Origin of the sequence: Pseudomonas sp. NFACC05-1 (assembly GCF_900100135.1) — a bacterium.
GTDB lineage: Bacteria > Pseudomonadota > Gammaproteobacteria > Pseudomonadales > Pseudomonadaceae > Aquipseudomonas > Aquipseudomonas fluorescens_Q.
On the sequence record NZ_FMTR01000016.1, the window covers coordinates 1 to 57,671 of the forward strand.

The following is a 57,671-nucleotide window of genomic DNA, read 5'->3' on the forward strand; positions in this document are numbered from 1 at the left end:
AGAGCAAGAAGCCACTTGAGGAGTTGGACGGATGGGTGCGACGTAAGCTTCGGTGTGCCATCTGGCGCCAATGGAAGCAGCCCTCGACGAGGGCGCGCAACTTAATGCGCTTGGGGCTTGGCGAAGCTCGTGCCTGCAAGTCAACGTCGAATGGCCGCGGCCCATGGTGGAACTCGGGGGCGTCGCATATGAATCAGGCGCTGCCGAAGAAACTGTGGAACCAACTCGGACTGGTCTCGATACTGGACACGATCAACGGCTTATCTGCATAACCTGAACCGCCGTATACGGAACCGTACGTACGGTGGTGTGAGAGGACGGCGGATGCAAATCCGCCTCCTACTCGATCTTTCAAGATTCACTGTGGACCCCTGTGGGAGCGGGCTTGCTCGCGAATGCGTCGGGTCAGCTTGCACAAGTGTTGGATGTGCCGCCGTCTTCGCGAGCAAGCCCGCTCCCACAGGGGATTGCATTGATCCGTTAGTTCTTCAGCGGTATCAATACCGCTTCATCCTCTCCCATCACCATGAACACCAGCAATTTCGCCGGTTGGCTCGTGCTGGCGTTTTTCGACACCAGGTGCTCGGAACCCGCCGCTTCATACCAGAACTCACCGGCCTTGTAGGTCTTCGCCGGTTCGCCCTTGACCTGGGAGGTGATAGCACCTTCCAGCACATAGGCCATGGCCGTTCCTTCATGTTTGTGGGCAACGGACGACTGGCCGGGGGCGTAGTCGACCGTCAGCATCATGGTTTTTTTACCCGGCAGGTTCTTCAGCATCTTCTCCTGCAGTACGTTGACCTTTTCCGAAGGCGCGGTTTCGTGGGCATAGACCGGGGCCAGGGGCAGCAGACTGAGGGTGGCGATCAGGCAGAGGGTTTTCATTGCAATGACCTTCGTGGGTTTGAGTGAGTTCGCGCTGGCGCGGCGATGGATTCACCCTAAGCCCCACGGTGGTGCAAACAAACGTCCAATCTTTAAGAAGGCGGGTAGACCAATACCGTGATCCACCAAACTTGAAAGGTAACCCCCCTGTAGGAGCTGCCGAAGGCTGCGATCTTTTGATCTTTCGATTGAGATCAATTGGATTGGACAAGATCGCAGCCTGGTTGCACTCGGCAGCTCCTACAGGCTCAGCGGGAGCAAGCGCCCTCGTCACAGGAGAAGTGTTCTATATGCCCCACGCATTTTGCCAGCCGTCAACTGTCAGGACTGACAGTTGACGGGGCCGGATTCATGGAGCAAAACGAAATCGCCCTTGCATCAGCAGTAGAGCATTGAATTTTCAACCCCGGTATTTGGCACAAGGGCTCTCAACCCATACAGGAGTTATCCAATGTCTACTGACTTGTCTCGTAACGCCGGAAGCCTTGATCCTACCTTTGGCTCTGGCGGAAAAGTGTTCCCTTCCAACTCCGCCGACCCTCTCATGCCCGGGAGCGTTTCGGGGCTTACCATCGCTCCCGACCACAAGGTGCTCATCGCCGGGAGATTCGGCCAGAACTACAGCATTATCCGCCTGAACCCAGACGGATCCGCCGACAGGGACTTTGGCGAATACGGTGTGATCACGGGCAGCTTCGCAGAGGGCTACGCCTCTGGCGGAGAGTCCATTTCACTGTTGGACAATGGTCAGATACTACTGACTGGCCTCTTTAAGGAAGATGATCAATATAGCCCCAGCCTGTCTGCGGCAGCACGTTTTTACAGCGATGGGCGTCTGGACACCAGGTTCGGTTTTAAAGGCCATGTCGTCATCCGGCTACCACTGGATCAATCCAATCCAGCCATTGCGGATAATGCAACCCGTGACGGTAGCGGACGCAGCAGTGTCAGTGCCACAGTCCTCCCTGATGGAAAAATCTGGATGACCAGCGTACACCGCTACAGTTTTATCGATAGTGTCGGCGTGCTGATGCGGCTTGAGTCGAACGGCAATCTGGATCTCAGCCTGAACAACGGTAAGGGCTTCGTCATCGTGCGATACCCTGAGTGTTCGACTGCAATCACCACACACCTGATCCAGCCAGATGGAAAAATCGTCGTCGCCGGGATAGCCATCGTTGGCGGACGCGAAGCTGCATTCACTGCACGTTATATGTCTGACGGAACGGCTGACCCAAGTTTTGGCAGTGCGGGATTTGTTCTCACTGAGATTGAAAGGCCGACTCAAATTCTGTCATTGGCGTTGCAAAAGAACGGGAATCTCGTCGCTGCAGGTTCGACAACCGTCGCTCCAACAGCTGGCTTTCTGCTAAGCCTCCGCCCAGATGGCAGGAATGATCCGCTGTTCAACCGAGGGGTGCCGTTGTTGACATTGATTGACGACAATCCGTACGGATCGCAATGGATCGGTGTTGCCACTGATGACAGCGGAAAAATTGTCGTAACGGGCGCTACTCTGGGGGGCGAAGAGGCCGACATCCTGCTTGCACGATACCTGAGCGATGCCAGCTTGGACGGCAGTTTTGGCGATGGCACGGGAATTGTGCGAACCAAAATCGGCAGCGGTGTCGATCATCCTCAAGCCATTGCACTACAGGAGGACGGTCGTATTGTGGTCATCGGGATGTTCTTCTCGGAGAGCGGCTTCAGACCGGTCGTTCTTCGTTTCAAGAATTGAGTGCTGGCGTCCGGCTACGTAAAGGCAGGGGTGCCACAGTGCGTTTCAGACAATCGGGAAACTGTTGAAATCCACGCTGCGGGCCAGGCGACTATCGATCAGGCCGATGAAGCCCTGCACCTCGGGGCAGTTGAAATGGGCTTGCATCGCCGCTTCCGATTGCCAGCGAGCGCTGACGGTCCAGCGGTCACCGTCGTCCGGGCAACGGTCAACCATGTAGGCATCGCACCCAGGCTGCGCGCGCAGGGTTTCGACGATTTTCTGCAACTGGCGGCCCAGTTCTTCCGAGCGACCAGCGGCGGCTTGGACCTGTACGGTATTGATCACCTGGCGAGTCATGGTTCTGGCTCCTGAATCAAGTCGGACGGGATTTGGCTCGACATCAACGAGACCCCAGCAGGATAGGCCTGTAATGGCGAGGCTAAAACAGCCAATGAGCGGATAAATGCCCAGTCCAATGGCTCAAGTGACCTGCTGCAAAATGTCTCGCAAGCGGTCCAGGGCGATGTCAATGTCCAGGGTGTCAATGGCGCCGAAACCCAGGAACAGGCCGGGACGCACCGCAGCCTCATTGAAAAAGCCGTCAAGGCTGTACAGCCCGACTTCGGCTTTTCTCGCCAGCTCGATCACCAGCGCCAGGTCGATGGGCACCTTGCACAACACCGCCATATGAAAGCCCGCGGTTGTGGGAACCGCCTCGAACCAGGGCGACAAATCCCCGCCCATGCGTGCCAGGATTCGCTCGCGGCGCCCGGCATACAGCGTGTGGCAACGGCGGATGTGCTTGAGCAGGCAGCCCTCGGCGATGAACTTCGCCAACGCCCACTGGGGCAGGGTGGAGGTGTGCTGGTCGGTGAGGCGCTTGGCCAGGATCACTGCTTCAAGAATCGCTGGCGGCAGGATCGCATAGCCGAGCCGCAGTTCCGGCAACAAGGTCTTGGAGAAGGTGCCCACGTACGCGACGATCCCGCGCTCATCCAGGCTCTGCAACGAATCGGCGGGCCGGCCTTCGTAGCGGAATTCGCTGTCGTAGTCGTCTTCGATGATGATCGCCCCCAGCTCATAGGCCCGCGCCAGCAGGGCGTTGCGGCGGGCCTGGCTCATGGGCATGCCCAAGGGAAACTGGTGGGAGGGCGTCACATAAATCAGCCGCGTGCCGTCGGGGATCAGGTCGACCCGCATGCCTTGCTCGTCCACCGGCACCCCGGCCACCGTGGCGCCCTGGGAGCCGAACAGCAAGCGCGCCGGTGGATAGCCCGGATCTTCCATGGCCACCAGGCTGCCGGGACGGGTCAGCACCCGCGAGATCAGGTCCAGGGCCTGCTGTGCGCCGTTGCAGACCACGACGTCTTCATCCTGGCAATTGACCCCACGGGAAAACGCGATGTGCCGGGCAATGGCATTGCGCAGCGCCGGCAGGCCTTCGGGCTGGCTGTAGAAGCCCTTGGCACTGGCAATCTGACGCAGCGCGTGGGCGGTGCAACGCCGCCAGTCGTCCAGCGGAAACTGACCCTTGCCCGTGGCGCCGCCGATGAAGTCGTAGCGCAACGCACCTTCGAGGGTGGGATGGCGCATCAGGTCGGGCATGGTGCGCCAGGCTTCGACGACGTCGGCACCGGCCAGCTCGCGGTGGCTCTGCTTGCGCACGATCCTGGCCGGCCGTGCGTTGACGTAGGTGCCTTTGCCGATGATGCCGGTGAGCAGGTTTTCGTAGGTCAGTTGGGCGTAGGTGTCGGAGACGGTCTTGCGCGAGACGCCCAGTTGCTCGGCCAGCAGGCGGCTGGGCGGTAGCTGCGTGCCGGCCGCCAGGCGACCGCTTTCGATGGCGCTGCGCAATTGTTGATACAACTGGCCCGACAGGTCCTTGCGGCCGTTGATGACAACATGAAGTTCCATACCCGCAAGCTCCTGGGCGGTTGTTCGGTGGCCGGCGTCAAAGGCGCAAGATTACCCGCATTGTGCGACTGCATAGAAGTTGCGTGGGGAAAATCCTGTGCATTGGACTTGTCCCCGGTTTTTTCGCCGAATTGGACCTGTCATTGACCGGTCCCTGAGCTTACCGTGAAGGTCTCGAATGCCACGGAGCCCGCCATGAGCCCGCGTCTGGATTACTACACCGCATCCCCCGGGGCGATGCGAGCCATGATCGGCCTGGAAGCCCTGACCAGCCGCCTGAGTATCGAACCGGCGCTGTTGCACTTGATCAAGATCCGCGCTTCACAACTCAATGGCTGTGCCTTCTGCACCGACATGCATTCGGTGGAGGCCCGACGCCAGGGCGAGACCGAGCGCCGGCTCTACGCGGTGGCGGTGTGGCGCGACAGCGGTTTTTTCACGGCCCGTGAACGCGCCGCCCTGGCCTGGACCGAGGCGGTGACGCTGTTGGCTGAAAGCCAGGTGCCGGACGAAATCTATGCCCAGGCCCGGGCCTGTTTCAGCGAGGAGGAATTGGTGGACCTGACCCTGGCGATCAGCACCATCAACAGCTGGAACCGGCTGGCGGTGAGTTTTCGCCAGAGTCCCAGTGCTTGATTGCCAATCCTGAAGGAGACTGTGGCGAGCTGCTTTTGTGGCGAGGGGATTTATCCCCGTTGGGCTGCGTAGCAGCCCCAAAAACAAGAACTCAATCTATCTGACATACCGAGCTGTCAGGCTTTAGGGCCGCTCGCGCCCCAACGGGGATAAATCCCCTCGCCACAAAAGCGGCGTCGTTACTTGAGCAGCGGCGAGGTCCCCGAGGTAGCCGGCGGCCGTTGGGGCTTGACCGAAGTGCCGAATGTATTGCCCATGCGCACCCCCGTGGCCGCCGGGGTAGCCAGGCCAATGCTGTTCGGAGCGCGCTCGTTGACCGGCACATTCATGGCGTCCTGGGCCTGTTGCGCCGCCTTCGCGGCCTGGGGGTCGTTGCCCATCTGCCGACTCAGGCAGTTGTAGTCTGGGGTCTTGTAACCGCCAACGGTTACCTCGATACAGGCCGGGGCTTCTTCACCCTGGGCCCCGGGCAGGGCCATGAACAGCCCGAGGCCTGCCATCATGTTCATCCACGGTTTCATCTGCGACCTCCTGGCCCGCCGCAGCGGACGGTGCGTTGTCAGGGCACCAGTCTAGTGCGGCCTGGAGGATTTGTATCGGTTGTCATACGACATTCATAAACACCCCTCAGGATGACGATTTTCAACGGATACGTCAGTCGTGCAGCAGGGCAGAGCCGGGGGCGGACGCGGACGTGGATTGACCAGGGCGCCCTTGGGGTGGCTGATGGTGTTGCTGTGTCTGCTGGCCGGACCGATCCAGGCGGTCGGCCTGGTGGACCTGGACATCGCGCCCCAGGAACTGACCACGGCGCTGGAGCAGTTCAGCCGGGCGACGGGCATGGCGGTGCTGGTGGACCATCAGTTGTCGAGCCAGCGTCATACGCTGGGTGTCCAGGGGCAGTTCACACCTTCCGAAGGGTTGAGGGTGTTGCTCAGCGGCACCGGACTGGCGGCGCACTATGCCCGGGCGGATGCGTTCACATTGCAGCCGGTGCGGGTCCGAGAGGTGCCGCTGCCTCCCGGCGTCACCCCAGGCTTGAGTGACAGCAACTACGCGGCAGCGATCCAGGCGGTCATCCAGCGCAATTTGTGTCGTTCACCGTTGACCCGCCCAGGCAGTTTCCGGGCGGTGCTGCAAGTGTGGATCGGCCGGGACGGCGTGGTCCAGCACAGTCGCCTGGTCAGTTCCACGGGCGACCTGATGCGGGACAAGGCCTTGGTCAACAGTTTGCAGAACCTCAGGATCGACCGCCCGGCGCCCAGCTCGTTGCGCCAGCCGGTGACCCTGCTTTTGTTACCCGACTTATCAGGAAGAAGCATGGAATGCATAGCAGGGGAAGGGGTGTCCGGGCGATGAAAGACTCCGGTCGCAGCCCGTTGGTGAGGTTGTTCCTCACCTCGTATGAGGATTTCAAGGTGCGCCTGCGCAGACGCCTGGGCTCCGAGGAACTGGCCAACGATGTGTTGCATGAAACCTACCTGCGGGTCGATCGCATGGTCGATACCCAGGAGATTGCCCAGCCCAACGCTTATTTGTATCGCATGGCCCTGAATATCGCCGCCGACCGCCGGCAGGCCGATGCGCGTTTGCTCACGGGCGATGAAATCGAGGAATTGCTGCAGGTCTCGGATGAAGCGCTGGATCCGGCCCGTGTGGTGGGTGGGCAGAAGGAGCTGCAGACCCTGCTCAAGGCCTTGTACGAACTGCCGGCGCGCCGCCGCAGGATCTTCATCGCCGCACGCCTGGAGGAAGCACCGCACCTGGAAATATCCCAGCGCTTCGGTATTTCCACGCGCATGGTGGAGAAGGAGATCAAGGCTGCGTTGGGGCACTGCGCCCAGCGCCTGGAAAGAAAAGTCATTCAGCGGTTCGGTCCCGGCGCGGGAAAACCGTCTTGAGAGTAGAGACCCGACCCTTTCGTGAGTGTGTGTGCGCTTGAACATCTTCAGCATCGCTTCCCCTGACGCCACGCCCCAGGCCCGATTGGCCGGCGAGGCCCGAGACTGGCTGATCCTGCTGACCTCGGGGCGCGCCACCGTGGCCGATGCCCGGGCCTTGCGCCTGTGGTGCGGGCAGAGCCCCGAACATGCCCAGGCCTTCGAACAGGCCAAGGCGTTGTGGCAGGGGCTGCAACCGGCCGCCGCAGCGTTGCAGGCGCCGCGGCATTTCGGCCGCCGGGCGTTGCTGGGTGGCGCCATCGCGGCATCGGCGGCCTTCCTGTTGATCCGCGCCACGGTGCCAGGCGGTGTTTCCGGGCTGGGAGCCGACTACGTCACCGACGTCGGCGAACAGCGCCGCGTGGAACTGGCCGAAGGCGTCAGCCTGGAGCTCAACACCCAGACCCGTCTCAGTCGCCGCGCGCTGGCCGATGGCGGACAAGGACTGGAATTGCTCAGCGGCGAGATTGAAGTGCAGGGGCGCAGTGCCCAGGTGGTCAGCGTCCAGGCCGGCGCCGGTTGGATCAGCGCCGCCCAGGCACGCTTCAACATCCGCTACACCGACCAGAGCGTCTGCGCGACCTGCCTGGAGGGCGTGGTGCAGGTCGAGGTGCAAGGCCGGCGGTTCCGTCTGGAGCCGGGCATGCAGATGACTTACGAGCCTCACCAGGTGGGCGCGCCCAAGCGTGCCGATGTGTCGGCCGCCGTTGCCTGGCGTGAGCAGGTGCTGGTGTTCAACGACGCGACCCTGGCCAGCGTCATCGACGAAATCAACCGCTACCGTCCCGGCATGTTGCTGCTGCTCAACCGCGAACTGGGCCAGCGCAAGGTCCAGGCGCGGTTTCGCCTCGACCAGTTGGCGGGCGTGGCGCTGTTGATCCGCGATGCCTACGGCGCCAAATGCACCGAGTTGCCGGGTGGCGTGGTGGTGCTGAGCTGAGGCCTGCGGCGCCTGGCGGGCCTCATCGCGAGCAAGCTCGCTCCCACAAGGGTGTGCCCAAATCTTGAGGTCACCCGTTAACGCTGTGGGAGCGAGCTTGCTCGCGATGAGGCCGGTACATTCGACATCATCCTTGACAGACCCACCGCTATCGCGAGCTAATCCAGCGGCCCCAACACCTGTCGATACGTTTCGGCCCCCTGGGGTGTCTGGCGGGTCAGGCTGATTTCGATGCCCATTGGGTTTTCCTGGCGGTTGCCGCTGAGCTTGCGCCAGCCTTTTTCCTTGTCCCAGAACCGCAGTCCGGCATCGCTGACGTCACTGAGCACGGCCACGCCCGAGCCGGGTGCGGGCAGGGGGTAGCGACTGCGGGCCTGGCCTTGGGCGCGGTAAAGCGTGTCACCCTTGAGCCACCAGCGCACCCGTTGCAACTCGCCTTCCTGGGTCGCCGCCACGCGGATCACATCCAGGCGAAAGCCCCGACCTTCGGTGCTGCGCACGGTGAGGGCGGTCGGGGCGGTCGAGGGCTGGTCGTCGACGCCGGGTTTGACCGGTTCACTCAGCTCGATGCTGGCGCGCAGGGCCACGTCGCGCTCCAGTTGGTTCAACATCCGCAGCAGCGCTTCGGTCTGCTCGGTACTGGCCTGCAAATGGCTGTCGGCACGAGTCACGCTGTCCAGCCCACGCCAGGCGATCAGGCTGACCACCGCCATCAGCAGGATCGCCACCATCACTTCCAGCAAGGTGAAGCCTGTCTGCCGGGCACTCATTGGAGTTGCACCCGCCCCGCGGCACTGCGTTGTACCGTGAGGCTGTTCACGCCGTCCGACAAGCGGATCTGCAAGGGCTCGCCGAGCCACTCGGCATTCAGCACCACCCGTTGCCTGGGGTCCACGCGAACCTCCATCGACGGGCTCTGCCAGCGACGCGGATGCAGTTGCGGATCATCCTTGAAACGATCCAACCCGGTGCCTTGATCGGCGCGACGACTGAAACCAAACCCCTTGGCGTCCCAGCGCCAGGTAATCGGTCGCCCGTCGGTGCGGGCTTCGGTCTGGGCCAGTTGCAGCAGTTGCACCAGCCGCTCGCCGTCCTGGCGCAGCAACTTCAACGGATCCGGCTTGATGCTCAGGCTCACGGCGGCGCTGGCAATGCCGATGATCACCAGCACCACCATCAGTTCGATCAGGGTGAAACCGCGTTGCTTGCCGAGGTTCATGCGCGCTCCTTTGCGTGAAACCATCCTGCACGGTGAAGATGATAAGGATGTGAAATAAAACGGAGAGAATTGACGCGTAGGCTGGACGCTGGAACCCAAGAAAGGAGATTCAGGCCATGGCGTTCATCGAGCGTGTGTCCCCGGCGCAAATCGTCCAGGCCGTGGGTCTGTTGGCGGCGTTGGCCGGGGTGGCGGCCTGGTCTTCGCTGCTGCTCACGTCGGCCGAGTCGCGCACGCCGGATGTCGCCCCGCAACGCATGGCCGAACGTTCCGATAACCCGGCGCTGCAATGGTTCTCCAACCAGCCGGCAGCGGTGGACATCAAGGTCAGCGGTGTGATGGCCGGCACGCACACGCCCGTGGCGATCCTCAGTCTCAACGACGGACCGCCGCGCAGTTTCCTGGTCGGTGAAAGGGTGGCCCAAGGCGTACGGTTGGTGGCGATCGAGGCGCAGGCGGTGGTCATCGAACGTGGCAATGAGCAGACCCGGCTGGTCCTGGCTCGGTTGCCGGATTCGGTGAGTTTGCCCTCGCTAACCCGCTGAAGCCGATGTGGCGAGGGGATTTATCCCCGCTGGGCTGCGCAGCAGCCCCAAATAGCAGAATGCATTAGGCCTGGCATTTAATGAGGCTGATATTAGGGCTGCTGCGCAGCCCAGCGGGGATAAATCCCCTCGCCACAGAGGATGTGTTAATCCACTCCACTCAGGGTTTTTCCCGGCTGACCAACGTCTCCAACCGAGCCAACGGCGGTGCTTCGCGACTGCGATCCGACACGCTCAGTTCAACCCGCAGCAGCCGGCCGTTTTCCGCCGGGCGCAGGTTCTGTTCGCAACGCAACAGCAATCGCCCCTGGTCGCATTCGAACACTTTCGAGCCCTGGGCAAAACGACCTTCCAGACGCAACTGCGCCAGTTGGCTGCGGGCGGCCAGCAGGGCGATGGATTTGTCGCGCAGCAGGCCGTTGCTCTGGGTCATCACCGCCGCCACGCGCACAGCGGCCGACATGGCCACGGCGATGATCGCCAGGGCCACCAGCACTTCGATCAGGGTGAAGCCGGCTTGCGGAGCGAGGCGTGGCATGGCGCGGGCTCGGGGTGAGGGCAGCCTTGAAGATTAGCCGGCGTTCGTGACCAATTGACGACGCAAGCTCCTGAGCAATTTCAATATCACTGACATATTTTCTTGCAACACTGCGCCTCGAATCGAATCCAGCGAAGGACCGTCGAGATGCAGATCGCCCGTTACAACGCCCGTCCCCAAGGCCCTCGCGGGCAGCGGGGTTTCACCCTGATCGAAATCATGGTCGTGGTGGTGATCCTCGGCATCCTGGCGGCGATGGTGGTGCCCAAGGTGCTCGACCGTCCCGACCAGGCGCGGGCAACGGCGGCGAAACAGGACATTGGCGGCCTGATGCAAGCCCTGAAGCTGTATCGCCTGGACCACGGCAGTTACCCGAGCATGAACCAGGGCCTCAAAGTGCTGGTGGAGAAGCCGGCCGATGCGAAAAACAGCACCTGGCGCTCTTACCTGGAGCGCCTGCCCAACGACCCATGGGGCCGTCCTTATAACTACCTCAACCCGGGTGCCAACGGCGAAGTCGATATCTTCTCCCTTGGCGCCGACGGTCAGCCTGACGGCGACGGCGTGAATGCCGACATTGGCTCCTGGCAGTTGTAAGGGCCGTGATGCGAACGGATTCGCCCCTCGCGGCGAAGCAGCGCGGCATGGCGCTGATCAGTGCCTTGCTGATTGCTGCCGTGGTGGCGGTCATTGCCGGTGGCATGCTGACCCGCCAGACCCTGTTCACTCGCAGCCTGGAGGCCGAGCAGTTGCGTGTCCAGGGCTCGGCGCGGTTGCAGGGTGGCCTGCAACTGAGTCGCCAGTTGCTCTGGGATGCCAGGCAGCGCGATCCACTGACGCGCTTCGGCCAACCTTGGGCCAAACCTATCGTGATACCGGGTTCAGGCCAGATCGACACACCCTTCGAAGGCCAGTTGGAAGATGAGCAAGGCAAGTTCAACCTGCGCAACCTCGTCGCCAATGAGCGGGTGGACGAGGAACAAGTGCGCGCCTTCGAACGCCTGTGCCAGCAATTGGGCGTGGCCGCGACGGTCCGCACGCGTATCGTCGACAGGGTGGTCGAGGCCTATCCGCGCCTGTTGAGTCCGCAGCGGGTGGACCAGGCGCCAAAGGCCAATACCTTCAACAGCGGCCGCGAAACCTCGCCCCAGGCCGACAACACGCCGCTGGCCCCGACACGCCCGATGCTGCGCACCTTGCAAGACTTGCGCAGCGTCAAAGGCGTCACCACACGGTTGCTGGACACACTGGCGCCGTACGTGACGATCCTGCCCACCAACACCTGGCTCAATGGCAACACCGCCAGCGCCCCGGTGCTGGCCGCCTACGTGCCGGGGCTGTCGCTGCAACGGGCCGAGGCTCTGGTCAGGGAGCGCGATGGCGGCCACTGGTTTATCAATCGCGGGGATTTCGTCAATCGCCTGCGCATGCCGGAGTTGGACACGGCCAGCGTCAAGGTCGGCATCACCAGTGATTGGTTCCGCCTGCGGGGCCAGGCACGCAGTGGTCAGCGGCGGGTCGAGCTGGAGGCGTTGCTGCAACGTACCGAGGACCGCTTGCCCCAGGTGATCTGGTCGAGGGTGGGGGTATGACGCGCTTGCGCATCGCCCTGGCGCCGCTGGACAGCCTGGACCTCGACAGCCCGGTGGCGTTTGCCTGGCTTGATCGCCAAGGCCAGGTCCGTGAGCAAGGCCGCAGCAGCCTTCGGGCGCTGGGCCAGAGTGGTAAAAACCTTTCGGTGGAGTGTTTTCTTCATCCCCGCGACAGCGTGTTGACCCGCCTGGAGTTGCCGCTGTTACCGGCGGCCAGGATCACCGCAGCGGTGACGTGCGCGGCCCAGGCCCTGATGCTCGGAGCCAGCGAACAGATGCAGGTGGCCCATGGCCCGCGTGGGGTCGATGGGCAGGTGCAGATCGCCTGGCTGGACCGTGAATCCCTCGCCAATCTCGGGCGGCTTGTGCACCAGGCCGGCATGAAACTGCGTGGCCTCTACCCGGCGGCCTACGCCTTGCCGGTGCTGTCGGGGCCGGTGGCCTGTATCGAGGACGACCATCTGCTGGTGCGCCATGACCTGCAGCACGCCGTGGTGCAACCGTTGCAACAAGAGGCGTTGGACGAGTGGCTACTGGAAACGGGGCCCGGGGTGCATTGGGTGGGCGAGGCGCCGCCGCAACCTTCGATCGATGCCTTGGCCGAAACCCAACGCTGGATGGGCCCTGCGCCAGGCTGGGGGTTGCATGCCGGCCTTGCACGCAACGCCGTCGAGCGCGGTGGCTGGGGCCGGGCGGCGGCGATCTGCGCGACAGCACTGGCGGTGTGGGTGATTGGGCTGAACCTCTACGCCGCCCGTGAAGCAGCCCAGGGTCAACGGCTCAAGGCGCAGATGAGCCAGCGGGTGAAGCAGGCGTTTCCCGAGTTGCCGGTGATTCTCAACCCGCTGCAACAGGCGCGTCAGCAAATCGCTGCGCGCCAGAACGGTGCGGCGACCGACCCGGCCCAACGCTTTGCCAGCCTGGTGCAACAGGCGGGCAGTGCCATGCCGTTCATGAGCGGCAATGTCCAGGCGCTGGTGTTCGAGAACGGTGAGTTGCGCCTGAATGTCGTGGCCGAGGCGCAGAAAACCGCCGCCGAAGAGGATTGGAAAATCCCCCTGGTCCAGGCCGGCATCGACGTCGCCGCCATCGATCAGGGTTGGACCCTGCGTGTGGCACCGGCCGGCCAGGGCAGCCCCGACGAAAACCCGGACGCCGATGATGAATAAGCATTCTCTGGCATTGGTGTGGGGGCGCTGGGCAACCTATCGCACGCGTTTGCGCACGTTCTGGCAGGGGCTGGCGGTGCGTGAGCAAGCCGCCGTGGCCCTGGCTGCGCTGGTGGTGGGCGGCTGTCTGGTCTGGCTCGCACTGATCCAGCCGCCGCTCAAGACTATCGCCTATTGGCAAGCCGAAACCCCGAAGCTGCGTTCACAGACCGAAGCCCTCGAAGTGCTGTTGCGCGACGTCGCGGGGCCCGCACCCGAGCAGCCTCTTGAAACCGCCTTGCGCCAGAGCCTGGACGCCAGTGGCTTGAGCCAGCATTACCAATTGCAAGCGCCTGGCGCCGAGCGCCCCAAGACCTGGCAGCTCACGTTCGACCAGGCCCCAGCGGAGGCGGTGATCAGTTGGTTGCTGGGCAACCCACGGCAATTCTCCCTGGAAGTGATCGAGGCCCGTTTGCAGCGCACCGCCCTTGCCAATCCCGACAACCACGACACCGACAATACCGCCGGCACACTGTCCGGAACCGTTCGCATGGATCAGGCGCAAGGCGCTAAGGAAGCTTCATGAAAGGGGCCAGATACCCACGTCATTGGCGCAAGGCTGCACCGCTGTTGTTGCTCGCGTTAAGTGCGTGCAACAGCACGCCACCCGCGTCGCAGCCACCGTTGCTGGTGGACAGTGAGTTGGGCATTCCGTTGGGGAGTACCCAGCGCAATGGCGATGCAGTGCTCGATCGTCAGCGGGCCCAGGACCTGCGTGAACATAAGCCCGCGGTGCGGCATCAGGTCGACCTCACTAGCCGTGCTCGCGAGCCGCGCAGCAATGCGCCGGCGCGCACGCCCTTGGGCGATCAACCGGTGACGCTGAATTTCGTCGAGGCGGATATCCAGGCGGTGGTGCGGGCCTTGTCCCGTTCCACCGGCCAACAGTTTCTGGTGGACCCGCGGGTCAAGGGCAACCTGACGCTGGTGTCCGAAGGCCAGGTCCCGGCCCACCAAGCCTACGACATGCTGCTGGCCGCGCTGCGCATGCAAGGCTTCAGCGTGGTCGACGTCGGTGGCGTGGCCCAGGTGGTGCCGGAGGCCGATGCCAAACTGCTGGGTGGGCCGATCTACAGTGCCGACAAACCGGCCGGCAACGGCATGCTCACCCGCACCTTCCGCCTGCAATATGAGAACGCGGTGAATCTGATCCCGGTGCTGCGCCCGATCGTGTCGCCGAACAACCCGATCAATGCCTACCCGGGCAACAACACCATTGTCGTCACCGATTACGCCGAGAACCTGTCGCGGGTGGCGCAACTCATCGAAGGCATCGACACCCCGAGTGCCATCGACACCGACGTGGTGCCGATCCACAACGGCATCGCGGTCGACATCGCGCAAATGGTCTCTGATCTGCTGGAAACCCAGGGCGGCGACCAGACCCAGAAGATCAACGTGATCGGCGACCCGCGCTCCAATTCCATCATCATCCGCGCCGGCAGCCCCGAGCGCACGGAGCTGGCGCGCAACCTGATCTACAAGCTCGATAACGCCCAGAACAACCCGAGCAACCTGCATGTGGTGTACCTGCGCAATGCCCAGGCCGGCAAACTGGCCCAGGCCCTGCGCGGCTTGCTCACCGGGGAGAGTGAAGGCGAGAGCAGCGACAACTCGCGCTCGGTGCTCAGTGGCATGGGCGCCAGTACCAACGGACAGAGTGGGCAGGGCAGCAGTGGCGATGGCACCAGCGGCACCACCAGCGGCAATGCTTCGACCAGCGGCAACGGCTACGGCCAAGGCAGCAACGGCACGACTTCCGCTTCGACGAAAAACGAACAGAACACCGCTTTCAGCGCCGGCGGCGTGACCATCCAGGCCGACGCCACCACCAACACCTTGCTGATCTCCGCGCCGGACCCGCTGTACCGCAACCTGCGGGAAGTCATCGACCTGTTGGACCAGCGGCGCGCCCAAGTGGTGATCGAGAGCCTGATCGTCGAGGTCGGCGAGGACGACGCCAGCGAATTTGGCGTGCAATGGCAGACCGGCAACCTCGGTGGCAGCGGGGTGATCGGCGGGGTCAACCTCGGCGGCACCGCGCTCAACCTCAACGGCAAGACCAGCATCGATGTCTTGCCCCAGGGCCTGAACCTGGGGGTGGTCAACGGCACGGTGGACATTCCGGGTATCGGCAAGATTCTCGATCTCAAGGTCCTGGCCCGGGCCTTGAAGAGCAAGGGTGGCACCAATGTGCTGTCGACGCCGAACCTGCTGACCCTGGACAACGAAGCGGCGAGCATTTTCGTCGGCCAGACCATTCCCTTCGTCAGCGGCAGCTATGTCACCGGCGGCGGTGGTACCAGCAACAACCCGTTCCAGACCGTGACCCGCGAGGAGGTGGGTTTGAAGCTCAATGTCCGGCCGCAGATTTCCGAAGGCGGGACGGTCAAGCTCGACATCTATCAGGAAGTCAGCAGCGTCGACAATCGTGCTTCGAGCACCACCGGCATCGTCACCAACAAGCGCGCCATCGACACCAGCATCCTGCTGGACGATGGGCAGATCATGGTCCTCGGCGGGTTGCTGCAGGATGGCTACAGCCAGAGCAATGACGCGGTACCGTGGTTGTCGACCATTCCGGGGATCGGCGCGCTGTTTCGCAACGAACGGCGGCAGATCACCAAGACCAACCTGATGGTGTTCCTGCGGCCCTACATCATCCGCGACACGGCGGCGGGACGCGGCATTACCCTCAACCGCTACGACTTCATGCGTCGCGCCCAAGGCCTGCTGCAACCAGACCGCAGTTGGGCAATGCCGGACATGCAGGCCCCGCAGTTGCCGGCCTCGGCGAGGGCGATTCCGGGGACGGCGCCTGCCGGGGTGCAGATGCCCAGGGCGGTGATCAAGGCGGTGCCTGTGATGGAGCCGATTGGACAATGAATTTCGTGGCGAGGGAGCTTGCTCCCGCTGGGTTGCGAAGCGACCCCAAAAAAATTGCATGCCATCTGCCTGGCACACCGAGGTGCCTGGTTTTGGGGCTGCTGCGCAGCCCAGCGGGAGCAAGCTCCCTCGCCACAGTGGTGGGTGGGTCAGTCGTAGAGGAAGTGTGCCCATGAACACCCTCCCATACGCCTGGGCCAAGGCCCAGCGCCTGGTATTGCGTCAGTCCGCAGAGGGGGCGGTGCTGATGGTGTGCCCGTCCACGCCGGGCTGGTCCATCAGCGAGGTGCGTCGTCTCACCGACCTGCTGAATTTCGTGGCGAGGGAGCTTGCTCCCGCTGGGTTGCGAAGCGACCCCAAAAAGATTGCATGCCATCTGCCTGGCACACCGAGGTGCCTGGTTTTGGGGCTGCTGCGCAGCCCAGCGGGAGCAAGCTCCCTCGCCACAGTGGTGGGTGGGTCAGTCGTAGAGGAAGTGTGCCCATGAACACCCTCCCATACGCCTGGGCCAAGGCCCAGCGCCTGGTACTGCGTCAGTCCGCAGAGGGGGCGGTGCTGATGGTGTGCCCGTCCACGCCGGGTTGGTCCATCAGCGAGGTGCGTCGTCAGTTCGGCGACGTGCGGCTGGAGCGGGTGCGCGACGAGGAGCTCGATGGGCTGCTCAACAGTGCTTATGCCGACACGGGCAGTGCTGCCGCCGTCGTGGGCGCGGCGGAAAACGAAGTGGACCTCGACCGGTTGATGCAGGACATCCCCGAGATCACCGACCTGCTGGACACCCAGGACGGCGCGCCGGTGATCCGCATGATCAACGCCTTGCTGACCCAGGCCGCACGAGACGAGGCCAGCGACATCCACATCGAACCCTACGAGAGCCATTCGGTGGTGCGCTACCGCGTCGACGGCACCCTGCGCGATGTGGTTTCGCCGCGAAAGGCCCTGCACGGCGCGTTGGTGTCGCGGATCAAGATCATGGCCCAGCTCGACATCGCCGAAAAACGCCTGCCCCAGGACGGACGCATCGCCCTGCGCGTGGCTGGGCGACCGATCGATATCCGCGTCTCCACGGTGCCCACCGGCCACGGCGAACGGGTGGTGATGCGGTTGCTGGACAAGCAGGCCGGACGCCTGCAACTGGAAACGTTAGGCATGGACCCGGACGTGCTGGGCAAGCTCGATCACCTGATCCGTCAGCCCCACGGCATCGTCCTGGTCACCGGTCCCACCGGTAGCGGCAAGACCACCAGCCTCTATGCCGCCCTGGCCCGGCTGGACGCCAGCGTCCACAACATCCTCACGGTGGAAGACCCGGTGGAATACGATTTGCCGGGCATCAGCCAGATCCAGGTCAACGCCAAGATCGACATGACCTTCGCCCTGGCGTTGCGGGCGATCCTGCGCCAGGACCCGGACATCATCATGATCGGCGAAATCCGCGACCTGGAAACCGCGCAAATCGCCGTGCAGGCCTCCCTCACCGGTCACCTGGTGTTGGCGACGCTGCACACCAACGACGCGGTGTCGGCCATCAACCGCTTGATCGACATGGGCGTCGAGCCGTTCCTGCTGGCCTCGTCGATGCTCGGCGTGCTGGCCCAGCGACTGGTGCGCAGGCTCTGCCCGCAGTGCAAGCAACCGGATCCGGCCACGCCCGGCACCTGGCGCCCGGTGGGTTGCCCGAGCTGCAACCAGACCGGCTACAGCGGGCGCACCGGGATCCATGAACTGTTCTGCATTGACGATGACATCCGCACGCTGATCCACCAGGGGGCAGGGGAGCAGGCACTGCGCGCCGCTGCCCGTCGAGCCGGGATGTTCAGCATGCGCGAGGATGGCGAGCGCTGGGTGCGCAGTGGCACCACGGCCCCTGAAGAAATCCTGCGCGTGACACGGGACGCCTGATGAATCGCTACCGTTTCGAGGCCGCCGACGCCCAGGGCAAGATCGAATCCGGACATTTGGAAGCCGACAGCCAGGGGGCAGCCTTCAACCTGTTGCGCAGCCGTGGGCTGACGGCATTGCAGGTGCAGGTCGAGCGCAACACGCCACCGGCCAACGGCGGAGGCTTGTTCAGCGCCAAGCTCTCGGACAACGACCTGGCCTGGGCCACCCGCCAACTGGCGAGCCTGCTGGGCGCCAGCCTGCCGTTGGAGGCCGCATTGAGCGCTACGGTGGAGCAGGCCGAGCGCAAGCACATCGCCCAGACCTTAAGCGCGGTGCGCGCCGATGTGCGCAGCGGCATGCGCCTGGCCGAAGCCCTGGCGGCACGCCCCCGGGATTTTCCGGAAATCTATCGGGCGTTGATTGCCGCCGGTGAAGAGTCCGGCGACCTGGCCCAGGTGATGGAGCGATTGGCGGACTACATCGAAGAGCGTAACAACTTGCGGGGCAAGATCCTCACGGCGTTCATCTACCCTGGGGTGGTGGGGCTGGTGTCGATCGCCATCGTGATTTTCCTCCTCAGCTACGTGGTGCCCCAGGTGGTCAGCGCGTTCTCCCAGGCCCGGCAAGACCTGCCCGCGCTGACCGTGGCGATGCTCACTGCCAGTGATTTCATTCGTGCCTGGGGCTGGTTGTGTTTTGGCGTGCTGGCCGGTGGCTTCTGGAGTTGGCGTATGTACTTGCGCAAACCGGCGGCGCGGCTGAGTTGGCACGCGCGGGTGTTGCGCCTGCCGCTGATCGGGCGTTTTGTACTGGGCCTCAACACTGCGCGGTTTGCCTCGACCCTGGCAATTCTCGGCGGAGCAGGGGTGCCGTTGCTGCGAGCCCTCGAGGCCGCGCGCCAGACGCTGTCCAACGACCGTCTGAGCCTGAGCGTCAGCGAGGCCACGGCCAAGGTTCGCGAAGGCGTCAACCTGGCGGCGGCGCTGCGGGTGGAAAAGGTCTTCCCGCCGGTGCTGATCCACCTGATCGCCAGCGGCGAGAAAACCGGCTGCCTGCCGCCGATGCTCGAACGCGCCGCACAAACCCTGTCCCGCGACATCGAACGCCGGGCCATGGGCATGACCGCGCTGCTGGAGCCGCTGATGATCGTGGTCATGGGCGCGGTGGTGCTGGTGATCGTCATGGCGGTGTTGCTGCCGATTATCGAGATCAATCAGTTGGTTCAATAGCCCACCGCGCACAAAACCGTGGCGAGGGAGCTTGCTCCCGCTGGGCTGCGCAGCAGACCCAAAACCTGACTTTCCAGTACAACAGACAGATCGCAAGCAGCCGGTTTGGGGTCGCTTCGCAACCCAGCGGGAGCAAGCTCCCTCGCCACAAAAGCAGCCCGTTGTTTGGCAGTGACGCGACACCTCCCGAGCCTCACCCTCGCCAAACTCGGGTTCCTCGTTCTGTCATCTTCCGTCGCCCGGCAACCGTCCACCGCCCCCTCCACGGCCAACCCTCGCCATCCCCCTGGAAAATCCGCCTGAACCCACGGCGCAGAGCCCTCGAACACCCGAGGAAAAAACCCGAAAAACAGCCCTCGGCTCCCGAGGTTTTTTCCTTTATCTGTCACCGGAAACTGCGAATTTCTAACCCATGGCCTCACCCCATCGCCATCGGCACAGGACCGAGCGCCATGACGGCAAGCACGCGTCACCCAACCTTCGTACGAACACGATGAAAGGAGATTCTTCATGTTTAAGCGCAACGTTCTCGCGGTATCCCTGACCCTCGCCGGCCTCTGCGTCGCTCAGGCCGCCATGGCTGATGTCAACGGCGGTGGTGCTACCTTGCCTCAGCCGCTCTATCAGACTTCCGGCGTACTGCCTGCCGGTTTTGCCCCCTACATCGGCGTGGGCAGCGGTGCTGGCAAGGCTGCTTTCCTGACCAACGACTACACCAAGTTCGTGCCTGGCGACACCAGCGGCAAGAAAGTGCACTGGGCTGGTAGCGACTCCAAGCTCAGCGCCACTGAACTGAGCACCTACGTCAGTGCCCACGGTGCCGCCTGGGGTCCATTGATCCAGGTGCCTTCGGTCGCCACTTCGGTTGCCATTCCGTTCAACAAGACTGGCACCGCCAACGTCGACCTGAGCGTCAACCAACTGTGCGGCGTGTTCTCCGGCCGTCTGACCGACTGGAGCCAGATCACTGGTTCGGGCCGTACTGGCGCAATCACCGTGGTTTACCGTTCAGAAAGCAGCGGCACCACCGAGCTGTTCACCCGCTTCCTGAATGCCAAGTGCGCTGAAACCGGCACCTTCAGTGTCACCACCACCTTCGCCTCCAGCTACAGCGGTGGCCTGCCAGCTGGTGCCGTTTCCGCCTCCGGCAGTGCTAACGTGATGACTGCACTGAACGCTGCGCAGGGTCGTATCACCTATATGAGCCCGGATTACGCCGCTACTACCCTGGCCGGTCTGGACGACGCCACCAAGGTCGCTCGTGTTGGCGGTCTTTCCCCTGCACCAGCCAACGTGTCGGCAGCTATCAATGCCGTTACGGTTCCTGCTGTTGCCGACCGGTCAAAACCAAACGCCTGGGTGCCTATTTTCACTTCCCAAAAAGTGATCGATGAAACCATTCCGGCTGATCCTAGCTTGCGCCTCTACCCAACCACCGGCTACCCAATCCTGGGTTTCACCAACGTGATCTTCAGCCAGTGCTACGCCGATGCGACCCAGACCACTCAGGTTCGCAACTTCTTCAGCCGTCACTACGGTTCGTTGACCAACAACGACTCGGCCATCACCGCCAACCGTTTCGTGCCACTGCCTTCGGCTTGGAAAACTGCCATTCGTGATTCCTTCGTCACGGCTTCCAGCGGTCTGAGCATCGGCAACACCAGTGTCTGCAACGCCATCGGTCGTCCGTTGTAAGCCCAGGCTTGAACGACCTGCAACAGCCGGTCAGCAACGGTGAAAGCCGTTGCTGACTTTTTGCGTCATACCCGCGCCAACACAGCCACATGAAATTTTCATGACATCCGTTCGGTCCCGAGCGGCTGTAACCGCCTATCCCCTATAACCAACGCTGGCAGCTTGATAGCACTGCGTTGCGCCCCCTTAGAGCGAACCCGAAAGGATGAGTAGGATGCTGCGCTGCAAACCCCAGACGAACCTGAATGCTCCACGTCGCGATGGCGAGTTGTCGATGTTGCGGCTCAAGCCGCTGGCCCAGGCCATTGCCTTGCTGATGGTGGCTGGCAATGCCCAGGCGGCGACCGCGTTCAGTTCGGCCTGGTTTGCCGCCAAGGGTGCGTCCCAGGCTGGTGGTACGGGGCGGCCCACGACGGCGCAGCCGGGCATGCCACCACCCCTGGCGCAGCAGCAACGGGCCAATGCGCAGTTGCAGCGGTCGCTGACCAACCTCAACAACACCGTGGCCGCCATCGCAGCCCAGCAGGCGGCGCAAGCGGCAGGAAGGCAGGCCGCGTTCGGGCAAATCCAGACCGTGCCCGACGGCTTGGGCGAGGGCGGGCTCAAGGTCGATAACAGCCTGACCCAGGGCTGGCTCAACGCCAAGGGACCGCAGCAGACCCAGGCCGGCGGCAAGACCACGGTGAAGATCGAGCAGACCGCCGACAAGGCGATTCTCAACTGGGAAACCTTCAACGTCGGGCGCAACACCACGGTGGATTTCCAGCAGCAGTCGGACTGGGCCGTGCTCAACCGGGTCAACGATCCGCAGGCGCGACCGAGCCAGATCCAGGGCCAGATCAAGGGCAACGGCACGGTGATGCTGGTGAACCGCAATGGCATCATTTTCAGCGGCAGCAGCCAGGTCAACGTGCGCAACCTGGCGGCGGTGGCGGCCAACATCAGCGATGAGCAATTCAGCAAGCGCGGCTTGTACGTCGATTCCACTGGCACCCAGCCGACCTTCACCGACGCGGCGGGCAAGGTCGAAGTGCAGCAGGGCGCACTGATTGAAACCCATCGTGCCGCAACCTCCACGGCGGGGGGCGGCTATGCCTTGCTGCTGGGTAGCGAAGTGGAGAACGCCGGCTCCATCATCACCGCCAAGGGCCAGACCACCCTGGCGGCAGGCGACAGCTTCTACATCCGGCGCGGCCAGGGCACCAGCGGCAACCTGCGTTCCACCACCCGTGGCAACGAGGTCGCGACATCCCTCAAACCGGGCAGCAGCGCCGGCACGGTGATCAACAGCGGCCTGATCCAGGCCAGCACCGGCGACATCACCTTCACCGGACACCGGATCGAGCAGAACGGCGTGGCCGTCGCCACCAGTTCAGTGGACACCCGCGGCACCGTGCACCTGCTCAACGCCTTCAGCGACAGCAGCGGCAGCGTGATCCTGGGGCAGGGCAGCGCCACGGCGGTGTTGCTCGATGCTGCCGGCGGCAGTGCCCTGGACAGCCAGCGCAATGCCGGACCGGCCGGCCTGGATGGCACGCCGAACAACCTGATCACCGGCCCGTTCAACAACCTCAGCAGCGTCGTGGACCGCAGCGATCAGTCCCGGGTCGAGATCGTCAGCGGTGGCAGTGTCGACTTCCAGAACGGCTCCATCACCCTGGCCACCGGCGGCCAGGTCGCGGTCAGCGCCGCCGGGCGCAGCCTGGTGCGCGATGGCGCGGTGATCGACGTATCCGGCGCCATTGGCGTCAAGGTGGCGATGGAGTCCAACTCCATCAAGGTCAACGTGCAGGGCAATGAACAGCGCGACGCACCGGTCAACCGCGAGGACGGCAAGCTGACCAACAACGATGTTTGGGTGGATGTGCGCGACTTGATCTACGTGCCGGCGGGCACCAATGGTTACGCCACCGACCGTTGGTACACGGCGGGTGGGCTGTTGGAAGTCGGCGGTTACTTGGGGACCCGAGGCCACAGCGCCGGTGAATGGGCTGCTCAAGGCGGCACCCTGACGTTCACTGGCAACGACGTGGTGACCCGGCAGGCAGCGCAACTGAACCTGTCTGGCGGTACCCTGGATGTGCAGAGCGGCTACTTGCGGCAGTCCTGGCTCAAGGGCGCTGATGGGCGTTTGTATGAATTGTCCAAGGCGCCGGGGGACATTCTCTACACCGGTATCTACAAGGGCTACGAAGACCACAGCCAGCGTTGGGGCCAGACCGATTACTACTACAACCCGCTGATTGCCCCACGCGAGCGTTTCGAAGCCGGCTACACCGTCGGCCGCGATGCCGGCAAGCTGGTGGTGTCGACCCGCAACGCGGTGCTGGAAGGCCAAATCGTTGGTGAGGTCTACCAGGGTGAACGCCAGACTCAGGCGCCGAATCTCAACCTCGACGGTTACCAGCAATCGCAAAATGCCGTGGCCCGACGGGCGCAGTTGTGGGTGGGCAGCTACACGCCGATCTATGACAAGACTGCACGCGTGATCAACAGCGGTTTGAACCCCACCTTCGATCAGGTCACCGTCGGCAAGGTGACCGACAAGATTGCCGCGGGCCAGGACCTGACCTCGGTGGTCGACACCGATCGGCAAGGCAAGCTGGTGCTGGATAACGAACTGCTCAATGGCTTTCAGCTCGGCGCGGTCAAGGTGGCGGCGGCAGAAGGTATCAAAGTCGATGGCACGCTTAAAGTGGCCGATGGCGGCGACATCACGCTTTATGCACCGCAGGTGGAAGTCAACGCCAACCTGACGGCCCGCAGCGGTCGCATTGCCTTGGGTAACGTTCTTAAACAGGTCAGGACCGATAACTTCCAGATGGGAGACGTCGTGCTTTCGCCCGCTACCGGTCAGCGTGCCGGCGTCACGTTGGGCGAGGGCGTGATGCTGAACACCGCTGGGCGGTGGAGCAATTTGCTGCTTGACGGCAACGACCGCCAAGGCCTGCCGTTCCTCAACGGCGGCACGGTGTCCGTGCGCAGCAGTGGCGACATTGACGTGCGTCAGGGCAGTCGGATTGACGTCAGTTCCGGTGCTGCGGTCATGGCCGATGGCAAGACCCGCGGCGGCAAGGGCGGTGACCTGACCCTGACCGCCAGTACCAGCGCATCGTCCGATAACGGCGCCTTGAACCTTGACGGTGAACTGCGCGGCACCGGCGTGAATGGCGGCGGGACCTTGACGCTGGCGGCCCATAAAGTGCTGATCGGCGACAGCGGCTCGCCGCTTGAACCGGGCACCCTGCAACTGGGTGGAGACTTTTTTGACAAAGGCTTCTCGGCCTATGACATCACCGGTAACGAAGGTCTGACCGTGGCCGACGGGACCCAGGTCGATGTGACGATGCCGGTGTACCGCTTTGGCGAGCAGGCGTTGAACACCGGCAGCGGCGCGGAGCCGGCCGATGCGTTGCAGCGCTGGACGCCGGAGCTGTACCAGGAAGATGCGATCAAAGGTGTCATGACCCAGCGTCGCGGCGCGAGCCTGAGTCTCACTGCCGGTACCGCGAACTCCAGCGCCGCCGACATGGCCAGCACGGTGTTGAACCTGGGCAAGGGCAGCGTGGTCAGCGTCGATCCGGGCCAGGGCATCGATGTGTGCAGCATCGGTCAACTCACCGCCAACGGTACCCTCAATGCGTGGGGTGGGCGGGTCAGCCTCACCGGGTTGAGTGTCATCGGTGCGGAGGGTGAAGCCGTCAACGCTCAGGGCCACGGTCGCTCCATCTGGCTGGGCGAGCAGGCTCTGATCGATGTCTCCAGTCGGGCCGTGACCGCCCAGGATATGCGCGGTCAGACCTATGGCCTGGTACGTGATGGCGGGCAGATTGTCATCGGCGGCCAGATCGACGCCGAGAAAGGTTCGGCTTCCGCATCCGAACTGTTTGTGGTGGTGCGCGAGGGCGCGCGTCTGCAAGCGGATGGCAGCCAGGCCGTGCTGGATATTCCCGGACAGGGGCGCACCTCGGTGGCGAGCAATGGCGGCAGCATTTCCCTGGCGTCGGCCAATGGTTTGTACCTGGATGGCGCATTCAGCGCCCATTCGGGCGGGACAGGGGCGGCGGGCGGCAAGTTGTCGGTGGCATTGGAAACGCCTTACTACGTGAAGAACGCCGCCAGCGACCGAGCGATGAAGGTGCGTGAGTTGGTGTTGGGACAGACCGCGCCTGCGAGCTTGCTGGAGGGTAATGCCGAGACAGCGGCGGACTCGTTGGTTTACGGCCACGGGCGCTTGGGTGTTGATCAGGTCCAGTCGGGAGGTTTCGACAGCCTGGCGCTGTTGAGCAATGGACTGTTGAGCATCGATGGTGACGTGTCGCTGTCCCTTGGCCAAAGCCTGAGCCTGTATGCCCGCAACTTTGTCACGAGTGCAGCCGCGCCAAATACCCGGGCTCAACTCAATGCTTCCCATGTACTGCTGTCGGGCCCCGCGGCCAACCTTCCAAACAAGGATAACTACGTCCGACCGGTGGTCGACGGCGGCGTATCATTGCAGACGAACAAGGCCGTGTTTTCTGTCAACGCAGACCTGTTGGATGTGCAGGGTAACGTGACGTTCAGTAGCAAGGGGACCGTGCGGCAGGCCGACGGCAGCACCGTCGAGTTGGAGCGCACAGGTTTTGACCGGGTTCAGTTAAGCAGTCGGGGAGATGTGCGATTCCTGGCCGGGTTCTCGAACGAAGGGTTGCCTTTAGGTTTCACAACTCAACTGGTGACGCCTGCGGACATGATCCTGCAGGCCGCCCAACTGTACCCAGCGACCGGCGTAGGCGCTCGTGTTTTGGCAGGGTATGGCTGGGGGCGCGATCCCGTTAACAACATCCCTCTCTACGATCCGACGCGCAGTCTGGTTATCGGCCGTACCACCCAGGTCGTCCCCCAGGTGCCTTATTCGGTGTTCGGTCGCTTGCAATTGGGCAGTGCGAAGATCGAACAAGGGGGTGTCGTACGGGCTCCGCTTGGGCTGCTTGAAGTCGGTACAAATGATAGCTCGGCGGGCATATCTGCCCGGCTGGACTTGTTGCCGGACAGTTTGACCTCCGTCAGCGGCCTAGGGCTGATCCTGCCTTATGGCGGTACTGTCGATGGGCAGAGTTACCAGTACGCAGGCAAAAAAGTCGTTCTGCTGGGGCAAGGCGCAGTGCCCTCCGACAATGGTGACCTCAATGTCGGCGTGATTCTGGGGGGGCAGTCGGTGGTTGCTCAGGAAGGCTCGGTACTCGACCTCTCGGGGGGTGGTGACTTGCTCGGCGCCGGGTTTATCTCCGGCCGAGGGGGTTCCACCGACGCGCGTTTCAATCCGCTGGTACAAATCGGCGCGAACGGCGGTTTTACCTTGCCGGGCCTATCCAGCAACCCGGTCTATGCCATCGTGCCGGGCAACCAGAGCCAATATGCACCAGTCGCCCCCGAAGGTGGCGCATTGGACCCCAGGGTAGGCCAGCAAATTACCATTGGTGCTGGCGTTCCGGGATTGGCCGCGGGTACCTATACCTTGATGCCCTCCACCTACGCCTTGTTGCCGGGAGCGTTCCGGGTCGAAGTCAATGGCCTGGCGGGGCAGGGGGTGACAACGGCTGCGCAACAGATGCGCAACGGCTCCTGGACCACCGCTGGGGTACTGTCGGTGGCTAATACCGGGCAGCGCAACAGTTTGTCCAGTCAGGTCATTCTGACGTCGGGAAATGTGCTTCGCCGCTACTCGCAATACAACGAAACCAGCTACGCCCAGTTTGCCGTGGCCGACGCCGGACGCCTGGGTGTCCCCAGGGCTTTATTGCCAGTGGATGCCAAGACTTTGAAGCTGAACCTGGCCAGGGGCGCTGGGGATCAGGCGTTCTCCTTCAAGGGTATTGGCAAGTTCGCGCCTCAGACGGGTGGATACGGCGGTACCGTTGCAGTGGTGGGTGGCACCGGTAGCGCACTGGAGGTCGTTGCCGACGGGCGCGGGGCCACGGCCGGTTTCGAAGGTGTGACCCTCAATGCCGCAAGCCTCAATGCATTGAACGCCTCGCGCCAAGTGATCGGCGGCCAGTTTTCAATTCTTTATGGCCAAGGGGGTAACTACGTCACGCCACAAAGGGTCTCCCGCAGTGTGACTTTGCGTGAAGGCGCGACTCTGGCGGCACCGGAGGTTTTTCTGCTGACCGACGGGGGCGAGCTGTTGGTGGAACAAGGCGCCGCCATCAACACCCTCGGGCAAGGCAAGGCGGCGTACGATGCCCGTGATGGCTTTATCTATAACCTCAATGTGAGGAACCAGAATTACAATTTGCTGGCGGCTTCCAACGGCTTGCTCAACGTGCTGGCTCCGCAATCGGGCTCCATGGGTTCGGTCAGTATCGGCGGTTGCAGCCTGACACCGTGCACAGGCGTGACGAAGATTCACTCTGAAGGCAGTATCGTCGCCGCCTCGGGCAGCAGCCTGGAACTGGACGACCAAGTGCGCTATGGCACCCGTCACCTGACGCTGGCCCTGAGCAACATCAACGTTGGCACCGCCCAGGCCCTGAGCGCTGCGGCAACGCACCAGGTCTTGCCGGCGGGGCTGACCCTGAGCCAGACCGTGCTCGATCGCCTGTTGCGCGGGGACACCGAGTACGGTGCTCCGGCCCTGGAAACCCTCGAACTGTCGGCCAGTCAGGCGCTGAATTTTTACGGTACCGTCAGTCTCGACACCTATGACCCGACAACAGGCAAGTCGCGCCTGAATAATCTGATGCTCAGCACCCCTGCCATCTATGGTGCCGGTAGCGCCAATGATGTGGCGACCATTCGCACCACCAACCTGATCTGGAACGGCGCTGTCGGCGCGCCGGGTTCGGTGATTGCCGGTGGGGCCGGTACCGGTGCCGGTCGCCTGGACATCCAGGCCCAGCGCATCGAATTCGGCTACGGTGACTTCGCCCAGCCCAGCTCGGTCAGCACCCTGGACCGCCTGGCCCTGGGATTCGCCAACGTCAACCTCAGCGCCAGCGAACGCCTGACCGCCAATCACAAGGGCAGCCTGGCGGTGTATCAAAGCCAGGGCGCCTATGACGCAAAAACAGGCTACGTCTACAGCGGCGGCAACCTGAATATCCTCACGCCGTTGCTCACGGGTGAAGCCGGATCGGTCAACCGCATTACTGCAGGCGGCGTGGTCAATGTAACGGGCACAACCGCTAAGCCTGGCGCTGTCTCCGGGCTAGGGGGCGAGCTGTCCCTCAAGGGCGCGAGCCTCAACCTCGCCAGCGCAGTGGTGCTGCCCAGCGGCAAGCTCACCCTCAGCGCGACGGATGACCTGACCCTGACGGATGCGGCGCAGATCGACCTGGCTGGGCGCGCAGTCACCTTCAACGATGTGACGCGTTACAGCGCCGGTGGTGAGGTGATCCTGCAAAGCCGCAACGGCAACATCCGCCAGGCGGATGGTTCAAGCATCGACCTCTCGGCCCGTAACAACCAGGCTGGCCGGCTCAGTGCCGTGGCCCTGGACGAGGCCGCCGGGATCGTTGATTTGCAGGGTCGGATTCTCGGCAGCAGCACGGGCGAATATGACGCCGGCGGCACCGCCATGCCGTACCTGGCCGGCGGTGTGGAAGTCCAGGCTCAGCGCCTGGGCGGCAACGGCAGCCTCAGCGAGCAGTTCGCGGCCTTGAACCAACGATTGGATGACGGACAGGTGTTCGGTTCCCGTGGCTTCCAGCTCAAACAGGGCGACCTGGTGATCGGCAACGAACTCAAGGCCTCGACCATCAGCGTGTCGGTCGACAATGGAAACCTGTTGGTCAATGGCAAGGTAGACGCCAGCGGCGAACGGGTCGGCAGCATCCGGCTCGCCGCCGGGCGGTCCCTGACCCTGGGCAGCAGCGCGGTGCTCGATGCCCACGGCAATCGCCTGCGTGTAGACAGCTACGGCAAGATCATCGACTCACCGAACCGCGCCATGGTCGACCTCACCTCCCGGGGCGGCGTGCTGACATTGGCCGACGGCGCGCGCATCGATTTGCGCCATGGCACCGCGGCGCCTGCGGGGCAGCATGATGGCCGCGCTCGCGGCACCCTGGAACTCAATGCCCGGCGCGCCGGCCCGGATGCCACCCACGGTGACATCGCCATCGACGCCAGCGGCAACCTGGATATCCAGGGCGCGCGGTCCATCGCCGTCAATGGTATGTGGCAATACAACGACGCAGCTTTTGGCAGCGATCCGGCGGCCAGTGGCCGTCCTTATCAGGTCATCGACCAGGCCTACCTGGATGGCAAGCATCAGGACAGCCTCGCCTTCATCAACGCGGCGCTGGCCAACAGCGATTTGATGCAACGTAGACTCGCCGGCCTGAACAACGCCCGTTACGCCGATGCGTTCCACCTGCGGCCCGGCGTCGAGATCGTCAGTGCGACGGCCGACGGTGACCTGGTGGTGCAGGGCGACCTGGACCTGTCCGGTTATCGCTACGCCAGTGTCAACCCGCACACTCGGCAAACCGCCGTGTACGGCTCCGGTGAGGCCGGCGCGCTGACCCTGCGCGCCGGGGGCGACCTGAGCATCTACGGCAGCATCAACGACGGATTCGCTCCGCCGCCCGCCACTCAGGATGACAAAGGCTGGGTGTTGCTGCCCGGCATCGATTTCACCGGTGGCGACATCGTCGTCCCCGGTGCCGGCGTGACCCTGGCCGACGGTACGGCGTTCCCTGCGGGAGCCACGCTCAACTACGACTTACCCATCAAAAACGTGACCCTGGCGGCCGGCACCCGGTTGCCAGTGGCGGCGATCCTGGAACAACCCTTGGAACTGCCGGCCGGCACGGTATTGGCGGCTGCGGTGCACGACGCCTCCGGCAACCTGCTGTTTGCCGCCGGCACTTTGCTGAGCCGGGCCCAGACCCTCGAAGCCGGCTCGCAGTTGGGCGCTGGCAGCGTGTTGAGCGGCGCCACCGCTTTGCTCGGCTTCACCTGGCCCAAGGGCGTGGCGCTGCCCAACGTGGCCGACGCGGGCAATGTCCAGAGCAATATTCTCAAGCTGGACGGCAGCCTGGCGCTGAACCGTGGTTCGCTGATCCCCTCGGGCACCGATGTGAAGTTGCCGGATGGCGTCGAGTCGATCCAGCTACGTCCGGAAATCGCCGGCAGCAATGGCCGCATATGGGCTATCGCCCCGATGCTCGCCGAGGGTTCGCAATCCTGGTCGCTGCGGCTGGTGGCCGGGGCCGATACGACGGCGGCGGACAGCAGGATCGTCCAGCCCGATCCGGTACAAGGCGACTTGCGTCTTGCCGATAGTCACTACGGCATGTTTGGCAAATCCGTGCCGGCCAAGGGCACCTATCAGTGGACTCAACTAGGGGTCGATGAGCTGGCGGGCGCGGGGTTCACGGTAGAGCTTGGCCAAACCGTTGACCTGGACATCGTGAGCAATTTTGGCTACGACTCGGTTGACGCCTTCTGTGCGGATTTCGCCGGTATTTGCGCGCTTCAAGCTTCTTACAGATGGACCAAGGCCGCGGAGGAGGAATTGGCAGGTTCCGGCTTTGAGGTCAAGGCCGGCGAGCTGATCAGCCAGGCCGCTGCGCAGTTTTTCCAGTTTGATTCGGTCCAGTCACTCTGCGACGCGGCGCCGAGTGTCTGTGCCCCCGCAGATGTGGAGTATCAAGCGGTTGCCGGCAGTGTCCGTCCGAGCGTCATCCGCACCGGCACCGGCGACCTGGAACTGCTCAGCGGTGGCAGCCTGCGCATGGATTCGTTGTTCGGCATCTACACCGCCGGCACCTCGTCGGCACCGACGTTCCCAGGCGATCCCTACAACCAGCCCAAGGCCCTGGGCGCCAACGGCAAGGTGCTCACCGACGAGGATGGCAGTAACGAAAAGCTGGTCGATGGCGGCGCTGAAAGTCTCTATCGCGCCTGGTATCCGGACGCGGGCGGTAACCTGTTGCTTAAGGTCGGCGGTGACCTCAGTGGCAACCTGACGGCGCCTGTCAACTCTAACGGGCGACCGAACCCTACCGACATGGGCCAGGATTCGGCCAATGTGGGCAATTGGCTCTGGCGCCAGGGCAATGGTGATTCCGCGAGCAGCCAGCCGACCGCCTGGTGGATCAACTTTGGTAGTCATACCGCGTCGACGGTGTCGGGTGGCGCTGATCAAATGGCCGCTTTCACCGGGTTCGGGACTTTGGGTGGCGGTGATCTGGATGTACAGGTGAAGGGTGACGCGGGGGTGTTGAACCGGCTCGCCGGTAACGACTTCAACTCAAACATCAACCCTCGTAGCCAGGGGCTGCTGTTGGCGGTGGGCAGCACCGGACGTGTGGGCTCTGATGGCAGCCTGCAATTGACCGGCGGTGGCGATCTCAACCTGCGTGTGGGTGGTGTTTTGAATCCCGAGAGCTCGTTCACCATGGGGCATCTCAACGGCGCGATCATCAATTTGCGAGGACACGCCCAAATCGATGGTGGTGCCATTGGTCGTATCGACCTGCTCTACGGCAACAGTGCCCCAGTGCAATCCCCTGGAGAAACACGGGCCTACGACTCCTTCAAGTCCACACGAGGATCTGCAACCGGTGGACTGACCCTCATGCCTGGTGATGCTACCTTCGATCTGCGTACGTTGGGCGACTTGGTCGTGATGGACGTTGCCGACCCAGGCCGGGCGCCGATGATGAGCGTGTCGCCCTTCAAAAATGGTGCGACTAACGGCTCGGGCGTGAGCTGGTTTTCGTTGTGGACGGCTAATACTGCGATTGATCTCTGGTCATCGGGGGGCAATCTGACGCCGCTGATGTCTGGGGGCGAGACGGACTTGGCGGTAGTCTACCCATCGATTCTGCGGGCCGTTGCGGCCAGTGGTAGTCTTTACTACGGTCAGGCCAAGGTCGCAGGCTCCGGTAACTCCAGTAACGGCTATCGCTCAGCCTTGCTGCTTGCCCCCGGCATCAACAGCGAGTTGCAGTTCCTCGCTGGTGACTCCATCTATGGCGGTGACCTGACGGTCAGTCGCTCTGGTGCCTCGTCCACGGCCATGGCCACACCATTTCGGCCGGCCTTCATGGGGCTTGTCGGTAACACTGTGGTGGTCAGTAATCTCTCCGCCGATGCCAATCGTGTCTCTTTAGGCGCAAATACATTGCCGTTGTTTGCTTTTGACAGCAGCAGCGCGTCCGACGAATGGGCGAGCAACACCGATCCTGCCCGTTTCTATGCGCTCAAGGGCGACTTGCTGGCCGTCAATAGCGGGCGGACGATGACGTTCACCACCCCGAATGACAGCCGATTCGGCCAGACTTATTACGAAGGAACCGGGTCGGTGTGGATGATGGCCGGGCGGGACATCGTCAGCAGCGGAACACCGCTGAGTGGCGGCCAGGGTGGTGAGTTTGTCACGGGGCAGTACACCAGCGCCGGCAACCTCTTCATCCACAACAACCCCACCGACATCTCCATCGTGTCAGCCGGGCGCGACATCCTCTACAGCAACTTCAACGTCGCCGGTCCCGGCCTGCTGGAAATCACCGCCGGGCGCAATATCCTGATGGACGACAAGGTCAGCATCACCAGCCTCGGCGCCGTGGTGCCGGGAGATTCGCGCCCTGGCGCGAGCCTGGTGCTGCAAGCTGGCGTGGGCCTCAACGGCGCGGATTACGAGCGCTTCGTCAAGGCCTACCTGGACCCGGCGAACCAGGCCCTGGCCGGTGTGCCGCTGGCGAACCAGGACGGCAAGGTCGCCAAGACCTATGAAACCGAATTGGTGGATTGGCTGGAGAAGCGCTTCGGTTTCAGCGGCGACACCGAGCAGGCCCGCAGCTACTTCGCGGCACTGCCGGCCGAGCAGCAGCGGGTGTTTGCCCGCGACGTGTACTTCGCCGAGCTCAAGGCCGGCGGGCGTGAGTACAACGAAGTCGGTGGTGTGCGCCAGGGCAGTTACCTGCGCGGGCGCGAGGCTATCGACTTGTTGTTCCCGACCAAGGACGTGGCGGGCAATCCGATCACCTACAAGGGCGACATCACGATGTTCGGCGGGGCGGGGGTGCACACCGATTTCGGCGGCAGTATCCAGATGCTGACCCCGGGCGGCGGCCAGACTTTCGGCATCGAGGGCAACGCGCCGCCGTCCACCGCAGGCGTCATCACCCAGGGTGAGGGCGATATCCAGTTGTATGCGCAGAACAGCATTCTGCTGGGGCAGAGCCGGATCATGACCACCTTTGGCGGCTCGATCCTTGGCTGGTCGGCCAAGGGCGATATCAACGCCGGTCGCGGTTCGAAGACCACCGTGGTGTATACGCCGCCCAAGCGCCTGTACGACACCTGGGGTAACGTGACGCTGTCGCCGGCGGTGCCGAGTACCGGTGCTGGTATTGCCACGCTCAACCCGATTGCCGAAGTGGCGCCGGGGGATATCGACCTGATTGCGCCGCTGGGCACCATCGATGCGGGCGAGGCGGGAATCCGGGTGTCGGGTAACGTCAACATCGCGGCGTTGACCGTGGTGAACGCGGCCAACATCCAGACCCAGGGCAAATCCACCGGCGTGCCGCTGGCGGCCTCGGTGAACACCGGGGCCATCACCTCGGCCAGTTCGGCGGCGTCTTCGGCGACGCAGGCGGCTGAAGACGTGGCCCGTCAGCAGCAGAATGCGGCGCGGCAGAACCAGGCGTCGGTGTTTACCGTCCAGGTGGTGAGTTTTGGCTCCGAGCAACTGGCCCCGTCCCGCGACGGCGCCAGCCGCGAAGCGCCTCGGGCCTACGACCCGGCCAGCCCGGTGCAGGTCCTGGGTGCGGGGCCTTTGGACGAACAGAACCGCCAGCGGCTGACTGAGGAAGAGCGGGGGCGGTTGAGTTTGTAAGGAGGTCAGTGTGCAGGGAGGTTGGCTGTGCCGGCGTCATCGCGAGCAAGCTCGCTCCCACAGGTGATCTTGGGTGTTCATGAGTCTTGTGTTCACCACGGGCCCACTATTGTGGGAGTGGGCTTGCTCGCGATAGCGGTGGGAAGTGGGTTACAGCCACCGCGGGGTGGTGAAGAACGAGGCCATTTCCGAGCGGGCCAGGGCGGCACCGAAGTAGGGGCCTTGGACATGGTCGCAGGCCACGTTGCGCAGTTGGCTGAATTGCCGGGCGTTTTCGATGCCTTCGGCGGTGACCATGAGCCCTACGCTGCGGCTCAATCGGATCATCGCCAGGACGCCCTCCTTGTCATCCTCCAGGCCCAGCTGCGTCAGGATGTTGCGATCGAAGCGGATGCCATCGAACGGCTGGTCCAGTACCTCGCGCAGGGAGGCGATGCTGGTGCCGAATTTGTCGATGTTGATCCGCACGCCGAGGTCCTTGAGCGCATGGAGGGTGCTGGCGACGGTCTTGTGGTCGGCCAGCAGAACCCCTTCGGCCACTTCCAGGGTCAGCCGGTGAGGCGCCAGGCCGCTTGCTTGGAGGGCCTCTTGTACCTGGTCGAGCAGGAAGCTGCTGTTGAACCAGCGGGGTGAAACCGCGATGGAGACGTTGACGGCGCTCGGCCAGGTGGCGGCCTCTTCACAGACGTTGATCAGCATCCAGGTACCCAGCTCTTCCAGTTGGCCCGAGGTTTCGGCCACCGGTATGAAGTCGGCCCCACCCAGTTCACCTTTCTCGGGGTGGTGCCAGAAGGTCTGGGCTTCGAAACCGTGCAATTGCTCGGCGCTCACGTCGAAGCGAGGCAAGTAGCGCAGTTCCAGTTGATCCCGTTGCATGGCGTCGCGCAGTTGCTGTTCGTATTGCCGCCGGTCGCGGGCCAGGTTGCCCATGGCTTCCACATACACGCGCCAGGTGTTGCGGCCGGCGGCCTTGGCCGCATACAAGGCGATGTCGGCGTGGCGCAACAGTTCATCGGCACGTTCGTCTCCGGGTTGCGACCAGGCAACGCCGATGCTGACCCCCAGGTACAGGGTATTGCCGTCCAGGTGCATGGGTCGTTGCATGCAATCGATCAGCCGTTCACAGAGTTGATCGAGATCGTCGGCATCGCCCGGGTCGGGCATGACAATGACAAACTCATCACCGCCCAGACGTGCCACCAGATCAGTTCCGCGCACGTTTTGCTGGAGGATATGCGCCACCTCCTTGAGCACTTTATCGCCCACGGCATGCCCCAGGGAGTCGTTGACCGGCTTGAATCGGTCCATGTCCAGGTTCAGCAGCACCAGGGGCGGACGATCGGCTCGGTCCAGGTGCTCGCGCAGGCAATCGAACAAGCGGTTGCGGTTGGCCAGCCCGGTCAGTGGATCATGCAGGGACAGGTGCTTGATCTGGGCCAGAGCCCGCAATTCGTCGGTGATATCGGTGGCGGTGCCGCGAAAACCCAGGGTGCCCGCTTCGATGGCCCGCACCGAGAGTTTGCAGGTACGGATGCGCTGGTTGCGCGCGGTGTACTCGCACAGCAGCGGCGCCGAGGAGTCGCTGTTGGCACCGCCGAGCAGCCATTGGGCAATCGAGATCGAGCCGCCATGGGGGTGAAGCAGACGGTGCAGGGGTTTGCCCAGCCACTGCGTGGGACTGAAGCCGGTCACTTGTTCGAAGCGTTCCGACAGATAGGTCAGGGTCCCGGTCGAATCGACCTCCCACAACCAATCGGATGAAACTTCGGCAATGTCGCGGAAACGTTCTTCACTGCGTTCCAGCGCCTTGCGATGGGCCAGCAGGCTGGCGTACTGGCGTTCCTGGGCGCGGAGCATGGCCAAGGCATGGCGCAGAACGGCCAGGGCCAGAATCCCCAGCACGAATAACGCCACGGCCAGCAACGGCAGGAGGATTTTGCGCAGATCCTGGCCCGGGGTCTGCGGCCGCCAGGCCAAGGCTTCCAGGGTCAGGTTGTCGAGCAGCAGCTGGGCGGTATCGGCGGGGCCCGGTGTCCTGGCGATATGGGCATCGGGCAGGGCGAAGTCCCGCGCCAGGTTTTCCAGGGCGCCGGGATCAAGGACCTTGACGAAAAGCATCAGGCTGGGCGGGCCGGGGATTTCGGGCACGCTGCTGTCCGTGCCGATGGTGATGGCGGACGCGGCGACAAACGCAGGGGCGTCCTCGTGATGGAGCATCTCGACGACCACTTCGTCGTGATTTTGCGCAGCGGCGGCTTTTTTCAACAGCGCTCGCAAGTCGCCGGTCAGCCAGGTGTCGGCATTGACCTCACTCATCTGGCCGTCGATCACCGAATAGACGGTCTGGCCGGTCGGCGAAATGACAAACACGGCCTGGTAGCCATAGAGCGAATACACGCTGCTGCCGACGTTTTCCTGGTCGTAGGCCCATTCCTTGTCGACGCTGACATGCAGGTGCCGGTAGGCATCGCTCCACTTGGAATAATCGCTCAGGTCCCGTCCGATACCTTTGCGGATCCCCTCGACGGCCTGCTGGGCGAAAAACAGGCTCTGTTCACGGGCGCGGCGGTCCTGGACGCCGGTGATGTTGAGCAGCACGGCGATCGCCAGTGCGGACATGACAAACAGCAGGAGCATGATGGCCGGAAAAGTGCGACGGGTGAAACTTCGGGTTGGCGAACCCGGGGAAAGGACAGTTGAGTCATTGCCAGCAATTTCAATCATAAAAATAAGTCATCAGCCAAAAAGCGATTTCACCCGCACCTGTCTTATATCGGCTGGTGAGCTGATTTACTTAGTCGTGATCACACAGGAACCGGCGGATATGGGGGCTTGCGTCAGGTGCGAGCCTTGAAGCGCAGCGTCCATTCGAGGGCGAAGCCCCGCTGGCGCAGGTAACTGACCCCGGCGGCGGCCAGCAGGGTCATGAATGCGGCCAGCGCCGCCAGGGCCATGTCTTTTTGTGAGTCCCATGGGTCCTGTTGGGCGCCGACAAAGGCCTTGGCGGTATCGCCCCCGATGTAGGCGCCGCCCAGCCATTCGATGATTTCGTAAATCGCCGACGACGCAAGAATCAGGCTCCAGGCCAGGAAGTACCCCCTGAACCCCGTTGCTGGCGTAACCCGTAGCAAGGCCTCGCGCAGCGGATAGGCCAGCAGCAGGCCGTAGCTGAAATGCACCAGCCGGTCGAACTGGTTGCGCTGGAACCCCATGAATTGATCAAGCGACTGGCCTCCCGTCAGGGTCTGCCACCACTGGTTGTAAGGCACCTTGGCATAGGTGTAATGGGCGCCGATTTCATGGATGCAAAGGAAGACGAACAACAGCGTGGCGGACAGTCGGGAAAAGCTGAATCGCCGATGAACGGTCACCAGGACCACCAATAAGGCTATGACCAGCAGGTTCTCCGCCAACCAGTCGCTGCGTTTTATCGGCGCAATGGCCAGCCACCCCCACACCACGCAGAACGCCAGGAGCAGGGACCGTTCATAGCGACGATGCAGCTCAACTGTTGGCATCGCGTCGTGCCTCACTCTTTATCCGTGCGCTGGCCCGGCAGCAGGGCGCCCAAGACCTGCTTGGCGGTCTCCACCACGATGCCTCGCTCGTTCGGGTCGCCCTGGAGCAGGGTCGAGGCAAACTTTTTCGCCTGTTCCAGCTTGATGTGCGGCGGCAGCGGTGGCACATCGGGGTCGGTGCGAAACTCGATCAGCACCGGACGACCCGCCGCCAGCGCGGTTTCCCAGGCCGTGGCCACGTCGTCCTCGTGCAGCACCAGGATGCCCTTCAAGCCAATGGATTCGGCAAACAGGTGATAGGGCACGTCGGGGATGTCCTGGGAGGCGGCGAATTTCGGATCGCCCTCCATGACCCGCTGTTCCCAGGTGACCTGGTTCAAATCCCGATTATTGAACACCGCGCAGATCCAGGTGCCATTGGCCCAGGTACGCCAGTATTTGGCGACGGTGATCAGCTCGGCCATGTTGTTCATCTGCATGGCACCATCGCCCACCAGGGCGATCACCGGCCGCTCCGGATGACAGAACTTCGCCGCGATGGCGTAGGGCACGGCCGCGCCCATTGACGCCAGGCCACCGGACAGCGAACACATCATGCCGCGCCGGATCTTGAGGTCCCGGGCGTACCAGTTGGCGCAGGAGCCGGAATCGCAGGTGATGATGGCGCGCTCCGGCAGCCGGGGCGACAGTTCGAAGGTGACGCGCTGCGGATTGATCGGCTTGGCAGAGACCAGGGCGCGTTTTTCCAGGGTCCGCTCCCAGCGTTCGCGCCAATGCTCGATCTTCTTGCGCCAGGCGCGGTCGGGTTTTTCTTCGATCAGCGGCAGCAGGGCGCGCAGGGTGTCGACGCTGTCGCCGTGCAGGCTGATCTCCATGGGATAGCGCAGGCTTAGCATGTCCGCCTGAATGTCGATCTGTACGCCCCGGGCCTGGCCTTCAGGGGGCAGGAACTCGGCGTAGGGGAAGCCGGAACCGATCATCAGCAGGGTGTCGCAGCCGGCCATCAGGTTGTCGCTGGGCTCAGTGCCGAGCAGGCCGATGGTGCCCGTGACCCAGGGCAGATCATCCGGTACGGCGGCCTTGCCCAACAGCGCCTTGGCCACGCCGGCGCCGAGTTTCTCGGCAATGGCGATCACTTCGTCGGTGGCGTGCAGCGCTCCGGCACCGACCAGGATGGCGACTTTCTTGCCGGCATTGAGGACCTCGGCGGCCTTGCGCAGGTCCTCTTCGTAGGGGACGACGCTGGGCTTGCGGTAACCGACGCCGGAGTGAACCGTACCGTGCTTGTGGCGTGGCGCGGTGTATTCCATGTCCTGGAGATCGTTTGGCAGGATCAATGCCGTGACCCGGCGCTCGCCCACTGCCGTACGTACGGCGCGGTCCAGCAGGTGGCGCACCTGGGCGGGCACACTGGCTTGCTGCACGAATGCTCCGGCCACGTCCTTGAACAGGCTGACCAGGTCCAGTTCCTGCTGGTAATGCCCGCCCAGTGCGGCGCGCGCCTGCTGGCCGCTGATGGCGAGCACTGGCATGTGGTCCATCCGGGCGTCGTAGAGGCCGGTCACCAAGTGGGATGCACCAGGCCCGGAAGTGGCGATGCAGACGCCCAGCTCACCGGTGAACTTGGCGTGGGCGCAGGCCATGAATGCGGCCATTTCCTCGTGGCGGGCCTGGATGAAGCGGATTTTTCCCTGGGCGCGGTTCAAGGCGCCAAAGACGCCGTTGATGCCATCGCCCGGATAGCCATAGATACGGCGAACCCCCCATTCGTAAAGACGTTCCACCAGAAAATCACCGACGGTCATGCTCATGCCTGTCCCTCGTTTCAGGCTGCGGTCGCTTGGCGCGACGTACAGCGGTTGACGTTCATACAGGACTTGACCGGCGTATGCCGTCCAAGGTTTCGATTTTTTCAAGGGCGCGGACCTGTGGTCGGGGGCGGCTCCCGCAGGGGCTGTGTCAGCTTGCGAATGCCAGGCGCAACTCGGCGCACAAGCCGCCGCCGTCGCGGTTGCTCAGGGTCAGTGAGCCGCCCATGGCGATCGCCAATTGCTGGGCGATGGCCAAGCCCAGGCCGGTGCCGCCGGTTTCCCGGTTGCGTGAACTTTCCACCCGATAGAACGGCTTGAGCACTTCGGCCAGTTCCTGCTCGTTGATCCCGGGGCCGCGGTCCAGTACCTGAATCGCCAATTGCCCGTTGTCGGCGAGCTGCACATGGATCTGCGCCGAGCCACCGAACTTCAGGGCGTTGTCCACCAGATTGACCAGCACCCGCCGCAGGGCATGGGGACGGGTGTCGATGACGGCGGCGTTTTTCCCGGTCAATTGCACGTCCTTGCCCGTGTCCTGGTAGTCGAACGCCAGGCTGTCGAGGAACGCATCCAGGCTGATCCGGCAACTGGCTTCGGTGGCGCCGTGGATGCTGCGGGCATAGGCCACACCTTCACGCACCAGGTGCTCCATTTCGTTCAAGTCGCTCCACAGCTTGTCTTTCTCGATCCCCTCGTCCATGAATTCAGCGCGCAGCTTCATACGCGTGATGGGGGTCTGCAAGTCGTGGGAAATCGCCGCCAGCAACTGCATGCGCTCCTTGAGGTAGGCAGCGATGCGGTCCTGCATGGCGTTGAACGCTTTGGCGGCATGCACCACTTCGGTCGGGCCTTTCTCGTCCAGGCGCACGCTGTGGGCGTTAGGATCGAGGGTTTCCACCGCCTCGGCCAGTCGGGTCAATGGGCCGACGGCGAGGCGCACGGCCAGCCAGGTGCAGCCGATCAAAAGCGCCAACTGCCCCAGCAACACCATCGGCAGCCAGGGGGAGAGGGGCGTCATTGCCGGGCGTACGTCGATGGTCAGCGGATTTCCGTCCCCCAGGCGCAGGTGCGCCTGATAGTGCATTTTCGGTCCGGGAATCTGTTTGAAGGTCAGGCCGTAGGCCTGGCCGATGGCTTCCTGGATCGAACTGACCGAGATCGGCGCGTCGGCAAGGTCCATCGGTTGTCCGGGCTGGCCTTCGTCGAGCAGGTAGCCATAGTTGCGCCGGGCGAGTTTCGGCAGCCAGGCCGGGCGTTCGGCGGCAGGCAGACGGTCAAGAATGGCGACGGAGGTCGAGACGTCGGTTTCCAGGTTGCCGAGCATGGTCGACTTGGCGCTCTGGTAGCGCTCGTAATACTGGACGCCGAAGGACAGCCCCTGGGCCAGGATCAGGCCGACCAGGAAGATCAGCGACAGCCTCGAGGCCAGCGTACGCGGCCAGCGCAACGACAGGTTCATACCGAGGCCTCGAGGATCTCCACCGGCAGCGAGAACACGTAGCCTTCGCTGCGCACGGTCTTGATGTAGGCCGGCTCTCGCGCGTCGTCCAGCAGGCGCTGGCGCAGGCGACTCACCAGCAAATCGATGGAGCGATCGAACAGGTCGGCGTCCCGGCCCTGGGTGAGGTTAAGCAACTGGTCGCGGTTGAGCACCCGTTGCGGATGATCGAGGAAGACTCGCAACAAACGATATTCGGCGCCGCTCAAGGCAACCATGGTGCCGTCGGTGTCCAGCAGGTGGCGGGCGGTGGTGTCCAGGCGCCAGCGCCCGAACGCCAGCAGGCGACCGCTTTCGGTGACCACCAGGTTGGGCGGCAGCATGCGGGTGCGGCGCAGCACGGCATTGATGCGGGCCAGCAGCTCACGGGCGGCGAAGGGCTTGACCAAGTAATCGTCGGCGCCCATTTCCAGGCCGATGATGCGGTCGGTTTCGTCGTTGCGCGCGGTGAGCATCAGTACCGGCGTGGCCTTGTGCTTGCCGGCACGCAGCTCCCGGCACAGCACGAGGCCGTCGTCACCGGGCATCATGATGTCCAGCACGATCAGGTCCACCGGGGTCGTTTCCAGGAAGGCGCGCATTTGCCGGCCATCGGCAACGACAGTGGTGCGCAGACCGTTCTTTTTCAGGTAGTTGCCAACCAGCTCTCTGATCTCGCGATCGTCATCCACTATCAACACGTGATCGACATGATCCATGGTGTCCAGCTCCTCGGCGTTTCGTTGTGAGCAGTCTACAGGCACCGGCTGGCCTGGCTCGCGGCGGTTTGTATTGCAGTGTATCTGGCGCGCGACGGATACACAGCGATGCAAAAAGCCACCTGGCTCGATACAGGCGCGATACCTGCGCGGCATTCAATGGCGTCCATCGAGGCAACACAACAGGCCTCGGCAGGTAAACCCATTGAATCGAGGAATCGCCATGAACAGCAAAGCCATCTACGCCGCCTGCCTATTCGCTGCACTGAACATTTGCACACTGTCGGCCCGGGCCGAAAGCAACGTGCAGGCGCAAACCTACGCCTACGGCACCCACCTGGACATCCAGAAAGTGCTGTCCCTCAGCGAAGACACCGAGCCGACCTGCGGCGTGGTCAACGCCCACATGACCTACCTGGATTCGGCAGGCCACAAGCAGGCGTTGGACTACCGCAAGTTTTCCGACAACTGCAGCAACCAGAACTGACCTGCTTTTGTGGCGAGGGAGCTTGCTCCCGCTGGGGCGCGAAGCGGCCCCTTTATTTTCCTGACGTACCCAGTTGTCAGGTCGATTTCGGGGGCTGCTGCGCAGCCCAGCGGGAGCAAGCTCCCTCGCCACAGGGTCTATGTCAGCTTATTATTTTGAGGTGTTGCCATGCTTCTGATCGCTTTTCTCGGCGGGATCCTGACGATCCTCAGCCCCTGCATTCTTCCGGTGGTGCCGTTTCTGTTTGCCCGGGCCGATCGCTCCCGTGGCTCGGTGCTGCTGACCCTTGGCGGCATGGTGCTGACGTTTGCCCTGGTCTCCAGCCTGGCGGTGGTCAGCAGCGAGTGGGTGCTGCGTGCCAGCAGCGTTGGCCGGCAAGTCGCCTTGGTGGTGATGGTGGTGTTTGCCTTGTCGCTGATCTTCAGTCGGGTCGGCACCTGGCTGGCGCGACCGCTGGTCAGCCTGGGCAATCGCCTGGACGCCGGCGCCGGGCGGATGGCCGGGCCTGTGGCTTCAGTGCTGATCGGGGTCGCCACCGGGTTGCTCTGGGCACCGTGCGCCGGACCGATCCTCGGGGTGATCCTGACCGGGGCCATGCTGCAAGGCGCCAGCGCACAAACCAGTCTGCTGCTGCTCGCCTACGGCCTGGGCAGTGCCTTGTCCCTGGGGACGCTGATCCTGGCCGGGCGCGGGCTGGTCGGACGCCTGAAACTCTCGCTGCCGATCACCACCTGGCTGCGCCGGGGAACGGGAGCGGTGGTGTTGCTGGCGGCCGTGGCGATTGGCACCGGGGCGGATGACCGATTGTTGGCGGCGACTTCCTCCCAACAATCGGTCACCTTGGAAAAAAGCCTGCTGGAAAACGTGCCCAAGGCCATCGACTATGTGGTGAGCAAGGCTGGCGCAAGTTCCATGCCGGCCCTCGAATCCCAGGGCACCATGCCTGCGCTGGACGGCGCGGTGCAATGGCTGAACTCACCCCCGCTGAGCAGCGAATCACTCAAGGGCAAGGTGGTGCTGGTGGACTTCTGGACCTACGACTGCATCAACTGCCAGCACACCTTGCCCTATGTGAACGGTTGGGCGAAGAAGTATGAAAAGGACGGGCTGGTGGTGATCGGTGTCCACACCCCGGAATACGGCTACGAGAAGATCATCGACAACGTCCGTGAGCAGGTACGCAAACTGGACATCCACTACCCGGTGGCGATCGACAATCAGTATGCGATCTGGCGCGCCTTCAACAATCAGTATTGGCCGGCCCATTACTTCATCGATGCCAAGGGGCAGGTGCGCTACAGCCATTTTGGCGAAGGGCGCTACGGCGAGCAGGAGCAGGTGATCCAGCAGTTGTTGCAGGAGGCCAAGGCAGGCCAGTGATACCTGTGGCGAGGGAGCTTGCTCCCGCTGGGGCGCGAAGCGGCCCCTTTATTTTCCTGACGCACCCAGTTGTCAGGTCGATTTCGGGGGGCTGCTGCGCAGCCCAGCGGGAGCAAGCGCCCTCGCCACAAAAGCTCACATAGCCACATGTCGGTGCAGCGGTGCTGGCCCCTTGCTCATTTGTATAGGATCAAACTTCTTTTCTTTCAGAAAGTTGGGCGACAAACCTATGCGTATTTCTATGTGGGTCGTGGCGACGTTTCTCCTGGCCGCCGTTTCGCTTGAGGTCCAGGCCAGGGCGCTGACGCAAAACCAGCAGTCGGTGTGCCGCTGGGGTTCGGACATCGCGGCAGGGGCGCAGGCGTCGAAGCTTTCCGGCGTCAGCCTGTACGGCGCGCGCAAGAAGCTGCAAGTACGCAAGTTTCCCCGGCCCTGGATGCGCATGACCGCCCTGGGCATTACCGAGCAGACCTACAACAGCGCCTCGCGTCTCAAGCCGGCCGCAGTCAAGCAGACCTACTACGAACAATGTGTCCGTCATGAACTGGCGCGACGATAGGCCCTCAGGCCGGGCTGCGGCCTGGCATTTCGATGCCATGCAGGTTTACCCGTCGATACAGGGTCGCCCGGGAAATGCCCAGGGCCCGGGCAGCAGCGGTGGGTTTCCAGCGGTGGCGCACCAAGGCATCGAGCAGTGCCTGGCGTTCCGGGCTGGCGCTCGGCTCCGGCCCGTGATCGGCGGCGTCCGTGTGGTGCATTGACTCGGGCAGGTGGCTGAGTTGGACCACGCTGGCTTCGCACACCGCGCACGCATAGCGCAGCACATGGCGCAACTGGCGCACATTGCCCGGCCAGTGATAACCGAGCAGGCATTCCAGCGCCGCGCCGCTCAGTTGCACTGTTGCCCCGCAGAGCGCCGACTCCTCGGCGAGAATTCGATTGATCAACGCCAGCCGGTCGCTGCGTTCGCGCAACGGTGGTAGCTGGAAACGCGCACCACCGAGGCGGAAATACAAATCCTCACGAAATTCGCCAGCGGCCACCAGGGTCTCCAGGTCGCGGTGAGTGGCGCAGATCACCTGGATGTCCACGGCCTTGCGGCGGGAGGCGCCCAGTGGCGCCACTTCACCCTCGGCCAATACGCGTAGCAGGCGGGTCTGCAAGGCCAGGGGCATGTCACCGATCTCATCGAGGAACAAGGTGCCGCCATCGGCCTGTTGCAGCAGGCCCTGCATGCCTTTGGCCGAGGCGCCGGTGAAGGCGCCGGCGACGTAGCCGAACAATTCGCTTTCGATCAGGCTTTCGGGAATAGCGGCGCAATTCAACGCCACGAAAGGGCGATCACGGCGCTGGCTGGCCTGGTGCAACTGCCGGGCGAATACTTCCTTGCCGGAACCGGTTTCGCCCTGGATCAGCACCGGCAGGTTGCGATCCTTGACCCGCACCGCCAGGCGCAGGCTGTCGGCCAGGCGTGGATCGATTTCCAACGGGGTCATCGCCACCCGCGAACGTGAACTGGCCCGCTGGCGTGGCGCGCTCAAGCGCCCGTGCATGGTGTGATCGAGCGAGCAGAGGCTTTCGTCCCGGGCACGGTGCAGCAACTGCTGGTCGAACACCTGGCCGATGTGTTGCGGCAACTGCCCGTAATGCTGCAGCAGGTATTGGCGGGCGGCCGGGTTCAGGGCTTGCAGGCAACCGTCGTCGTCCCAGGCGAACAGGAAGTCCGGCTGGCTGTCGACGTAGCCGGCGTTGCGATGGGCCCGCAGCACCCAGTAACCCTGGGCGCTGCTCATGAAAAACGCCTGTTCGATCTCCCGGGCGCTCTGCACCACCATTTGCCGGATCAGGTGCTGCGAGCGCCGATCATCCGGCGAGCGCACCGCCGAGACGTCCAGCACCCCGAGCAATTCTCCCTGGGGGTCGAAGACCGGTGCGGCGGAGCAGGTCAGGCCAATGAACGCCGCCCGGAAATGGTCGCGCTTGTGCACCGTCACCGGGGCCTTGGCCGTGAGCACTGCCGCCACGCCGCAGGTGCCTTCCTCGCCCTCCGACCAACAGGTGCCCAGGTACAGCCCGGCCTTGCGGCAGTCATTGCGAATCGTGGTTTCCACCCGATAGTCGATGGTCTGGCCCTGGGCATCGGTCAACAGCACGCAGTAGTCGGCATCGCGGACCCGGCCATGGAGGCGGGCCACTTCTTCGCTGGCGATATTGAGGAACAGCTCGGAGCGCTCGCGGCATTGCTTGAGCACGTCCTGGGAGAGGATGCGCGGACCCTGCAGCGAACCGGGGTCCAGGTGATGTTGCTCCAGGGAGCGACGCCAGGAGTCGAGGATCAGGTCCGGGACCGGCAGTTGTGGCAATTGGTTCGCGTTTTTCACCACGCGGCTGACGCAATCCACGTGCGCCCGGGAATGAGCGGAAAGCATAGAGGCCTCCGATTCAGCTTCTTATCGTTGTCCGCACATTAAGCGCCGTTCGCCGGGTCCAGACAAGCTCGACGGGTTCTTCGGGTGGTGTGAGACGCCACGTCTCAGGGTCTCGCCGCAACCTCGTGCAGCCTGACATGGAGCGTCTCACCGGGGCTCGGTTCGCGTCATCGAAAATCCCATGAAGGGCCGCTCTGGCCCGGGCTTTGAGCAGGTTTTTTTCACAACTGGCACCGCCCTTGCTCTACCCCTGGAGCCCGCTCGACGGGTCATCCAATAATAACAACGAGGTGTCTATGGTTTCCTGCCCAGGCCGTGTACCTGCTCTCTCCACGGTGGCGTCATGAGTCGCCGGCCATTGACCGTGGGCATCATCGCCAACCCCGCATCGGGCCGTGACGTGCGGCGCCTGACCGCCAATGCCGGGCTGTTTTCCAGCACTGACAAGGTCTCGGTGATCCAGCGCTTGCTGGCCGCTTTCGGCGCCACTGGCGTCGAACAGGTGTTGATGCCCACCGACATGATTGGCATGGCCGCCGCCGTGCTGAAGAACAGCCACAGCCGCCAGGCCCGCAGCAGCCACTGGCCGGCCCTGGAGTTCCTCGACCTGACCTTGCGCCAGACCGTCGAAGACACCCGTCGGGCCGCACGCCTGATGGCCGAGCGCGAGGTGGCGTTGATCGCCGTACTTGGCGGCGACGGCACCCACAAGGCGGTGGCCGCCGAAGTGGGGGACATCCCATTGCTGACCCTGTCCACCGGCACTAACAACGCCTTTCCCGAACTGCGCGAGGCCACCAGTGCCGGCCTGGCCGGAGGGTTGTACGCCAGTGGCCGAATCCCGGACTCGATCGGCTTGCGCCGCAACAAGCGCTTGTTGGTCTGTGATGCCGGACGTGGCTTGCGAGAAGTCGCCCTGGTGGACGTCGCCGTGTCGTCGCTGCGGTTTGTCGGCGCCCGGGCGATCAGTCGGGCACAGGACCTGGCCGAAGTCTTCGTGACCTTCGCCGAACCGCAATCCATTGGCCTGTCGGCGCTGTGCGGCTTGTGGTTTCCGGTTTCACGCCAGGCCCCGGGTGGCGCCTGGATGCGCCTGGACCCGCAATCCCCCGAAGCGCTGCTGGTGCCGCTCGCGCCGGGGCTGTTGCAGGGCTGTGGCGTGCTCGCCGCCGGCCCCCTGGAACCCGGTGTCGCCCATGGCCTGTCGCTCTCCAGCGGCACCCTGGCCTTGGACGGCGAGCGGGAAATCGAATTCAACGCGCAGGACCGGCCCACGGTCACCCTCGATGCCGGCGGGCCGCTGAGCATTGACGTCAATGCGGCGCTGGCCTACGCCGCGCAACACCGTTTGCTGGCCATCGGCCGCGAACACCCGCAACACCCTCTGAATCTTCAAGAAGACACCCCAGGAGAATAAAAATGTCGACACCGCTCACCCACGATCAACTGCTGCACGCCTACCAGGTGATGCGCACCATCCGCGCCTTCGAAGAGCGCCTGCACGTGGAGTTCGCTACCGGCGAAATTCCCGGTTTCGTCCACCTGTATGCCGGCGAAGAAGCCTCGGCCGCCGGCGTCATGGCCCACCTGGGTGATGACGATTGCATCGCGTCCAACCACCGTGGTCACGGCCATTGCATCGCCAAGGGCGTGGACGTCTACGGGATGATGGCCGAGATCTACGGCAAGAAAACCGGCGTCTGCCAAGGCAAGGGCGGCTCGATGCACATCGCCGATTTCGAGAAAGGCATGCTCGGCGCCAATGGCATTGTCGGAGCCGGCGCGCCCCTGGTGGTCGGCGCGGCTTTGGCGGCCCGGCTCAAGGGCACAGATAGCGTCGCCGTGGTGTTTTTCGGCGACGGTGGCTCCAACGAGGGCGCGGTGTTCGAAGCCATGAACATGGCCTCGGTGTGGAACCTGCCGTGCCTGTTCATCGCCGAAAACAATGGCTACGCCGAAGCCACCGCCTCCAATTGGTCAGTGGCCTGCGATCACATCGCCGATCGTGCGGCCGGGTTCGGCATGCCCGGAGTGACGGTGGATGGCTTTGACTTCTTTGCCGTGCATGAGGCCGCCGGGGCCGCCGTCGAACGCGCCCGTGCCGGGGAAGGGCCGTCGCTGATCGAGGTCAAGCTGACCCGCTACTACGGCCACTTCGAGGGCGACGCTCAAACCTATCGGGCGCCCGACGAGGTCAAGCATTTTCGCGAGAACCAGGACTGCCTGATGCAGTTCCGCGAGCGCACCACTCGGGCCGGCTTGCTCACCGTCGAGCAGTTGGACCAGATCGACAAGGAGGTGGACATGCTGATTGAAAACGCCGTGTACAAGGCCAAGTCCGATCCCAAGCCCTCCGCGGCGGACCTGCTGACCGACGTCTACGTCAGCTATCCCTGAACGCCCCCCTGAATAACAACAATAGAGAATCCCATCATGGCGAGAAAAATCAGTTATCAGCAGGCAATCAACGAGGCCCTGGCCCAGGAAATGCGCCGCGACTCCAGCGTCTTCATCATGGGTGAGGACGTGGCCGGTGGCGCCGGCGCACCCGGTGAAAACGACGCCTGGGGCGGCGTGCTCGGCGTTACCAAGGGGCTTTACGACCAGTTCCCCGGACGCGTGCTGGACACGCCGCTGTCGGAAATCGGTTACGTCGGCGCGGCGGTTGGGGCCGCCACCTGCGGCGTGCGCCCGGTGTGCGAACTGATGTTCGTCGACTTTGCCGGGTGCTGCCTGGACCAGATCCTCAACCAGGCGGCGAAGTTTCGCTACATGTTCGGCGGCAAGGCCTCCACGCCCCTGGTGATCCGCACCATGGTTGGCGCCGGCCTGCGCGCCGCCGCCCAGCATTCGCAGATGCTCACGTCCTTGTGGACGCACATTCCGGGACTGAAAGTAGTGTGCCCATCGTCGCCTTACGACGCCAAGGGCCTGCTGATCCAGGCGATCCGCGACAACGACCCGGTGATCTTCTGCGAGCACAAATTGCTCTACAGCATGCAGGGCGAGGTGCCGGAAGAGCTCTACACCATCCCCTTTGGCGAGGCCAATTTCCTGCGCGACGGCAAGGACGTGACCCTCGTGTCCTACGGGCGCACCGTCAACACCGCCATGGACGCGGCGCGGAGCCTGGCCGGGCGTGGCATCGACTGCGAAGTCATCGATCTACGCACCACCAGCCCGCTGGACGAGGACAGCATCCTCGAAAGTGTCGAGAAGACCGGGCGCCTGGTGGTGATCGATGAGGCCAACCCACGCTGTTCCATGGCCACCGATATTTCGGCGCTGGTGGCGCAGAAAGCCTTTGGCGCGCTCAAGGCGCCGATTGAAATGGTCACCGCGCCGCACACCCCGGTGCCGTTCTCCGATTCGCTGGAAGACCTGTACATCCCTGACGCGGCGAAGATCGAACAAGCCGTGCTCAACGTGATCGAGTGGAGCAAGCGCTGATGAGCCAGATTCATACCTTGACCATGCCCAAGTGGGGCCTGTCGATGACCGAGGGCCGGGTCGATGCCTGGCTCAAGGAGGAGGGCCAGGCCATCACCAAGGGCGATGAAGTGATGGACGTCGAGACCGACAAGATCTCCAGCAGTGTCGAAGCGCCGTTTTCCGGAGTCCTGCGCCGCCAGATCGCCCGGCAGGACGAAACCCTGGCGGTCGGCGCCTTGCTCGGCATCGTGGTCGACGGCGAAGCCAGCGATGCCGAGATCGACGCGGTCATCGAACAGTTCCAATCGACCTTTGTGCCCGGCGATGCGGCCGACGAAGACAGTGGGCCGAAACCGCAGAAAGTCGAATTGGATGGCCGCTTGATCCGCTATTTCGAGCGCGGCGAGGGCGGTACGCCGTTGTTGCTGGTGCATGGTTTCGGCGGCGACTTGAACAACTGGCTGTTCAACCATGAAGCACTGGCGGCCGGGCGCCGGGTCATTGCCCTGGACCTGCCGGGCCATGGTGAGTCCGGCAAGGTCTTGCAACGGGGCGATCTGGATGAGTTGAGCGGCGTGGTGCTGGCCTTGCTCGATCACCTGGACATCAACGCTGTGCACCTCGTCGGGCATTCCATGGGCGGCGCCGTGTCGCTGAACACGGCACGGCTGGCGCCCCGGCGAGTGCGTTCCCTGACCTTGATCGGCAGCGCCGGGCTGGGTTCGGAGATCAACGGCAGCTACCTGCAAGGTTTTGTCGAAGCGGCCAACCGCAACGCCCTCAAGCCGCAACTGGTGCAACTGTTTTCCAATGCCGAACTGGTCAACCGGCAAATGCTTGACGACATGCTCAAGTACAAGCGCCTGGAGGGTGTGGACGCCGCGTTGCAACAGCTGTCCTCGAGGTTATTCGCCGATGGCCGCCAGCAAACCGACCTGCGCGAAGTGGTACAGGCCGGCCAGGTGCCGACCCTGGTGGTCTGGGGCAGCGACGACGCCATCATTCCAGTGACCCACAGCGAAGGATTGAGCGCACAGGTCGAGGTGCTGCCCGGTCAGGGTCACATGGTGCAGATGGAAGCGGCCGAACAGGTCAACTCGTTGATCCTGGCATTCATTGAGCAGCACTGATCAAGCGGGCGGCGAGGTGATTCGTCGCCCCAACAAAACTTCTGGAGGCAACGTCATGAACGTTTCAATCAAGCCGACCCACAGCATGCGCGCCGCTGTCTGGCATGGCCGCAACGACATCCGCGTCGAAGACGTGCCACTGCCGGTTTCGCCGCCCGCCGGTTGGGTGCAGATCCGCGTGCAATGGTGCGGCATCTGCGGTTCCGACCTGCATGAATACGTGGCCGGGCCGGTGTTCATCCCGGTGGACGCGCCACACCCGCTGACCGGGATCAAGGGCCAGTGCATCCTTGGCCATGAGTTCTGCGGCGAGATCGTCGAACTGGGCGCCGGTGTCGAAGGCTTCAGTGTCGGTGAACCGGTGGCGGCGGACGCCTGCCAGCACTGCGGCACCTGCTATTACTGCACCCACGGCCTCTACAACATTTGCGAGAACCTGGCCTTCACCGGGCTGATGAACAACGGTGCGTTCGCGGAACTGGTCAACGTGCCAGCCAACCTGCTTTACAAACTGCCCGCCGATTTCCCGGCCGAGGCCGGCGCGCTGATCGAGCCGTTGGCGGTGGGCATGCATGCGGTGAAAAAAGCCGGGAGCCTGCTGGGCCAGAACGTCGTGGTGGTCGGCGCCGGGACCATCGGCCTGTGCACCATCATGTGCGCCAAGGCCGCCGGGGCGGCCCAGGTGATCGCCCTGGAAATGTCCGGTGCCCGCAAGGCCAAGGCCCTGGAAGTCGGGGCCAGTCATGTGATCGATCCGAACGAATGCGACGCCCTGGCCGAAGTCCGCCGCCTGACCGGTGGCCTGGGGGCCGATGTCAGTTTCGAGTGCATCGGCAACAAGCACACCGCCAAACTGGCCATCGACCTGATCCGCAAGGCCGGCAAATGTGTGTTGGTGGGCATTTTCGAGGAACCGAGCGAGTTCAACTTCTTTGAACTGGTCTCCACCGAGAAGCAAGTGCTTGGCGCGCTGGCTTACAACGGTGAATTCGCCGATGTGATTGCCTTCATCGCCGACGGACGCCTGGACATCTCGCCGCTGGTGACCGGGCGCATCCAGTTGGAGGAGATCGTCGGGCAGGGCTTCGAGGAACTGGTGAACAACAAGGAACACAACGTGAAGATCATCGTGTCTCCTGCACGGATCTGAGAGCGCCCGGGTGGGCGATTTGGCGATGGCCGGCAGCGGCCATCGCATTTTTTCAGGTATAAGCCAGCAGGCGGCCGCAGCAGATCACCGCGATCCATAGCGCCATCGACACCAGCGCCTGGATTCTGGCCAGGCCGGGTGCCTTGTGGCCGATATTCCATTGCTGGACGCCGCGGTAGGTTCCAACGTGGAACACCAGGGCGTTGAGGCCCGCCGTCGCGATCAGGCAGAGCTTGAGGACGAAGACGTCGTTGCCGGCAAAATCATGGGGGTGCGCGCTGAACATCATCAGCCCGGCAGGCACGATCAGCAGCAGGGCCGCAATGGCCCAGGTCAGCAGATGACGGGCCAGGGCGGTCACGGCGATGCCCTTGGATAGCCCCAGGATACGCAGGTCGAACATCACCACCGCGCCCACCAGCACCGAAAAGCCGATGATGTGCACGACTTCCACCAGCGGGTAGAGCCACAGCTCGCTGCGCATGGCCAGCGCCAGGGATGAATCCCCCAGTTGGTCCATCCAGCCTTGGGTCGCGCCAGCCTGGGAGGCCTGCATCAGCGCAACTCGGTGGTCTTGTCGTCGATGGTGATGCGTTCGGCGCGCAATTCGTCGGGTTTGTTGCGGTTTGCATAGCCGACCACGGTGGCCCGGTTACCCGCTTTGAGCATGTCTTTGGTCAGGCCCCGATTCTCCATGCGTGACGGCGGGGCCAGCACGACGGTCCAGGTTTTGTCGGTGGTCTGCAGGTGCACGTAGCCATGGGGATGGGAGTAACCGGCTTCCTTGATGGTGCCGTCGAGTTCCAACGGGGTGCTGGCGTCGTATTCACTCCAGCCGTGGTGAGCGAGTGCTGCCGTGGCCATCAGCATTGACGCCAAACCGATGCAACGAAGGATAACGTTCATGGCAAGGTTTCCTTTTGGGGGCGGTTCAACCAGGCACGTAATCGCGCCAGACCCGCCGTTCATCGAGTTGAAGCCGCTGTTCCTCGTCCTTGCGCAACGGTCGGTCGCAGTCGAGAAAGAACTCATCGAGTTGTGGCGGCTCGACGTGGGTGGCGCTGAGCATGGTGTGGACCTGCCCACGATGATGGATCTGATGTTCGAACAGGTGCAACAGCAGCCGGTCGATTCGTTCGCGCACGACACCGTCGGCCCGCACCAGGTCGACGCAGCGGGCGAGGTCTGTTTCCCGCAGGGCTTCGCAGAACGCCACCAGCCGCTGGTCGGTTTGGGTTTGGCTTTGCTTCAGTTGGGCAAAGGCCAGGGTTTCAGAAAAGTCCTTTATCTGGCCGTCCCGGTCGCCTTCCAGAGCGGTGAGGTAATAACGGTCCACTTCCAGGATGTGGCACAGCGTGGCTTGGATGGACGGGAAGAACCCCGTGCGCGGCGCCTCGTAGTCTGTCTCGCTCAGCTGCGTGCAGGCGCCGAGCAGCCTGTGGTTGGCCCATCGGTTGTTCAGGGCCTGGGCCAGGAAGTAATTCATGGAAAGCCTCATCGAAACGTTGTGGGAATGAGCTTGCTCGCGAAGAGGGACGGCACATCCAGCATAGCCGGCTCTGGCAGACCGCTACCGCGAGCAAGCCCTCTCCCACAGGGTGGGCTTACGGGTTAGGCCGGACCTTAAAGCCCCACATCCGGCAACACCGGCCGATTGGCCATGGCCTTGGCCATGATCTGTTCCACGTACAGCCGGTCTTCCTCTGGCAAGGCCAGGCGCGGTGGGCGGGTGAGGGCGCTGCCGCGGCCGGCGATGGCTTCGCACAGCTTGATGCATTGCACCAGATCGGCGCGAGCGTCCAGGTGCAGGATCGGCATCAACCATTCGTAGATCGGCATCGCTTCGGCGAACCGTCCGGCGCGGGCCAGGCGGAAAATGGTCTCGCCTTCCTGCGGGAACACGTTGGACATGCCCGAGACCCAACCTTCGGCTCCCACGGCGAGGCTTTCCAGCACTACGTCATCGAGGCCGGCGAACAGCACGAAGCGGTCGCCGACTTCATTGCGCACGTCGATGAAGCGCCGGGTGTCGCCGGAGGAGTCCTTGAAACACACCACGTTGTCGCAATCGGCCAGGGAAATCAGGATGTCCGGTGTCACGTCATTCTTGTAGATCGGCGGGTTGTTGTAGACCATCAGCGGCACATCGGCATGCCGGGCTACGTAGCGGAAATGCTCGGCGGTCTCGAAGGGCTTGGAGCCATAGACCAGCGCCGGCATCAGCATTACCCCATCGACGCCGACCTTGCGCACTGCGTTGGCAACCTTGGCGGCTTGCACGCTGGTGAACTCGGCCACGCCGCAGATCACCGGCACGCGGCCGCGAGAGGCATCTACCGCGACTTCGGTCACGGCGATTTTTTCCTCGGCGCTTAAGGAGGTGTTTTCCCCCACCGAACCGCAGACCACCAGGCCGGAAACGCCATCACGGATGACGTTGGAAATCACTTGGTGGGTTTTTTCCAGATTGATGGAAAAGTCATCGTTGAATTGGGTGGTGACGGCAGGGAAGACGCCGCTCCAGTTGATGCGTTTGCTCATGGTTGTCTCCGGTGGTTAACGGTATGTGGCGAGGGGATTTATCCCCGTTGGGCCGCGAAGCGGTCCTGAAATCTGGCGACTCGGTGTATCAGTAGGAACCAGGGGGCTGCTTCGCAGCCCAACGGGGATAAATCCCCTCGCCACAGGGGTGTGTGCAAGTTGAAAGATCATGCGCCAGGCCAGGTGTCCGAAAGCCGATAGCCCTGGGGCCACGGATCGGCCGGGTCGAGCAACAGCTGATGGGTCCCGGTGATCCACGCCCGCCCGGCGATGCACGGGTAGATCGCCGGGCGTCCGGCCACGTCGGTCAAAGAGTCGATGCGGCAGTGGAATTCGGAGCCGATGATCGAGCGGCCGATAAAACGCTCGCCGACCTGCATCAAGCCCTTGGCGTGCAGCACCGCCATACGTGCCGAGCAACCGGTGCCGGTGGGAGAACGGTCGATCTTGCCGGGCTGGATCACCACGGCATTGGCGCCGGTGGCGATGCCGTTTTCCTGGACGATGGGCGCGGCGATCTGGCAGAACGAGATGTGCGACCAGTCGGGGTTCAGCGGATGCACGAAGCCCAATTGTTCGTTGGCGGCGCGGGTGATCTTCAAGCCCACGGCCACCAGCTCGGCGGCCTCAAAGGGGCGAATGGCAAAGCCCAGGCGCTGGGCGTCGACGATGACGAAGCTGTCGCCGCCGTAGGCGGTGTCCACCTGCAACGAGCCCAACCCCTCGACTTCGATCCAGGCATCGAGGCGGTCGGCGAAGGAGGGCACGTTCTTGATCTCGACCCGTTGCACCTTGCCGTCGCGGCAGTCGGCCACCGCTTCGATCAGGCCGCCGGGTGCTTCCAGCACCAGTCGGGTCTGGGGTTCGGTCATTGGCAGGATGCCGCTGTCCAGCAACACGGTGGCGACGCACAGCGAGTTGGAGCCGGACATCGGCGGGGTATCGGCCGGTTCCATGATGATCCAGGCCATTTGCGCCCGCGGGTCCTTGGCTGGCACCAGCAGGTTGACGTGGCGGAACACGCCGCCACGGGGTTCGTTGAGGACAAAGTTGCGCAGGGTCTGGTCCTGGGCGATCCAGCGTGACTGTTCCCACACGGTGGCGCCGGGTGGTGGGGCGACGCCGCCGACGATCACATCGCCGACTTCGCCTTCGGCGTGGCAACTGACGACGTGGATGATTTTTGATGAGCGCATGGATCAAATCCTTGTGTTGTCTGGCGGGGCCTCATCGCGGGCAAGCTCGCTCCCCCATTGAAATGCGTTCCCCTGTGGGAGCGAGCTTGCTCGCGATAGGGCCATCCGCTATTTCACCGACTTGAGAAACGCCGCCGTCTCCGGCTGCATCGGGTTGCCAATCACCTGGTCCGGCGGCCCGATCTCATGGACCCGGCCATTGCAAAAGAACGCCACGCGGTCGGACACGTCCCGGGCAAAGCGGATCTCGTGGGTCACCAGCACCATGGTCATGCCGTCTTCGGCGAGCATGCGCATGGTGTCCAGCACTTCACCCACCAGTTGCGGGTCCAGGGCCGAGGTGGCTTCGTCGAAGAGCATGTAGTCCGGCGACATCGCCAGCGCTCGGGCGATGGCCATGCGTTGTTGCTGGCCGCCGGAAAGCTTGCCTGGGAAGGCCTTGAGCTTGTCCCCCAGGCCCACATGCTCAAGCTGTTGCACCGCCAGTGCTTCGGCGTCCTGCTTGCTTTTGCCCAACACCTTGCGCGGCGCCAGCATCACGTTTTCCAGCACGGTCAAGTGAGGGAAGGCGTTCCATTGCTGGAACACGATGCCGATCTTCTGCCGCAGGCGATTGAGGTCGGTGGCGCGGTCATGGACCTCGATGCCGTCCACGCGAATGTTGCCTTTCTGGATCGGTTCCAGGCCGTTGATGCACATCAGCAGGGTCGACTTACCGGAGCCGGAACCGCCGATGATCGACACCACTTCGCCCTTGTCCACCGTCAGGCTCACACCCTTGACCACTTCCAGGTCACCGAAGGATTTGTGCACGTTTTCGATCTCAATCATTTTCCTGCCACCTTCTTTCCAGGCGTGCGCCAAGGCGGGCGACCACCAGGCTCATGACGTAGTAAATGAGGCCCGCGATGCACAGCACCAGCAGGGGTTCCTGAATGCGCGTGACGATGGTTTGCGATGCCCGCAGCAATTCAACGATGCCGATCCACATCACCAGCGCGGTGTCTTTCATCACGCCCAGCACCAGGTTCAGCCAGCCGGGAAACGCCACCCGCGTGGCAATCGGCAGGACGATGAAGCGCAGGTCCTGCACATAGCTCAGGCCCAGTGACCGACTGGCCCGGCGGGTGCTCAACGGCACCGCCAGCACGCCACCGCGGACGATCTCGGTGAAGTAAGCCGCGGCATAGACGCCGAGGACGATGCAACCGACGGCGAAGGCGCTGAGGTTCAGGCCGGCGATGCTCTTGAGCGAGTTGAACAGCACGAACTGGATCAGCAGCGGCACGCTGCGGAACACGTCCAGCAACCAGGCCAACGGCAGGCTGGCCCGTGGCAACAACGCCCGCAACAGACCGAACAGCAACCCGGCCAGGGTGCCCAAAAGGATCGACCAGACGGTCAGTTGCAGCGTGACCCAGGCCCCTTCGAGCAAATACAGCAGGTCGTTAACGCTGAGGCTTGTAGAGAACATGACCCACGCTCCTCAATACCGAAACATCCGCCAGGACAACAGCCGGGCCAACCCGACGATCAGCTTGGCGATCAGGTAATACAGCACCGCCGCGAGGGCGAAGTATTCGACGGTGCGGAAGGTCTTGACGTTGTATTCCTGGGTGACACCGGTGAGGTCGTTGTTCAGGCCGACGACCACGCCCAGGGACGTCATCAACACCGCCCAGACCATCTGGTTGGTCAACGGGTAGAACACGATGCGCAACAGTTGCGGGACGATGATCATCCGGTACGCCTGGAAGGCGCTCATCCCCAAGGAGCGGGCGGCGCGCATTTGCGTACCGGGCACGGCCTTGAGACCGCCGCGAAAGTTTTCCGCCAGGTAGCCGGCGTTGTTGAAGGTGATCCCGGCCAGCAAGGCCAGCCAGGAACTGACGTGCAGCCCGAGGGAGCCGAGGCCGAAGTAGAGGATGTAGATCTGGAACAGCGAGGGCGTGTTGCGGGCGATGGACACCCAGCCATTGCCCACGCCCCGCAGCAAGCGATTCGGGGCCTGGCGCATTACCGTCAGCACCAGGGCGATCAGTACGCCGAAAATCATCGACAGCGCAGCGGTCTCGAACGTCACCCAGGCCCCGGCGAGCATGTCGGGCAGGGCGCGCAAGGCCGGGCGCCATTGGAAGCTGTAGTCAAACATGGGGCTGGCTCCCGGTGCGGGTGGGTTGCAGCCACGTCGGCGGCTGGCCGGCGGTTGCGGCGGTACACGCGGCCTCGACGCATTCGGCAAGGGCGGCAAAGTGCACGCCGCGACCGACCAGGCCGGGTGCGTAGTGGGCGTATTTGCCGGAATTGGTCATCAGGGTGGTGGCGTGGGGCGGGATCACCGGTTCGCCCAACATGCACCAGCAGGTGTCGGTCACCAGCACTGCACCGAAGGTCTCGATGGCGGCCAGGTACCCGGCTCTGCGCGCCTGTTCCAACACCGTCCGGCCGCAGGTGATTGCCAGCACCACATACGGATGCTTGACCCGGCCCGCGCACAAGGTCGCGAGGGTGGCGAATTCGCTGAGGGAGAAATGCGGATTGCCCAGGGACACCACGTCCACCCAGTTGTCCCGGGCGCTGTTGAGCTCACGCCAACTGGCAAGCAGGCCTGCGGCATCGACGCTTTCCTGCGCCAAGGTGACGTCGCGCTCCAGGACATCGGCCGGATCGAGGGCTTCGGGCGTCACCCCGGCGATGTGGAACAGCGGCGCGGCGCTGGTGGTGGCGAACGCGGC

Annotated in this window: 47 protein-coding genes (1 of these 47 running past the window's edge); 25 read left to right on the top strand and 22 right to left on the bottom strand. The window is 63.5% G+C overall.

The features are described 5' to 3' along the window. Positions 1–272: group II intron maturase-specific domain-containing protein (locus tag BLO97_RS20995; RefSeq protein WP_305882559.1), on the top strand; the 272-nt coding region annotated here is incomplete at its 5' end. 208 nt (positions 273–480) lie between these two features. On the opposite strand, the gene BLO97_RS21000 is transcribed toward BLO97_RS20995, so the two are convergent. Further along, positions 481–885, bottom strand: a complete 405-nt coding sequence (locus BLO97_RS21000; protein ID WP_092145891.1) for a cupin domain-containing protein — start codon at positions 883–885, stop codon at positions 481–483. A gap of 451 nt (positions 886–1,336) precedes the next feature. On the opposite strand from BLO97_RS21000, the gene BLO97_RS21005 reads away from it, so the two are divergent. After that, complete coding sequence (locus BLO97_RS21005) at positions 1,337–2,623, top strand: delta-60 repeat domain-containing protein (protein ID WP_092347800.1); 1,287 nt, start codon at positions 1,337–1,339, stop codon at positions 2,621–2,623. A 45-nt stretch (positions 2,624–2,668) separates the two neighbouring features. Here BLO97_RS21005 and BLO97_RS21010 read toward each other — a convergent pair whose 3' ends face one another. Together BLO97_RS21010 and BLO97_RS21015 are read right to left on the bottom strand one after the other, a co-directional pair. After that, positions 2,669–2,962, bottom strand: coding sequence for an antibiotic biosynthesis monooxygenase family protein (locus BLO97_RS21010; protein ID WP_092145887.1), 294 nt, complete (start codon positions 2,960–2,962; stop codon positions 2,669–2,671). 123 nt (positions 2,963–3,085) lie between these two features. Next, positions 3,086–4,519: a MocR-like pyridoxine biosynthesis transcription factor PdxR gene (locus tag BLO97_RS21015; RefSeq protein WP_092347803.1), complete on the bottom strand. Its 1,434-nt coding sequence runs from the start codon at positions 4,517–4,519 to the stop codon at positions 3,086–3,088. A gap of 195 nt (positions 4,520–4,714) precedes the next feature. Here BLO97_RS21015 and BLO97_RS21020 point away from each other — a divergent pair, with 195 nt between their 5' ends. Beyond that, positions 4,715–5,155 (top strand): carboxymuconolactone decarboxylase family protein, encoded by a 441-nt coding sequence (locus BLO97_RS21020; RefSeq protein ID WP_063320778.1) that lies wholly within the window; start codon positions 4,715–4,717, stop codon positions 5,153–5,155. 179 nt (positions 5,156–5,334) lie between these two features. On the opposite strand, the gene BLO97_RS21025 is transcribed toward BLO97_RS21020, so the two are convergent. Beyond that, on the bottom strand, positions 5,335–5,676 hold the full coding sequence (locus tag BLO97_RS21025) for a hypothetical protein (RefSeq protein WP_092145881.1): 342 nt from the start codon (positions 5,674–5,676) through the stop codon (positions 5,335–5,337). Positions 5,677–5,881: 205 nt separating this feature from the next. Between BLO97_RS21025 and BLO97_RS21030 the strand changes: the two genes are divergently transcribed. The 3 genes from BLO97_RS21030 to BLO97_RS21040 are packed head-to-tail and all read left to right on the top strand — an operon-like array spanning position 5,882 to position 8,035. Next, entirely contained in the window at positions 5,882–6,514 is a 633-nt protein-coding gene (locus BLO97_RS21030) for a secretin and TonB N-terminal domain-containing protein (RefSeq protein WP_063320780.1), read from the top strand. Beyond that, the gene (locus tag BLO97_RS21035; protein ID WP_072347363.1) at positions 6,511–7,056 is read left to right on the top strand and encodes a sigma-70 family RNA polymerase sigma factor; all 546 of its coding nucleotides are present in this window, start codon (positions 6,511–6,513) and stop codon (positions 7,054–7,056) included. The genes BLO97_RS21030 and BLO97_RS21035 overlap by 4 nt, the downstream gene beginning before the upstream one ends. Positions 7,057–7,093: 37 nt before the next feature. Then, positions 7,094–8,035 carry a FecR family protein gene (locus BLO97_RS21040; RefSeq protein WP_092146057.1) on the top strand — a complete coding sequence of 314 codons (942 nt, stop codon included), beginning with the start codon at positions 7,094–7,096 and terminating at the stop codon, positions 8,033–8,035. 158 nt (positions 8,036–8,193) lie between these two features. Here BLO97_RS21040 and BLO97_RS21045 read toward each other — a convergent pair whose 3' ends face one another. Beyond that, positions 8,194–8,805, bottom strand: a complete 612-nt coding sequence (locus BLO97_RS21045; RefSeq protein ID WP_092347806.1) for a type II secretion system protein GspJ — start codon at positions 8,803–8,805, stop codon at positions 8,194–8,196. After that, on the bottom strand, positions 8,802–9,254 hold the full coding sequence (gene gspH, locus BLO97_RS21050; RefSeq protein ID WP_092145875.1) for a type II secretion system minor pseudopilin GspH: 453 nt from the start codon (positions 9,252–9,254) through the stop codon (positions 8,802–8,804). Before gspH ends, BLO97_RS21045 begins: the two co-directional genes overlap by 4 nt. 116 nt (positions 9,255–9,370) lie before the next feature. On the opposite strand from gspH, the gene BLO97_RS21055 reads away from it, so the two are divergent. Continuing rightward, complete coding sequence (locus BLO97_RS21055; protein ID WP_092347809.1) at positions 9,371–9,799, top strand: type II secretion system protein N; 429 nt, start codon at positions 9,371–9,373, stop codon at positions 9,797–9,799. A 160-nt stretch (positions 9,800–9,959) separates the two neighbouring features. Here BLO97_RS21055 and gspI read toward each other — a convergent pair whose 3' ends face one another. Then, positions 9,960–10,337 carry a type II secretion system minor pseudopilin GspI gene (gene gspI / locus BLO97_RS21060; RefSeq protein ID WP_092347812.1) on the bottom strand — a complete coding sequence of 126 codons (378 nt, stop codon included), beginning with the start codon at positions 10,335–10,337 and terminating at the stop codon, positions 9,960–9,962. A 147-nt stretch (positions 10,338–10,484) separates the two neighbouring features. On the opposite strand from gspI, the gene gspG reads away from it, so the two are divergent. The 10 genes from gspG (at position 10,485) to BLO97_RS21110 (ending at position 33,666) form a co-directional block, all read left to right on the top strand. Continuing rightward, positions 10,485–10,934 (top strand): type II secretion system major pseudopilin GspG, encoded by a 450-nt coding sequence (gene gspG, locus BLO97_RS21065; protein ID WP_018614378.1) that lies wholly within the window; start codon positions 10,485–10,487, stop codon positions 10,932–10,934. Between the two features lie 8 nt (positions 10,935–10,942). Further along, entirely contained in the window at positions 10,943–11,929 is a 987-nt protein-coding gene (gene gspK / locus BLO97_RS21070; RefSeq protein ID WP_092145871.1) for a type II secretion system minor pseudopilin GspK, read from the top strand. Then, positions 11,926–13,098 (top strand): type II secretion system protein GspL, encoded by a 1,173-nt coding sequence (gene gspL, locus BLO97_RS21075; protein WP_092347815.1) that lies wholly within the window; start codon positions 11,926–11,928, stop codon positions 13,096–13,098. The genes gspK and gspL overlap by 4 nt, the downstream gene beginning before the upstream one ends. Continuing rightward, on the top strand, positions 13,091–13,663 hold the full coding sequence (gene gspM, locus BLO97_RS21080; RefSeq protein WP_092347817.1) for a type II secretion system protein GspM: 573 nt from the start codon (positions 13,091–13,093) through the stop codon (positions 13,661–13,663). The genes gspL and gspM overlap by 8 nt, the downstream gene beginning before the upstream one ends. Beyond that, positions 13,660–16,023: a type II secretion system secretin GspD gene (gene gspD / locus BLO97_RS21085; protein WP_092347820.1), complete on the top strand. Its 2,364-nt coding sequence runs from the start codon at positions 13,660–13,662 to the stop codon at positions 16,021–16,023. Before gspM ends, gspD begins: the two co-directional genes overlap by 4 nt. Positions 16,024–16,195: 172 nt before the next feature. Further along, entirely contained in the window at positions 16,196–16,510 is a 315-nt protein-coding gene (locus BLO97_RS31700) for a hypothetical protein (RefSeq protein ID WP_092347823.1), read from the top strand. Continuing rightward, the gene (gene gspE, locus BLO97_RS21095; protein ID WP_092145863.1) at positions 16,507–17,925 is read left to right on the top strand and encodes a type II secretion system ATPase GspE; all 1,419 of its coding nucleotides are present in this window, start codon (positions 16,507–16,509) and stop codon (positions 17,923–17,925) included. Before BLO97_RS31700 ends, gspE begins: the two co-directional genes overlap by 4 nt. Further along, positions 17,925–19,136 carry a type II secretion system inner membrane protein GspF gene (gspF, locus tag BLO97_RS21100; RefSeq protein ID WP_092145861.1) on the top strand — a complete coding sequence of 404 codons (1,212 nt, stop codon included), beginning with the start codon at positions 17,925–17,927 and terminating at the stop codon, positions 19,134–19,136. The genes gspE and gspF overlap by 1 nt, the downstream gene beginning before the upstream one ends. A gap of 510 nt (positions 19,137–19,646) precedes the next feature. Further along, positions 19,647–20,831 (top strand): substrate-binding domain-containing protein, encoded by a 1,185-nt coding sequence (locus BLO97_RS21105; RefSeq protein ID WP_092145859.1) that lies wholly within the window; start codon positions 19,647–19,649, stop codon positions 20,829–20,831. A 214-nt stretch (positions 20,832–21,045) separates the two neighbouring features. Beyond that, positions 21,046–33,666, top strand: coding sequence for a filamentous hemagglutinin family protein (locus BLO97_RS21110; RefSeq protein WP_092347825.1), 12,621 nt, complete (start codon positions 21,046–21,048; stop codon positions 33,664–33,666). A gap of 150 nt (positions 33,667–33,816) precedes the next feature. Here the strand turns inward: BLO97_RS21110 and BLO97_RS21115 are convergent, their stop codons facing one another. From BLO97_RS21115 to BLO97_RS21135, 5 genes are all read right to left on the bottom strand, one after another. Next, the gene (locus BLO97_RS21115) at positions 33,817–36,390 is read right to left on the bottom strand and encodes a bifunctional diguanylate cyclase/phosphodiesterase (protein WP_092145855.1); all 2,574 of its coding nucleotides are present in this window, start codon (positions 36,388–36,390) and stop codon (positions 33,817–33,819) included. Between the two features lie 113 nt (positions 36,391–36,503). Beyond that, positions 36,504–37,184: a DUF2238 domain-containing protein gene (locus tag BLO97_RS21120; protein WP_092347828.1), complete on the bottom strand. Its 681-nt coding sequence runs from the start codon at positions 37,182–37,184 to the stop codon at positions 36,504–36,506. Between the two features lie 11 nt (positions 37,185–37,195). Further along, positions 37,196–38,995: a thiamine pyrophosphate-requiring protein gene (locus tag BLO97_RS21125; RefSeq protein ID WP_092347831.1), complete on the bottom strand. Its 1,800-nt coding sequence runs from the start codon at positions 38,993–38,995 to the stop codon at positions 37,196–37,198. 148 nt (positions 38,996–39,143) lie between these two features. Beyond that, a complete protein-coding gene (locus BLO97_RS21130) occupies positions 39,144–40,454 on the bottom strand; it encodes an ATP-binding protein (protein WP_092225189.1) in 1,311 nt (436 codons plus the stop codon). Further along, positions 40,451–41,191, bottom strand: coding sequence for a response regulator (locus BLO97_RS21135; protein ID WP_003202589.1), 741 nt, complete (start codon positions 41,189–41,191; stop codon positions 40,451–40,453). Before BLO97_RS21135 ends, BLO97_RS21130 begins: the two co-directional genes overlap by 4 nt. 223 nt (positions 41,192–41,414) lie before the next feature. Between BLO97_RS21135 and BLO97_RS21140 the strand changes: the two genes are divergently transcribed. The 3 genes from BLO97_RS21140 to BLO97_RS21150 all read left to right on the top strand — a co-directional run bounded on the left by BLO97_RS21140 (position 41,415) and on the right by BLO97_RS21150 (position 43,617). Next, on the top strand, positions 41,415–41,678 hold the full coding sequence (locus tag BLO97_RS21140) for a DUF2790 domain-containing protein (protein WP_092145848.1): 264 nt from the start codon (positions 41,415–41,417) through the stop codon (positions 41,676–41,678). 168 nt (positions 41,679–41,846) lie between these two features. Further along, positions 41,847–43,058: a cytochrome c biogenesis protein DipZ gene (locus BLO97_RS21145; protein ID WP_092145846.1), complete on the top strand. Its 1,212-nt coding sequence runs from the start codon at positions 41,847–41,849 to the stop codon at positions 43,056–43,058. Between the two features lie 229 nt (positions 43,059–43,287). Next, the gene (locus tag BLO97_RS21150) at positions 43,288–43,617 is read left to right on the top strand and encodes a hypothetical protein (protein ID WP_063320798.1); all 330 of its coding nucleotides are present in this window, start codon (positions 43,288–43,290) and stop codon (positions 43,615–43,617) included. Between the two features lie 4 nt (positions 43,618–43,621). Here the strand turns inward: BLO97_RS21150 and BLO97_RS21155 are convergent, their stop codons facing one another. Further along, on the bottom strand, positions 43,622–45,487 hold the full coding sequence (locus BLO97_RS21155; RefSeq protein ID WP_092347834.1) for a sigma-54-dependent Fis family transcriptional regulator: 1,866 nt from the start codon (positions 45,485–45,487) through the stop codon (positions 43,622–43,624). A 343-nt stretch (positions 45,488–45,830) separates the two neighbouring features. Between BLO97_RS21155 and BLO97_RS21160 the strand changes: the two genes are divergently transcribed. The 5 genes from BLO97_RS21160 to BLO97_RS21180 all read left to right on the top strand — a co-directional run bounded on the left by BLO97_RS21160 (position 45,831) and on the right by BLO97_RS21180 (position 51,199). Further along, positions 45,831–46,904 (top strand): ATP-NAD kinase family protein, encoded by a 1,074-nt coding sequence (locus BLO97_RS21160; protein WP_092347837.1) that lies wholly within the window; start codon positions 45,831–45,833, stop codon positions 46,902–46,904. A gap of 2 nt (positions 46,905–46,906) precedes the next feature. Continuing rightward, positions 46,907–47,884, top strand: a complete 978-nt coding sequence (locus tag BLO97_RS21165; protein ID WP_063320801.1) for a thiamine pyrophosphate-dependent dehydrogenase E1 component subunit alpha — start codon at positions 46,907–46,909, stop codon at positions 47,882–47,884. Between the two features lie 36 nt (positions 47,885–47,920). Next, positions 47,921–48,937: an alpha-ketoacid dehydrogenase subunit beta gene (locus BLO97_RS21170; protein ID WP_014339122.1), complete on the top strand. Its 1,017-nt coding sequence runs from the start codon at positions 47,921–47,923 to the stop codon at positions 48,935–48,937. Then, positions 48,937–50,049, top strand: coding sequence for an acetoin dehydrogenase dihydrolipoyllysine-residue acetyltransferase subunit (locus BLO97_RS21175; protein ID WP_092225197.1), 1,113 nt, complete (start codon positions 48,937–48,939; stop codon positions 50,047–50,049). The genes BLO97_RS21170 and BLO97_RS21175 overlap by 1 nt, the downstream gene beginning before the upstream one ends. Positions 50,050–50,134: 85 nt before the next feature. Continuing rightward, complete coding sequence (locus BLO97_RS21180) at positions 50,135–51,199, top strand: 2,3-butanediol dehydrogenase (protein ID WP_225917632.1); 1,065 nt, start codon at positions 50,135–50,137, stop codon at positions 51,197–51,199. A 52-nt stretch (positions 51,200–51,251) separates the two neighbouring features. Here the strand turns inward: BLO97_RS21180 and BLO97_RS21185 are convergent, their stop codons facing one another. From BLO97_RS21185 to BLO97_RS21225, 9 genes are all read right to left on the bottom strand, one after another. Beyond that, positions 51,252–51,755 (bottom strand): DUF6644 family protein, encoded by a 504-nt coding sequence (locus BLO97_RS21185; protein WP_092225202.1) that lies wholly within the window; start codon positions 51,753–51,755, stop codon positions 51,252–51,254. After that, positions 51,755–52,105: a DUF6152 family protein gene (locus BLO97_RS21190; RefSeq protein WP_092145832.1), complete on the bottom strand. Its 351-nt coding sequence runs from the start codon at positions 52,103–52,105 to the stop codon at positions 51,755–51,757. The genes BLO97_RS21185 and BLO97_RS21190 overlap by 1 nt, the downstream gene beginning before the upstream one ends. A 25-nt stretch (positions 52,106–52,130) precedes the next feature. Further along, complete coding sequence (locus tag BLO97_RS21195; protein WP_092347843.1) at positions 52,131–52,685, bottom strand: DinB family protein; 555 nt, start codon at positions 52,683–52,685, stop codon at positions 52,131–52,133. 137 nt (positions 52,686–52,822) lie between these two features. Then, positions 52,823–53,740, bottom strand: a complete 918-nt coding sequence (locus tag BLO97_RS21200) for a dihydrodipicolinate synthase family protein (RefSeq protein WP_063320805.1) — start codon at positions 53,738–53,740, stop codon at positions 52,823–52,825. Between the two features lie 167 nt (positions 53,741–53,907). Next, on the bottom strand, positions 53,908–54,936 hold the full coding sequence (locus tag BLO97_RS21205) for a trans-3-hydroxy-L-proline dehydratase (protein WP_092145828.1): 1,029 nt from the start codon (positions 54,934–54,936) through the stop codon (positions 53,908–53,910). Between the two features lie 108 nt (positions 54,937–55,044). Continuing rightward, the gene (locus BLO97_RS21210; RefSeq protein WP_063320807.1) at positions 55,045–55,767 is read right to left on the bottom strand and encodes an amino acid ABC transporter ATP-binding protein; all 723 of its coding nucleotides are present in this window, start codon (positions 55,765–55,767) and stop codon (positions 55,045–55,047) included. Continuing rightward, positions 55,760–56,410, bottom strand: coding sequence for an amino acid ABC transporter permease (locus BLO97_RS21215; protein WP_003202560.1), 651 nt, complete (start codon positions 56,408–56,410; stop codon positions 55,760–55,762). Before BLO97_RS21215 ends, BLO97_RS21210 begins: the two co-directional genes overlap by 8 nt. 12 nt (positions 56,411–56,422) lie before the next feature. Continuing rightward, entirely contained in the window at positions 56,423–57,088 is a 666-nt protein-coding gene (locus tag BLO97_RS21220) for an amino acid ABC transporter permease (protein ID WP_092347846.1), read from the bottom strand. Continuing rightward, positions 57,081–57,671 carry the final stretch of a cis-3-hydroxy-L-proline dehydratase gene (locus BLO97_RS21225; protein WP_092347849.1) on the bottom strand. Its footprint extends 1,185 nt past the window's final position, so 591 of the gene's 1,776 nt are visible here — the last part of the coding sequence; its start codon lies off the right edge, out of view — the gene reads right to left on this strand; it ends in the stop codon at positions 57,081–57,083. The genes BLO97_RS21220 and BLO97_RS21225 overlap by 8 nt, the downstream gene beginning before the upstream one ends.

Coding starts and splice junctions, on each gene's coding strand:
- BLO97_RS21055 (WP_092347809.1), top strand. CDS start 9,371: ATGGCGTTCATCGAGCGTGTGTCCCCGGCGCAAATCGTCCAGGCCGTG.
- BLO97_RS21120 (WP_092347828.1), bottom strand. CDS start 37,184: ATGCCAACAGTTGAGCTGCATCGTCGCTATGAACGGTCCCTGCTCCTG.
- BLO97_RS21010 (WP_092145887.1), bottom strand. CDS start 2,962: ATGACTCGCCAGGTGATCAATACCGTACAGGTCCAAGCCGCCGCTGGT.
- BLO97_RS21180 (WP_225917632.1), top strand. CDS start 50,135: ATGCGCGCCGCTGTCTGGCATGGCCGCAACGACATCCGCGTCGAAGAC.
- BLO97_RS21000 (WP_092145891.1), bottom strand. CDS start 885: ATGAAAACCCTCTGCCTGATCGCCACCCTCAGTCTGCTGCCCCTGGCC.
- gspM (WP_092347817.1), top strand. CDS start 13,091: ATGAATAAGCATTCTCTGGCATTGGTGTGGGGGCGCTGGGCAACCTAT.
- BLO97_RS21125 (WP_092347831.1), bottom strand. CDS start 38,995: ATGAGCATGACCGTCGGTGATTTTCTGGTGGAACGTCTTTACGAATGG.
- BLO97_RS21145 (WP_092145846.1), top strand. CDS start 41,847: ATGCTTCTGATCGCTTTTCTCGGCGGGATCCTGACGATCCTCAGCCCC.
- BLO97_RS21045 (WP_092347806.1), bottom strand. CDS start 8,805: ATGAGTGCCCGGCAGACAGGCTTCACCTTGCTGGAAGTGATGGTGGCG.
- BLO97_RS21130 (WP_092225189.1), bottom strand. CDS start 40,454: ATGAACCTGTCGTTGCGCTGGCCGCGTACGCTGGCCTCGAGGCTGTCG.
- gspH (WP_092145875.1), bottom strand. CDS start 9,254: ATGAACCTCGGCAAGCAACGCGGTTTCACCCTGATCGAACTGATGGTG.
- BLO97_RS21185 (WP_092225202.1), bottom strand. CDS start 51,755: ATGCAGGCCTCCCAGGCTGGCGCGACCCAAGGCTGGATGGACCAACTG.
- BLO97_RS21110 (WP_092347825.1), top strand. CDS start 21,046: ATGCTGCGCTGCAAACCCCAGACGAACCTGAATGCTCCACGTCGCGAT.
- BLO97_RS21025 (WP_092145881.1), bottom strand. CDS start 5,676: ATGAAACCGTGGATGAACATGATGGCAGGCCTCGGGCTGTTCATGGCC.
- BLO97_RS21195 (WP_092347843.1), bottom strand. CDS start 52,685: ATGAATTACTTCCTGGCCCAGGCCCTGAACAACCGATGGGCCAACCAC.
- BLO97_RS21210 (WP_063320807.1), bottom strand. CDS start 55,767: ATGATTGAGATCGAAAACGTGCACAAATCCTTCGGTGACCTGGAAGTG.
- BLO97_RS21030 (WP_063320780.1), top strand. CDS start 5,882: ATGGTGTTGCTGTGTCTGCTGGCCGGACCGATCCAGGCGGTCGGCCTG.
- BLO97_RS21215 (WP_003202560.1), bottom strand. CDS start 56,410: ATGTTCTCTACAAGCCTCAGCGTTAACGACCTGCTGTATTTGCTCGAA.
- BLO97_RS21220 (WP_092347846.1), bottom strand. CDS start 57,088: ATGTTTGACTACAGCTTCCAATGGCGCCCGGCCTTGCGCGCCCTGCCC.
- BLO97_RS21170 (WP_014339122.1), top strand. CDS start 47,921: ATGGCGAGAAAAATCAGTTATCAGCAGGCAATCAACGAGGCCCTGGCC.
- gspL (WP_092347815.1), top strand. CDS start 11,926: ATGACGCGCTTGCGCATCGCCCTGGCGCCGCTGGACAGCCTGGACCTC.
- BLO97_RS21035 (WP_072347363.1), top strand. CDS start 6,511: ATGAAAGACTCCGGTCGCAGCCCGTTGGTGAGGTTGTTCCTCACCTCG.
- BLO97_RS21105 (WP_092145859.1), top strand. CDS start 19,647: ATGTTTAAGCGCAACGTTCTCGCGGTATCCCTGACCCTCGCCGGCCTC.
- gspF (WP_092145861.1), top strand. CDS start 17,925: ATGAATCGCTACCGTTTCGAGGCCGCCGACGCCCAGGGCAAGATCGAA.
- BLO97_RS21175 (WP_092225197.1), top strand. CDS start 48,937: ATGAGCCAGATTCATACCTTGACCATGCCCAAGTGGGGCCTGTCGATG.
- BLO97_RS21135 (WP_003202589.1), bottom strand. CDS start 41,191: ATGGATCATGTCGATCACGTGTTGATAGTGGATGACGATCGCGAGATC.
- gspI (WP_092347812.1), bottom strand. CDS start 10,337: ATGCCACGCCTCGCTCCGCAAGCCGGCTTCACCCTGATCGAAGTGCTG.
- gspE (WP_092145863.1), top strand. CDS start 16,507: ATGAACACCCTCCCATACGCCTGGGCCAAGGCCCAGCGCCTGGTACTG.
- gspG (WP_018614378.1), top strand. CDS start 10,485: ATGCAGATCGCCCGTTACAACGCCCGTCCCCAAGGCCCTCGCGGGCAG.
- BLO97_RS21140 (WP_092145848.1), top strand. CDS start 41,415: ATGAACAGCAAAGCCATCTACGCCGCCTGCCTATTCGCTGCACTGAAC.
- BLO97_RS21200 (WP_063320805.1), bottom strand. CDS start 53,740: ATGAGCAAACGCATCAACTGGAGCGGCGTCTTCCCTGCCGTCACCACC.
- BLO97_RS21160 (WP_092347837.1), top strand. CDS start 45,831: ATGAGTCGCCGGCCATTGACCGTGGGCATCATCGCCAACCCCGCATCG.
- BLO97_RS21020 (WP_063320778.1), top strand. CDS start 4,715: ATGAGCCCGCGTCTGGATTACTACACCGCATCCCCCGGGGCGATGCGA.
- BLO97_RS31700 (WP_092347823.1), top strand. CDS start 16,196: ATGAACACCCTCCCATACGCCTGGGCCAAGGCCCAGCGCCTGGTATTG.
- gspD (WP_092347820.1), top strand. CDS start 13,660: ATGAAAGGGGCCAGATACCCACGTCATTGGCGCAAGGCTGCACCGCTG.
- BLO97_RS21190 (WP_092145832.1), bottom strand. CDS start 52,105: ATGAACGTTATCCTTCGTTGCATCGGTTTGGCGTCAATGCTGATGGCC.
- BLO97_RS21155 (WP_092347834.1), bottom strand. CDS start 45,487: ATGCTTTCCGCTCATTCCCGGGCGCACGTGGATTGCGTCAGCCGCGTG.
- BLO97_RS21115 (WP_092145855.1), bottom strand. CDS start 36,390: ATGATTGAAATTGCTGGCAATGACTCAACTGTCCTTTCCCCGGGTTCG.
- gspK (WP_092145871.1), top strand. CDS start 10,943: ATGCGAACGGATTCGCCCCTCGCGGCGAAGCAGCGCGGCATGGCGCTG.
- BLO97_RS21015 (WP_092347803.1), bottom strand. CDS start 4,519: ATGGAACTTCATGTTGTCATCAACGGCCGCAAGGACCTGTCGGGCCAG.
- BLO97_RS21205 (WP_092145828.1), bottom strand. CDS start 54,936: ATGCGCTCATCAAAAATCATCCACGTCGTCAGTTGCCACGCCGAAGGC.
- BLO97_RS21165 (WP_063320801.1), top strand. CDS start 46,907: ATGTCGACACCGCTCACCCACGATCAACTGCTGCACGCCTACCAGGTG.
- BLO97_RS21150 (WP_063320798.1), top strand. CDS start 43,288: ATGCGTATTTCTATGTGGGTCGTGGCGACGTTTCTCCTGGCCGCCGTT.
- BLO97_RS21005 (WP_092347800.1), top strand. CDS start 1,337: ATGTCTACTGACTTGTCTCGTAACGCCGGAAGCCTTGATCCTACCTTT.